The 56,362-nt window shown below is 67.3% G+C and carries 53 protein-coding genes and 8 pseudogenes (2 of these 61 only partly in view); 31 read left to right on the top strand and 30 right to left on the bottom strand.

Annotated features, from left to right (window positions below):
* From DKT68_RS13795 to DKT68_RS13765, 7 genes are all read left to right on the top strand, one after another.
* Positions 1–91, top strand: the end of a protein-coding gene (locus DKT68_RS13795) for a PstS family phosphate ABC transporter substrate-binding protein (protein WP_330848938.1). The gene continues 875 nt to the left of window position 1, outside the view; only the last 91 of its 966 coding nucleotides appear in the window; the start codon falls outside the window, past its left edge; it ends in the stop codon at positions 89–91.
* Between the two features lie 8 nt (positions 92–99).
* Positions 100–1,044 (top strand): phosphate ABC transporter permease subunit PstC, encoded by a 945-nt coding sequence (gene pstC / locus DKT68_RS13790; RefSeq protein ID WP_109817800.1) that lies wholly within the window; start codon positions 100–102, stop codon positions 1,042–1,044.
* Complete coding sequence (gene pstA / locus DKT68_RS13785; RefSeq protein WP_109817799.1) at positions 1,041–1,961, top strand: phosphate ABC transporter permease PstA; 921 nt, start codon at positions 1,041–1,043, stop codon at positions 1,959–1,961. The genes pstC and pstA overlap by 4 nt, the downstream gene beginning before the upstream one ends.
* A 45-nt stretch (positions 1,962–2,006) precedes the next feature.
* A complete protein-coding gene (gene pstB / locus DKT68_RS13780; RefSeq protein ID WP_407940735.1) occupies positions 2,007–2,879 on the top strand; it encodes a phosphate ABC transporter ATP-binding protein PstB in 873 nt (290 codons plus the stop codon).
* A 69-nt stretch (positions 2,880–2,948) separates the two neighbouring features.
* The gene (locus DKT68_RS31955) at positions 2,949–3,539 is read left to right on the top strand and encodes a response regulator transcription factor (protein WP_236646875.1); all 591 of its coding nucleotides are present in this window, start codon (positions 2,949–2,951) and stop codon (positions 3,537–3,539) included.
* Positions 3,455–3,643, top strand: a complete 189-nt coding sequence (locus DKT68_RS32680; protein ID WP_407940740.1) for a winged helix-turn-helix domain-containing protein — start codon at positions 3,455–3,457, stop codon at positions 3,641–3,643. Before DKT68_RS31955 ends, DKT68_RS32680 begins: the two co-directional genes overlap by 85 nt.
* A 77-nt stretch (positions 3,644–3,720) precedes the next feature.
* Positions 3,721–4,089: an ArsR/SmtB family transcription factor gene (locus DKT68_RS13765; protein ID WP_109817796.1), complete on the top strand. Its 369-nt coding sequence runs from the start codon at positions 3,721–3,723 to the stop codon at positions 4,087–4,089.
* Between the two features lie 39 nt (positions 4,090–4,128).
* Here the strand turns inward: DKT68_RS13765 and DKT68_RS13760 are convergent, their stop codons facing one another.
* From DKT68_RS13760 to DKT68_RS13740, 5 genes and pseudogenes are all read right to left on the bottom strand, one after another.
* Positions 4,129–5,499: an FAD-dependent oxidoreductase gene (locus tag DKT68_RS13760; RefSeq protein WP_109817795.1), complete on the bottom strand. Its 1,371-nt coding sequence runs from the start codon at positions 5,497–5,499 to the stop codon at positions 4,129–4,131.
* Positions 5,500–5,553: 54 nt separating this feature from the next.
* Positions 5,554–6,482 (bottom strand): annotated as a pseudogene (gene trxB / locus DKT68_RS13755) (thioredoxin-disulfide reductase).
* A gap of 71 nt (positions 6,483–6,553) precedes the next feature.
* Positions 6,554–6,961 (bottom strand): arsenate reductase ArsC, encoded by a 408-nt coding sequence (locus tag DKT68_RS13750; RefSeq protein ID WP_109817794.1) that lies wholly within the window; start codon positions 6,959–6,961, stop codon positions 6,554–6,556.
* A 228-nt stretch (positions 6,962–7,189) separates the two neighbouring features.
* Entirely contained in the window at positions 7,190–7,891 is a 702-nt protein-coding gene (locus tag DKT68_RS13745) for an arsenate reductase/protein-tyrosine-phosphatase family protein (protein ID WP_109817793.1), read from the bottom strand.
* Between the two features lie 186 nt (positions 7,892–8,077).
* Positions 8,078–8,407 carry an ArsR/SmtB family transcription factor gene (locus tag DKT68_RS13740; protein ID WP_109817830.1) on the bottom strand — a complete coding sequence of 110 codons (330 nt, stop codon included), beginning with the start codon at positions 8,405–8,407 and terminating at the stop codon, positions 8,078–8,080.
* Positions 8,408–8,469: 62 nt separating this feature from the next.
* On the opposite strand from DKT68_RS13740, the gene DKT68_RS13735 reads away from it, so the two are divergent.
* The gene (locus tag DKT68_RS13735) at positions 8,470–9,579 is read left to right on the top strand and encodes a flavin-containing monooxygenase (RefSeq protein ID WP_109817792.1); all 1,110 of its coding nucleotides are present in this window, start codon (positions 8,470–8,472) and stop codon (positions 9,577–9,579) included.
* Here the strand turns inward: DKT68_RS13735 and DKT68_RS13730 are convergent.
* The gene (locus DKT68_RS13730; RefSeq protein ID WP_109817791.1) at positions 9,551–9,928 is read right to left on the bottom strand and encodes an ArsR/SmtB family transcription factor; all 378 of its coding nucleotides are present in this window, start codon (positions 9,926–9,928) and stop codon (positions 9,551–9,553) included. The genes DKT68_RS13735 and DKT68_RS13730 overlap by 29 nt on opposite strands.
* Before the next feature lie 263 nt (positions 9,929–10,191).
* Between DKT68_RS13730 and DKT68_RS13725 the strand changes: the two genes are divergently transcribed.
* From DKT68_RS13725 to DKT68_RS13710, 4 genes are all read left to right on the top strand, one after another.
* The gene (locus DKT68_RS13725) at positions 10,192–10,542 is read left to right on the top strand and encodes an ArsR/SmtB family transcription factor (protein WP_109817790.1); all 351 of its coding nucleotides are present in this window, start codon (positions 10,192–10,194) and stop codon (positions 10,540–10,542) included.
* Positions 10,542–11,039, top strand: coding sequence for a GNAT family N-acetyltransferase (locus DKT68_RS13720; RefSeq protein WP_109817789.1), 498 nt, complete (start codon positions 10,542–10,544; stop codon positions 11,037–11,039). Before DKT68_RS13725 ends, DKT68_RS13720 begins: the two co-directional genes overlap by 1 nt.
* 77 nt (positions 11,040–11,116) lie before the next feature.
* Positions 11,117–12,532, top strand: a complete 1,416-nt coding sequence (locus DKT68_RS13715) for an FAD-dependent oxidoreductase (protein ID WP_109817788.1) — start codon at positions 11,117–11,119, stop codon at positions 12,530–12,532.
* Positions 12,532–13,779, top strand: coding sequence for an MFS transporter (locus tag DKT68_RS13710; RefSeq protein ID WP_109817787.1), 1,248 nt, complete (start codon positions 12,532–12,534; stop codon positions 13,777–13,779). The genes DKT68_RS13715 and DKT68_RS13710 overlap by 1 nt, the downstream gene beginning before the upstream one ends.
* Positions 13,780–13,818: 39 nt before the next feature.
* Here the strand turns inward: DKT68_RS13710 and DKT68_RS32395 are convergent.
* The 3 genes and pseudogenes from DKT68_RS32395 to pgi all read right to left on the bottom strand — a co-directional run.
* Positions 13,819–13,992 (bottom strand): annotated as a pseudogene (locus DKT68_RS32395) (MerR family DNA-binding transcriptional regulator); the annotation flags it as partial.
* Entirely contained in the window at positions 13,989–14,321 is a 333-nt protein-coding gene (locus tag DKT68_RS13700) for a hypothetical protein (RefSeq protein WP_236646874.1), read from the bottom strand. The gene DKT68_RS13700 and the pseudogene DKT68_RS32395, both read right to left, overlap by 4 nt.
* Positions 14,322–14,443: 122 nt before the next feature.
* Positions 14,444–16,038, bottom strand: a pseudogene (gene pgi / locus DKT68_RS13695) (glucose-6-phosphate isomerase).
* Positions 16,039–16,293: 255 nt separating this feature from the next.
* Here pgi and DKT68_RS13690 point away from each other — a divergent pair.
* A complete protein-coding gene (locus DKT68_RS13690) occupies positions 16,294–17,742 on the top strand; it encodes a glucose-6-phosphate dehydrogenase (protein WP_109817785.1) in 1,449 nt (482 codons plus the stop codon).
* Positions 17,743–17,889: 147 nt separating this feature from the next.
* Here DKT68_RS13690 and DKT68_RS13685 read toward each other — a convergent pair whose 3' ends face one another.
* From DKT68_RS13685 to DKT68_RS13675, 3 genes are all read right to left on the bottom strand, one after another.
* Positions 17,890–18,336, bottom strand: coding sequence for a MerR family transcriptional regulator (locus DKT68_RS13685; RefSeq protein ID WP_109817784.1), 447 nt, complete (start codon positions 18,334–18,336; stop codon positions 17,890–17,892).
* A complete protein-coding gene (locus DKT68_RS13680; RefSeq protein WP_109817783.1) occupies positions 18,336–19,835 on the bottom strand; it encodes a SulP family inorganic anion transporter in 1,500 nt (499 codons plus the stop codon). Before DKT68_RS13680 ends, DKT68_RS13685 begins: the two co-directional genes overlap by 1 nt.
* Before the next feature lie 346 nt (positions 19,836–20,181).
* Positions 20,182–20,679 (bottom strand): phosphatase PAP2 family protein, encoded by a 498-nt coding sequence (locus tag DKT68_RS13675; protein ID WP_161556660.1) that lies wholly within the window; start codon positions 20,677–20,679, stop codon positions 20,182–20,184.
* A gap of 465 nt (positions 20,680–21,144) precedes the next feature.
* On the opposite strand from DKT68_RS13675, the gene DKT68_RS13665 reads away from it, so the two are divergent.
* Together DKT68_RS13665 and DKT68_RS13660 are read left to right on the top strand one after the other, a co-directional pair.
* Positions 21,145–22,083, top strand: a complete 939-nt coding sequence (locus DKT68_RS13665) for a sigma-70 family RNA polymerase sigma factor (RefSeq protein ID WP_109817781.1) — start codon at positions 21,145–21,147, stop codon at positions 22,081–22,083.
* 3 nt (positions 22,084–22,086) lie between these two features.
* Positions 22,087–22,866, top strand: coding sequence for an alpha/beta fold hydrolase (locus DKT68_RS13660; RefSeq protein ID WP_109817780.1), 780 nt, complete (start codon positions 22,087–22,089; stop codon positions 22,864–22,866).
* Positions 22,867–22,885: 19 nt separating this feature from the next.
* Here the strand turns inward: DKT68_RS13660 and DKT68_RS31455 are convergent.
* From DKT68_RS31455 to DKT68_RS32390, 5 genes and pseudogenes are all read right to left on the bottom strand, one after another.
* Positions 22,886–23,071: pseudogene (locus DKT68_RS31455) on the bottom strand (hypothetical protein); the annotation flags it as partial.
* Positions 23,072–23,580: 509 nt separating this feature from the next.
* Positions 23,581–24,498: a 3'-5' exonuclease gene (locus DKT68_RS31450; protein WP_201749020.1), complete on the bottom strand. Its 918-nt coding sequence runs from the start codon at positions 24,496–24,498 to the stop codon at positions 23,581–23,583.
* A gap of 195 nt (positions 24,499–24,693) precedes the next feature.
* Positions 24,694–25,599 carry a helicase domain-containing protein gene (locus tag DKT68_RS31445; RefSeq protein WP_201749019.1) on the bottom strand — a complete coding sequence of 302 codons (906 nt, stop codon included), beginning with the start codon at positions 25,597–25,599 and terminating at the stop codon, positions 24,694–24,696.
* 653 nt (positions 25,600–26,252) lie between these two features.
* Positions 26,253–26,462 (bottom strand): hypothetical protein, encoded by a 210-nt coding sequence (locus tag DKT68_RS13645; protein WP_236646873.1) that lies wholly within the window; start codon positions 26,460–26,462, stop codon positions 26,253–26,255.
* A 326-nt stretch (positions 26,463–26,788) separates the two neighbouring features.
* A complete protein-coding gene (locus tag DKT68_RS32390) occupies positions 26,789–26,923 on the bottom strand; it encodes a hypothetical protein (RefSeq protein WP_269089852.1) in 135 nt (44 codons plus the stop codon).
* A 172-nt stretch (positions 26,924–27,095) separates the two neighbouring features.
* Between DKT68_RS32390 and DKT68_RS32675 the strand changes: the two genes are divergently transcribed.
* The 3 genes from DKT68_RS32675 to DKT68_RS13630 all read left to right on the top strand — a co-directional run bounded on the left by DKT68_RS32675 (position 27,096) and on the right by DKT68_RS13630 (position 30,180).
* On the top strand, positions 27,096–27,230 hold the full coding sequence (locus DKT68_RS32675) for a DUF4383 domain-containing protein (protein WP_407940739.1): 135 nt from the start codon (positions 27,096–27,098) through the stop codon (positions 27,228–27,230).
* A gap of 241 nt (positions 27,231–27,471) precedes the next feature.
* On the top strand, positions 27,472–28,695 hold the full coding sequence (locus DKT68_RS13635; RefSeq protein ID WP_161556659.1) for a low temperature requirement protein A: 1,224 nt from the start codon (positions 27,472–27,474) through the stop codon (positions 28,693–28,695).
* A 291-nt stretch (positions 28,696–28,986) separates the two neighbouring features.
* Positions 28,987–30,180: a PP2C family protein-serine/threonine phosphatase gene (locus DKT68_RS13630; RefSeq protein WP_109817828.1), complete on the top strand. Its 1,194-nt coding sequence runs from the start codon at positions 28,987–28,989 to the stop codon at positions 30,178–30,180.
* Between the two features lie 68 nt (positions 30,181–30,248).
* On the opposite strand, the gene DKT68_RS13625 is transcribed toward DKT68_RS13630, so the two are convergent.
* From DKT68_RS13625 to DKT68_RS13595, 7 genes and pseudogenes are all read right to left on the bottom strand, one after another.
* On the bottom strand, positions 30,249–30,590 hold the full coding sequence (locus DKT68_RS13625) for an STAS domain-containing protein (RefSeq protein WP_109817778.1): 342 nt from the start codon (positions 30,588–30,590) through the stop codon (positions 30,249–30,251).
* A gap of 2 nt (positions 30,591–30,592) precedes the next feature.
* Positions 30,593–31,057 carry an ATP-binding protein gene (locus DKT68_RS13620; protein ID WP_109817777.1) on the bottom strand — a complete coding sequence of 155 codons (465 nt, stop codon included), beginning with the start codon at positions 31,055–31,057 and terminating at the stop codon, positions 30,593–30,595.
* Positions 31,058–31,840: 783 nt separating this feature from the next.
* Positions 31,841–32,056, bottom strand: a pseudogene (locus tag DKT68_RS13615) (transposase); the annotation flags it as partial.
* Positions 32,057–32,062: 6 nt separating this feature from the next.
* Positions 32,063–32,644 (bottom strand): transposase, encoded by a 582-nt coding sequence (locus DKT68_RS13610; protein WP_109817776.1) that lies wholly within the window; start codon positions 32,642–32,644, stop codon positions 32,063–32,065.
* On the bottom strand, positions 32,616–33,053 hold the full coding sequence (locus DKT68_RS32670) for an IS110 family transposase (protein ID WP_407940737.1): 438 nt from the start codon (positions 33,051–33,053) through the stop codon (positions 32,616–32,618). The genes DKT68_RS13610 and DKT68_RS32670 overlap by 29 nt, the downstream gene beginning before the upstream one ends.
* A gap of 362 nt (positions 33,054–33,415) precedes the next feature.
* Positions 33,416–33,939: pseudogene (locus DKT68_RS13600) on the bottom strand (IS256 family transposase); the annotation flags it as partial.
* A gap of 231 nt (positions 33,940–34,170) precedes the next feature.
* Positions 34,171–34,548: an ArsR/SmtB family transcription factor gene (locus DKT68_RS13595; protein WP_109817774.1), complete on the bottom strand. Its 378-nt coding sequence runs from the start codon at positions 34,546–34,548 to the stop codon at positions 34,171–34,173.
* Positions 34,549–34,618: 70 nt separating this feature from the next.
* Between DKT68_RS13595 and DKT68_RS13590 the strand changes: the two genes are divergently transcribed.
* Together DKT68_RS13590 and DKT68_RS31935 are read left to right on the top strand one after the other, a co-directional pair.
* On the top strand, positions 34,619–35,362 hold the full coding sequence (locus DKT68_RS13590) for an SDR family NAD(P)-dependent oxidoreductase (RefSeq protein ID WP_201749025.1): 744 nt from the start codon (positions 34,619–34,621) through the stop codon (positions 35,360–35,362).
* A gap of 829 nt (positions 35,363–36,191) precedes the next feature.
* A complete protein-coding gene (locus tag DKT68_RS31935; protein ID WP_236646884.1) occupies positions 36,192–36,596 on the top strand; it encodes a transposase family protein in 405 nt (134 codons plus the stop codon).
* On the opposite strand, the pseudogene DKT68_RS32385 reads toward DKT68_RS31935, so the two are convergent.
* Together DKT68_RS32385 and DKT68_RS13575 are read right to left on the bottom strand one after the other, a co-directional pair.
* Positions 36,582–37,532, bottom strand: a pseudogene (locus tag DKT68_RS32385) (transposase); the annotation flags it as partial. The gene DKT68_RS31935 and the pseudogene DKT68_RS32385 sit on opposite strands and share 15 nt — an antisense overlap.
* Positions 37,533–38,608: 1,076 nt before the next feature.
* Positions 38,609–38,851, bottom strand: a complete 243-nt coding sequence (locus DKT68_RS13575) for a hypothetical protein (RefSeq protein ID WP_146218360.1) — start codon at positions 38,849–38,851, stop codon at positions 38,609–38,611.
* A gap of 164 nt (positions 38,852–39,015) precedes the next feature.
* Here DKT68_RS13575 and DKT68_RS13570 point away from each other — a divergent pair, with 164 nt between their 5' ends.
* Both DKT68_RS13570 and DKT68_RS13565 read left to right on the top strand, forming a co-directional pair.
* Positions 39,016–39,402: a hypothetical protein gene (locus tag DKT68_RS13570; RefSeq protein WP_109817771.1), complete on the top strand. Its 387-nt coding sequence runs from the start codon at positions 39,016–39,018 to the stop codon at positions 39,400–39,402.
* Positions 39,399–39,926, top strand: coding sequence for a DUF6036 family nucleotidyltransferase (locus DKT68_RS13565; RefSeq protein ID WP_109817770.1), 528 nt, complete (start codon positions 39,399–39,401; stop codon positions 39,924–39,926). Before DKT68_RS13570 ends, DKT68_RS13565 begins: the two co-directional genes overlap by 4 nt.
* A 473-nt stretch (positions 39,927–40,399) precedes the next feature.
* On the opposite strand, the gene DKT68_RS13555 is transcribed toward DKT68_RS13565, so the two are convergent.
* Positions 40,400–41,311 (bottom strand): LysR family transcriptional regulator, encoded by a 912-nt coding sequence (locus DKT68_RS13555; protein ID WP_109817769.1) that lies wholly within the window; start codon positions 41,309–41,311, stop codon positions 40,400–40,402.
* Between the two features lie 160 nt (positions 41,312–41,471).
* Here DKT68_RS13555 and DKT68_RS13550 point away from each other — a divergent pair, with 160 nt between their 5' ends.
* The 4 genes from DKT68_RS13550 to DKT68_RS13535 all read left to right on the top strand — a co-directional run bounded on the left by DKT68_RS13550 (position 41,472) and on the right by DKT68_RS13535 (position 44,609).
* The gene (locus tag DKT68_RS13550; protein ID WP_109817827.1) at positions 41,472–42,206 is read left to right on the top strand and encodes an SDR family NAD(P)-dependent oxidoreductase; all 735 of its coding nucleotides are present in this window, start codon (positions 41,472–41,474) and stop codon (positions 42,204–42,206) included.
* A gap of 86 nt (positions 42,207–42,292) precedes the next feature.
* Positions 42,293–42,910 (top strand): NADPH-dependent F420 reductase, encoded by a 618-nt coding sequence (locus DKT68_RS13545; RefSeq protein WP_109817768.1) that lies wholly within the window; start codon positions 42,293–42,295, stop codon positions 42,908–42,910.
* An 81-nt stretch (positions 42,911–42,991) separates the two neighbouring features.
* On the top strand, positions 42,992–43,615 hold the full coding sequence (locus DKT68_RS13540; protein ID WP_109817767.1) for an NADPH-dependent F420 reductase: 624 nt from the start codon (positions 42,992–42,994) through the stop codon (positions 43,613–43,615).
* A 52-nt stretch (positions 43,616–43,667) separates the two neighbouring features.
* Positions 43,668–44,609, top strand: coding sequence for an SDR family oxidoreductase (locus DKT68_RS13535; RefSeq protein ID WP_109817766.1), 942 nt, complete (start codon positions 43,668–43,670; stop codon positions 44,607–44,609).
* A gap of 387 nt (positions 44,610–44,996) precedes the next feature.
* Here the strand turns inward: DKT68_RS13535 and DKT68_RS13530 are convergent, their stop codons facing one another.
* Positions 44,997–46,397 carry a recombinase family protein gene (locus DKT68_RS13530; protein ID WP_109817765.1) on the bottom strand — a complete coding sequence of 467 codons (1,401 nt, stop codon included), beginning with the start codon at positions 46,395–46,397 and terminating at the stop codon, positions 44,997–44,999.
* A gap of 465 nt (positions 46,398–46,862) precedes the next feature.
* Between DKT68_RS13530 and DKT68_RS13525 the strand changes: the two genes are divergently transcribed.
* The 3 genes from DKT68_RS13525 (at position 46,863) to DKT68_RS31180 (ending at position 50,289) form a co-directional block, all read left to right on the top strand.
* On the top strand, positions 46,863–47,045 hold the full coding sequence (locus DKT68_RS13525; protein WP_109817764.1) for a hypothetical protein: 183 nt from the start codon (positions 46,863–46,865) through the stop codon (positions 47,043–47,045).
* A 32-nt stretch (positions 47,046–47,077) separates the two neighbouring features.
* On the top strand, positions 47,078–49,699 hold the full coding sequence (locus DKT68_RS13520) for a TrlF family AAA-like ATPase (protein WP_109817763.1): 2,622 nt from the start codon (positions 47,078–47,080) through the stop codon (positions 49,697–49,699).
* Between the two features lie 149 nt (positions 49,700–49,848).
* A complete protein-coding gene (locus tag DKT68_RS31180; protein ID WP_161556658.1) occupies positions 49,849–50,289 on the top strand; it encodes a hypothetical protein in 441 nt (146 codons plus the stop codon).
* On the opposite strand, the gene DKT68_RS13510 is transcribed toward DKT68_RS31180, so the two are convergent.
* Complete coding sequence (locus DKT68_RS13510; RefSeq protein WP_109817762.1) at positions 50,275–52,314, bottom strand: tetratricopeptide repeat protein; 2,040 nt, start codon at positions 52,312–52,314, stop codon at positions 50,275–50,277. The two genes, DKT68_RS31180 and DKT68_RS13510, sit on opposite strands and share 15 nt — an antisense overlap.
* 1,292 nt (positions 52,315–53,606) lie before the next feature.
* Positions 53,607–53,792: pseudogene (locus tag DKT68_RS32665) on the bottom strand (Imm1 family immunity protein); the annotation flags it as partial.
* Between the two features lie 596 nt (positions 53,793–54,388).
* On the opposite strand from DKT68_RS32665, the gene DKT68_RS13490 reads away from it, so the two are divergent.
* Both DKT68_RS13490 and DKT68_RS13485 read left to right on the top strand, forming a co-directional pair.
* Positions 54,389–55,249 (top strand): nucleotidyltransferase domain-containing protein, encoded by an 861-nt coding sequence (locus tag DKT68_RS13490; protein ID WP_109817758.1) that lies wholly within the window; start codon positions 54,389–54,391, stop codon positions 55,247–55,249.
* Positions 55,250–56,291: 1,042 nt separating this feature from the next.
* Positions 56,292–56,362, top strand: the beginning of a protein-coding gene (locus tag DKT68_RS13485) for a DUF2397 domain-containing protein (protein ID WP_201749017.1). It continues 1,501 nt past the right edge of the window; only the first 71 of its 1,572 coding nucleotides appear in the window; it begins with the start codon at positions 56,292–56,294; the stop codon falls past the right edge of the window.

Genomic DNA, 56,362 nt, shown 5'->3' with positions numbered 1-56,362 from the left:
CGAGGTCGTCAAGGAAGCCAAGTACGTGCCGCTGACCGCTTCCCAGAAGGAGACCCTGAAGTCCGAGTTCGCGACCCTGACGAAGGCCTGAGCGGACTCGTGGCGGTCATCACCCCCGGAGCCCCCGTCCCCGCCGCCTCTGTGCGGCGGGGACGCCGCCGGCCCGGCGAACGCGTCATCGAAGGGTTCCTCGTCCTCGCCGCGGTGGTCTCCATCGCGACGACCATCGGTATCGTCGTCTCGCTGCTGTTCCCCACGGTGGAGTTCTTCGGCGAGGTCAGCATCATCGAGTTCGTCACCGGTACGCAGTGGACCCCGCTGTTCTCGATCAAGCAGTACGGGGTGCTGCCCCTGCTGGTCGGCACGCTGTGGGTGACGCTGATCGCGACGGTCATCGCGGTACCGCTGGGCATCGGGGCGGCGATCTACCTGTCCGAGTACGCCCGACCCGGCACCCGCAAGCTCCTCAAGCCGATCCTCGAGGTTCTCGCCGGCATCCCGACCGTGGTGTACGGGTTCTTCGCCCTGACCTTCCTCAACCCCCTCCTGATCGACCTGTGGCCCAGCGACGACAAGCCGGAGTTCCAGAACCTCCTGGTCGCCGGCATCGCCATGGGCATCATGATCGTGCCCACCGTGGCCAGCCTGGCCGAGGACGCGATGAGCGCCGTGCCGCAGAGCCTGCGCGAGGGTGCCTACGCCCTGGCGTCGACGAAGATGCAGGTCGCCACCCGCGTCGTGGTGCCCGGGGCGTTGTCGGGGATCGTCGCCGCGATCGTACTCGGGGTCTCCAGGGCGCTCGGGGAGACGATGATCGTCACGATCGCCGCCGGATTGAAGACCGATGGCATCCCGTGGTCGCCCATCGACGGCGCCGCGACCATGACCAGCTTCATCGCCGGCGCCGCCCAGGGTGACCTGCCGGTGGACTCCCTCGACTATCTGACCATCTTCGCGGTGGGCACCACCTTGTTCCTGTTCACCTTCGCCCTCAACGCCCTGTCTATCCGGCTGGTCCGCAAGTTCCGGGAGGTGTACGAGTGAGTACGACGTCCACACCGCCGGCCTCCCACGCGGCGAACCCGCGCCACCGGCCGTCGCTGAGCCAGCGGCGATCGCGCCCCGGCGAGGTGCTGTTCAAGCTCGCGCTGCAATTCTGCCTGCTGGTCGCCTTCGCGTTCCTGGTTGCGTTGATCGCCTTCGCGGTCATCAAGGGCTGGAACCGGCTCGACCCACGCCTGTGGCAGGAGATGCCCACCGGGGCCGCCTCCCGGGTCGCCCGCGCCGGCGTCCAATCGGCGATCACCGGCACGCTGTGGGTCATCGGCCTGACCGCCGCGATCTGTCTGCCGATCGGCATCGCCTCGGCGATCTACCTGGAGGAGTACGCCGACAACACCCGCTGGTACAACCGGCTGCTGGAACTCAACATCCAGAACCTCGCCGGTGTCCCGTCCATCGTGTTCGGCATCCTCGGCCTCGGGCTGATCGCCCGGGTGATCGGTCTCGGGTTCACCGTCATCACCGCCGCGATCGTGCTGTCCCTACTCGTCCTGCCCGTCGTCATCATCGCCAGCCGAGAAGCGCTACGCGCGGTGCCGCGCTCGATCCGGCAAGCCTCCTACGCGCTCGGCGCGACCAGATGGCAGACCACCTGGCGGCAGGTCCTGCCCGCCGCCGTCCCCGGCATGTCCACCGGCGCGATCCTCGCCCTGTCACGAGCCCTGGGGGAGGCGGCCCCGCTGATCCTGCTCGGCGCGGTCACCTTCATCCGGTTCAACCCCGACAGCCTGCTGTCGTCGTACACCACCCTGCCGATCCAGATCTACAACCTGATCAAGGAGCCGCAGGCCGAGTTCCAGGAGCTCGCCGCCGCGGCGATCGTGCTGCTGCTGGTCATCCTCCTCGCGCTGAACTCCGCCGCGATCCTCATCCGCAACAGGTTCCAAAAGCGCTGGTAGCAGGCCACCCCCACTGTGAGCGATCCGAACCGAAAGGCCCCCGACGTGACCGACACCGTGAGCAGCACCCGCCCGGCACCACCTCCGGTGGCGCTGGTCAACCCCGCCAACCGGAACGAAGGAGCACCCCGCGGCGACGACGAGCAGGTCCTTCGTCTGGAGGATGTCAACATCTTCTACGGTGACTACCAGGCCGTCCGAGGCGTCGACATGACCATCGGCCGGCACCAGATCACCGCCCTGATCGGCCCCTCCGGGTGCGGCAAGTCCACCGTGTTGCGCTCGCTCAACCGGATGAACGACCTCATCCCCGGCGCCCGCGTCGCCGGCCGGGTCACCTACCACGGCGAGGACCTCTACGCCCGTGAGGTCGACCCCATCGAGGTCCGCCGCCGTATCGGCATGGTGTTCCAGAAACCCAACCCGTTCCCCAAGTCGATCTACGACAACATCGCCTACGGCCCCCGCGTCACGGGCATGCGAGTGTCCAACATGGACGAGCTGGTGGAGAAGGCCCTGCGCCGCGCCGCCCTGTGGGACGAGGTCAAAGACAAGCGGAAGCAGTCAGCTCTCGCCCTGTCCGGTGGGCAGCAGCAACGGCTGTGCATCGCCCGCACCATCGCCGTAAGCCCCGAGGTCATCCTCATGGACGAGCCGTGCTCGGCGCTCGACCCGATCGCCACCAGCAAGATCGAAGACCTGATGTTCGAGCTGAGCCGCGACTACACCATCGTCATCGTCACCCACAACATGCAGCAGGCCGCCCGGGTCTCGCACCGCACCGCGTTCTTCACCGCCGAGGTCGACGAGCAGGGCGAGCGACACGGCCGGCTCATCGAGTACGACACCACCAACAAGATCTTCACCAACCCGGCCCAGAAGCGCACCGAGGAATACATCACCGGCCGATTCGGCTGACCCGCCCAATCTCGTCAGCGAAGGCCAACAATGCAGCCCGATTCCATCGAGACGCCGCGGTGCCAACCCATGACACCGCAGACCACCAGGACCCGATTCCTGCTCCTGGTCCTCGACCCCGACACCAGCACGGCCAACGCCCTCGCCGAGCAGCTGCAGGAGCGGCAGATCGACGTCGTCGTCACCGGCGACCCGGCCGACGCCCTGCTGCAGGCCGGCGCGCTGCTACCCGACGCCGTCCTCACGGCCACCGACGTCCCGCCCATGCGCGGCTCGACCATCGCGCGCGCCCTGCACACCCGCGCCTGCATTCCCACCCTCGTCGGGGTGGGAGAGCACGACGGAATGGAAGGCAGCCTCGCCCTCGCCGCAGGTGCCACCGCCTGCGTCGCCCGACCGTACCGCGTCACGGAAATCCTGCCGATGCTGCGCGCGATCTCCCCGGACACCGCGGCGGACTTTCAGGTCGCCGTGGAGGTGGGGACGCTGCGGCTGGACCCGGCGCGCACGAGGTGCGGCTGGCCGGCAGGCGCATCGAACTGCCGATGCGGGAGTTCGAGCTGTTGCACCTGCTCATGCTGCACGCCCGCCGGGTCGTCACCCGACACCAGATCAACCGGCTGCTCTGGAGCGGCGAAGGGGACGCGTCCAACAGCCTGAACGTGCACATTCGGCGCCTGCGGCGCCGGCTCGGCGATAACCTGCGGAAACCCTCGATCATCGTTTCCGTACGCGGGATGGGATACCGTCTCGACCCACCGTAGTCACCTCGTGATCGGCGTCACTTGCTGTTCACCTTCCGGTCATTCGACCCCTGAGCAGGGCTTCCTAGACTCGGATCATGTCTTCCGCCGCCACCGCCCCGGCCGTCGCGCCAGCGTGCGCGCCCGCTCCGGTGGGGCCGCCGTTACCGCGCGTCGACGCCGAACAGTTCGCCCGGCTGTTCAAGGCCCTCTCCGACCCCACCCGGCTGCAGATCCTGTCGATCATCGAGGTCGCGCCGAGCGGTGAGGCGTGCGTCTGTGACCTGACCGAGGCGTTCGACATGACCCAGCCGGCGATCAGCCACCACCTGAAGATCCTGGTCGAGGCGGGCGTGCTGAATCGCAACAAGCGCGGCAGCTGGGTCTGGTACTCCCTCAACCCTGGGCAGCTGGAACCCGTCAAGCACCTCCTGCCGAAGCGGCGTCTCCTGCCGATCGTGTCCTGACCGGCTCGGCCGCTGGGCTCAGACGCGAAGCCGTTCGCCTCAGCGCTTCTCCGTCACCTCTCGCTGCCAGTTCGTGGCGGCGATCTGCACGGCGTCCCACGGGCTGCCCAACGGTGGGGTGTACGACAGGTCGAGCTCGGCGATGTCGGCGATGCTGGCGCCGTAGGAGATAGCGGTGGCGTACGTGTCGATGCGCTTGGCGATTTCAGCACCGCGGGTGCCGAGCAGTTGCGCGCCGAGGAGTCTGCCGGTGCGGCGGTCCCCGGTGACTCGGACTCGGACGGGTGTCGCGCCTGGGTAGTACGCCTTGTGATCGTCGGCGGTGGAGGCCACGGTGACCGGGTCGTAGCCGGCCTTGCGGGCGTGGTCGTCGCGCAGCCCGGTGCCGGCGGCGACGAGGTCGAAGACCTTGACGGCCTGGGTGCCCAGCGATCCGGCGAACAAGGCTTCCCCGCCGAGCGCGTTCGTGCCCGCGACCCGGCCCTGCTTGTGGGCGGTGCTGCCCAGCGGCAGGTACACGTGCCGGTCGAGGAGCCGGTGGTAGGTGTGCACACAGTCACCGGCGGCGAAGACGTCGGGCAGGTTGGTGCGCATCTGTCGGTCGACCGCGATCGCACCGTGCACGCCGAGGGTGACGCCCGCGGTTGCGGCGAGGTCGGTGTCTGGGCGGACTCCGGTGACGACAAGGACGACGTCCGCCTCGTAGGTGGTGGCATCGGTGTCGACACGCAGCCGGTCGCCGTCGGAGGTGACGGCGTGAACCGTGGTGGCGCACCGCACCGTGACGTCCTGACCTTGCAGGTGCTCGGCGAGGGGTTGGGCCAGCTCCGGGTCAATGGTGGGCATGACCTGGTTGACCTGCTCGATGAGGGTGACCTGCAGGCCGCGGGTGGTGAGCGCTTCGGCCATTTCCAGGCCGATGTAGCCGGCGCCGACGATGACCGCCGAGCGCGCCCGGCGCTGCTGCACCGATTGCAGGAGGGCGAAGGTGTCACCCATGGTGTGCAGCGTGTGGAGGCCGTCGGCCGGCCCGAGCTGGTTGAGGCCGGCGATCGGTGGGCGTACCGCGACGGCCCCGGTGCCGATGACGAGCCGGTCGTAGTCCAGGGTCGTGGTGGTGCCGTCCGGCGTGGTCGCGGTGACCGTGTGCGTGCCCGCGTCGATGGCGGTGGCACGGTGATTGAGCCTCACCCGCAGGCCGGCCTTGTCCAGGTCGTCGCTGCTGCGGTGGGCGAGGCTGCGCCAGTCGGGGACATCACCGGACACGTGGTACGGGATGCCGCAGATGCTGAAGTTCGGGTAGGCATCGGCGACGAGGAGCGTCACCTCGGCGCCGGGGTCGAGTTCACGGGCGCGCAGGCCGGCGCTGATACCGGCGTCGCTGCCACCGATGACGAGCAGACGCGTCACGTTTCTCCCTGCGAGGGTTGGGTGGCCGCCGGCACCGGCGAACCCGGGGACGGCTCAGGACTGGGCGGCGAGGTACCGCTCGGCGTCGAGGGCGGCGGCGCAGCCGGTTCCGGCGGCGGTGATGGCCTGGCGGTAGGTGTGGTCGACGAGGTCGCCGGCGGCGAAGATGCCGGGCAGGTTGGTGCGGGTGCCGGGGGAGTCGACGGTGACGTAGCCGTCGTCGTCGAGCCTCACCTGGCCGCGGAAGAGTTCGCTGCGCGGGTCGTGGCCGATGGCGACGAACACGCCGGTGACGTCCAGGACGCGGGTCTCGCTGGTGTGGACGTCGCGCAGGCGGGCGCCGACGACGGCGCCGTCCTGGCCGAGGATCTCCTCGACGACGCTGTTCCACACCACCCGGATCTTGGTGTTGCTCAACGCGCGCTCGGCCATGATCTGGCTGGCGCGGAACGTGTCGCGGCGGTGGACGATGGTGACAGTGCGGGCGAAGCGGGTGAGGAAGGTGGCTTCTTCCATCGCGGTGTCGCCGCCGCCGATGACGGCGATGTCCTGGTCGCGGAAGAAGAACCCGTCGCAGGTGGCGCAGGCGGACACGCCGTGGCCGAGGAGTTCCTGCTCGCCGGCAACGCCGAGGGGGCGCCAGGCGGAACCGGTGGCCAGGATGACCGCGTCCGCCTGGTAGGCCTTTTCGCCGACCCACACGGTCTTGGTAGGGCCGGTGAGGTCGACGCGGGTGACGTCGTCGGTGATGAACTGGGCGCCGAAGCGGTCGGCCTGCTTGCGCATGGTGTCCATCAGGTCGGGGCCGGTGATCCCGTCGGGGAAGCCGGGAAAGTTCTCCACCTCGGTGGTGGCATCAGCGCACCGCCGGACTGGCTGCCCTCGATGACGAGAGGCGCGAGGTTGGCGCGGGCGGCGTAGAGGGCGGCGGCGTATCCGGCGGGTCCGGAGCCGATGATGATCAGGCGGTGCGAGTCGGACACGGGAGGTCTCCTGCTCAGGGGAGAGCCGCCCGCCGACGACGGGGTCGGCGAGCGGGGGGTGGTTGACAGGGTCAGGCGGCGGTGCGCAGCTCGCCGAGGAGCTTTTCCACCCGGGTACGGATCTCGTCGCGGATCGGGCGCACGGATTCGACGCCCTTGCCGGCGGGGTCTTCGAGCTTCCAGTCCTCGTAGCGCTTGCCCGGGAAGACGGGGCAGGCGTCACCACAACCCATGGTGACGATGACGTCCGATGACTCGGCCGTGGCGTACTCGAGGAGTTTCGGCGTCTGGCCGGTGATGTCGATGCCGACCTCGCGCATCGCCTCGACGGCGGCGGGGTTGACGGTGTCGGCGGGGGCGGAGCCGGCGGAGCGGACTTCGACGGTGTCGCCGGCGAGGTGGCGCAGCCAGCCGGCGGCCATTTGGGAGCGGCCGGCGTTGTGGACGCAGACGAACAGGACGCTGGGCTTGTCGGACATCAGGAGCCTTTCTTGCAGGGTAGGTTGCGGAGCCGGTTGACCGGCGCCCGGTCAGGTATCGCGGGCAGGGTGCGGGCGGGGTCGCTGTTGCGGTCGAGCAGGTCGTAGCGGCCGACGGGACGCGATGGATTCATCAGTTCCCGATGCCCCACTGTGCTGCGGCTCGGTGCTCATGCGGTGCGGTCGGTCGCTGGATCGCGCTCGGTCACCGCGTGGGTAGGGCTGGTGTCAGTCGTAGCGCTCGCCAGAGTTCATGGCGGCGGTGACGATGGGGGCGACGCGGTCGATGCGGGCGGCGAGGTCGGTGAACGCGGCCTCGAAGGCGTCGTCGGTGTCGACGCGGACCGGGTCGGGGACCGACCAGTGCAGCCGGGGCCGGGCCGGGTCGGTGAGTTCCTCGTGGGCGTTGTCGCAGACGGCGATCAGCAGGTCGTCGTCACGCACGATGTCCGCGACGTGCGCGGTGCCGGTCGCGTCCAGCAGCAGCCCGTGGCGCTGAGCCACGGCGACGGCGCGCGGATGAACCCGCTCTGCCGGCTGCGTTCCGGCCGATGCCGCCGAGGTGTGCGTGCGGTCCGACCAGAGGGCGGCGGCGAGCTGCGAGCGGGCCGAGTTGCGGGTGCAGACGAACACCACCCGACCCACGCCGGCCATCGGCGCTGGCGTCAACGCGGTCAATGCCTCGGGCCGCAGCCGCAGGTAGGTGCGACGGCGGTCTCCCTCGGATCGGCCGCGAACGACGAGGCCGGCCTCGCTGAGGACCTTGACGTGGTGGGCGACCAGATTCGTCGGCATCTGAAGGTCGTGGGCGATCTCGCCAGGAGAGGCGTCGCCCAAGGTGAGCGCGTCGACGACCGCCAGGCGCGACGGATCGCCGAGCGCGGCGTGAATCCGGGCGCGCCCCGACAGCGATGCAAGCTCAGTAGTCATTGACTCAACTATTGCTGACCTACCGGAATGTTGTCAAGTGGCGGCGAGTCGGCGGCCCGACTGGTCGGAGGCTCGGCCGAGGCTGACGCTCGGGCCTGAGGTGCGCCGAGCGGGCAGGCGGCTCGCGCCGAGGGCGATTGGCCGGGAAGCAGGGGTTCACGTCGCGGCTGGGCCGTGCGGCTGCTGTCAGCAGCAGGTCATCAGATACGACTGCAGCTCGGCCAGCGCCGCGACGGCGCCGTCGCGGTCGGCGCGGTAGTACACGGTCTTGCCCTCGCGCCGCGAGGTCACGATCCGCCCCCGGCGTAGCAGGGTCAGCTGCTGCGACGCTGTCGCTTGACTGATGCCCGCGCGCTCGGCGACTTCCCCGACGGACAGCTCGGCGCCTTGGGAGAACAGCATCATGATCCGCTGTCGCGTGGGGCTGCCCAACGCCTTGAGGAACTCCTGCGTGTCCGGCCCGAGCCCGGTTGGTGCGGCGCCGGGCGCGACCGCTGCGGGCTCTGGCTCATCCATGGCCCCACCTTCTCGCATCACGATCATATTGTCATTCAACGAAACGACGATATGATGGTCCAGTGACCACCTCTTCAGAACCAGTCGTCATCGTCGGAGGCGGCCAGTCCGGTCTTTCCGCCGCTCGCGCCGCTCTCTCCGCTGGCCTGCGCCCCGTCGTCCTGGAGGCAGGCGTCGAGCCGGTGGGGTCCTGGCCCGGCTACTACGAGAGTCTCACCCTGTTCTCCCCGGCCCGATACAGCTCGCTGCCGGGCATGACGTTCGACGGGGGAGACCCCGACCGCTACCCGATTCGCGACGAGGTCGTCGCCTATCTCCGCCGCTATTCCGCAAGCATCGACGCCGAGATCCGCACCGGCGCCCGCGTCACCGCTGTGCATCCGCGTCCAGGCGGTGGCTACCTCGTCCATACCGACAGCGGCGATGACATCGCCGCTGCGGGCGTCGTCGCTGCCAGTGGCTCCTTCAGCAATCCGTACCTGCCGGCGCTGCCCGGCCGGGACACCTATGAGGGCGAGGTACGGCACGTCGCGCACTACCGGCGGCCCGAGCCGTATACCGGCAAGCGGGTCCTCGTCGTGGGCGCCGGAAACTCCGCCGTCCAGGTCGCCTACGAGCTCGCGCCACACGCGAGGGTCACCCTGGCCACCCGGGCGCCGATCCAGTTCATGCCCCAGCGCATCCGAGGCCGGGACCTGCACCATTGGCTCCGCGTCACCGGTGCGGACCTTCTGCCCCGGGCGGTGCTCACCCGACTCGTCCGCCACGCGGCCGTGCTCGACACCGGCGTCTACCGCGACGCGATCACCTCCGGCCGGCTCGCCCGCCGGGAAATGTTAACCGCCTTCACCGCCGACGGCGTCATCTGGGCGGACGGTACGCACGAGGCGGTCGACGCGGTGATCTTTGCTACCGGCTACCGCCCGAACCTCGACTACCTCGCCCCGCTCGGAGCCCTGGATGCCGGCATGCCCCGCCACGTCGCAGGTGTCTCCACGACCCATCGAGGACTGGTCTACCTCGGGTTGGAGTTCCAGCGGTCGTTCTCGTCGAACACCCTGCGCGGCGTCGGGCGCGACGCGGCGCATGTCGTTGCCGCCTTGGCGGGCGGCGTGTCCGGCCGGTCGCGGCGCCGACCGCAGCCTATAAAGCGGTTACTGGTTCGACGGTGAGCAGCGCGGCGAGTTGGCGCAGGACGGCCGGTCGGGCCCGGTAGTACACCCAGGTGCCGCGCCGCTCGGCGTCGACGAGACCGGCCTCGCGCAGGGTCTTGAGGTGATGCGAGATGGTCGGGCCGGTGAGGTTGAAGGCGGGGGTGAGGTCGCAAACGCATGCCTCGCCGTTGTCGGCGGAGGCGATCATCGACATCAGCTGTAGGCGGACCGGGTCGCCGAGGGCCTTGAACGCTGGCGCGAGCACCGCGGCGGTCTCGGCCGGCACGCGGTGCTGCGCCAGGGGTTGGCAGCAGAACGCCTCGGCGGTCACGTCGGCGAGGGTGAGGGGCGCAGCTTGCTTCGACATTTCTCTAGGTTGACATCCCTCTAATCAATGTGCAACTGTCTGTTTCGACAGACGTCAAGACAGCGCAGAAGGGGGAAATCATGCTGAGGCTGACGCGCCGACAGGGGGCACTCACGAAGGGTGTCCGATTTTGCGATTCGTGTGCCGAGGTCAGCACCGCCGAGCAGCGCGCCCAGCGCCGCTTCGACGCGGCACGGGCCGCCCACGCGGCCTTCGTTCGATGATCGCCGCTGGCGGTTGGTAGGCTTAATCGCCTATCGGCGATGAACGATGAAGGGGTGGTGGGGGTGGCTGGGCTACTCGATCGGGCGACGGCGCAGACATACGCGTCGTGGTTCCGGGCACTGGCTGACCCGACTCGGGTGCAGATCGTCGAGTACCTTGCCCGGCAGGCTCAGGCGATGAGCGTGGGGGAGATCGTCGCCGCGATCGGCTTGGCGCAGTCCACCGTCTCGCAGCACCTGAAGATCCTCACCGAAGTGCGATTCGTCCTCGTCGAGCCGGTCGGCACCGCCCGGCACTACCGGATCAACGACGCCTGCGTCGACTGCTTCCCCTCCGCCGCGGACGTGGTCATGGGTCGACCCGCTCCTAGTCCGAACGGAACCTGCTGATGGCCGACATCACCGTGCGCCCCCTGCGGAATGACGACGCCGAGCGGGTCCTGACCATCTACCAGGCCGGACTCGACGCTGGCAACGCCAGCTTCGAGACGACCGCACCGACCTGGCCGGTGTTCGTCGCGGCGAGGCTACCCGCGCACCGCTTCGTTGCCGTCGACGCGGATGACACGGTGCTCGGTTGGATCGCGGTCGCACCCACCTCGGCCCGCGCCGTCTACGCCGGCGTGGTCGAGCACTCCGTCTACGTTGACCCCGCCGCGCAGGGCCGCGGCGTCGCCCGGCTGCTGCTGGACACGCTGATCGCCTCCACCGAAGCCGCTGGCATCTGGACCATCCAGTCCGGAGTCTTCCCCGACAACGCCGCGAGCCTCACCCTGCACCAGCGGGCCGGCTTCCGGGTCATCGGCGTGCGCGAGCGGGTCGCTCGCCATCACGGCCGCTGGCGCGACGTCGTCCTGCTCGAGCGGCGCAGTCCCGTCGTCACCTGACCAGACCCGGCCCCGCATTAGCTGGGTCCCGTCTACCCACTTGATTCGACAGTCATCAACACAGAGGAGTTTGATCGATGAGCACCCTGAACCAGCTGCCCGTCGTGGTCATCGGCGCCGGCCCGGTCGGCTTGGCCGCCGCTGCGCACCTGCACGAGCGGGGCATCGCCTTCACCGTCCTGGAAGCAGGAGACACCCCGGGCGCCGCCGTGCGGCAGTGGGGCCACGTGCGGGTCTTCTCCCCGTGGCGCTACAACGTCGACCCGGCCGCCCGCCGCCTTCTCGACGAGGCGGGCTGGGTCGCCCCCGACCTGGAGGCCCTGCCCACCGGGGCAGAGCTGGTCGGCGACTACCTCCAGCCCCTCGCGCAGCTGCCGCAGCTCAAGCCGCACCTGCGCTACGGCGCTCGGGTCGAGGCGATCAGCCGCCTGGGCCTGGACCGGCTGCGTACCGCCGGTCGTGAGTCCACTCCGTTCCTGATTCGCCTCGCCGACGGCGAGGAACTGCTCGCCCGTGCGGTGATCGACGCGTCCGGCACCTGGGGCACCCCGAACGTCCTGGGCGCGTCCGGTTTGCCCGCTCGCGGTGAGAGCACTGTCGCTGCGTTCCTGGAGCACGGGTTGCCCGATGTTCTCGGCGCGGTCCGGGATCGCTTCGCGGGCCGGCACACCCTCGTCGTCGGGGCCGGCCACTCGGCCGCGAACACGCTGCTGTCCCTGGCCGAGCTGGCCGAGGCCGCACCGGGCACCGAGGTGACCTGGGCGATCCGGACTGCCTCACCTTCGCGCACGTACGGCGGCGGAGACGCCGACGCGCTGCCCGCCCGCGGTGCCCTGGGCTCACGGCTGCGCGCGCACGTCGACGCCGGCCGGATCCGGCTGCTCACCGGCTTCTCCGTGCACGCCCTCACCCCGACAGACGGCCGGGTCAGTGTGGTGGTGCGCCACGCCGACGGCAGCGAGGAATCGGTCACCGTGGACCGGATCGTCGCCGCCACCGGCTTCCGCCCGGACCACTCGATCGCCGCCGAGCTGCGCCTGAACCTCGACCCGGTCATGGGCGCCACCCGCGCCCTCGCGCCGCTGATCGACCCGAACGAGCACTCCTGCGGCACCGTGCCCCCGCACGGCGTGAACGAACTCTCCCACCCGGAAACCGGCTACTACGCCGTCGGCATGAAGGCCTACGGCCGGGCGCCGACGTTCCTCATGGCCACCGGCTACGAGCAGGTCCGCTCCGTCGTCGCCGCCCTCGCCGGGGACTGGGCCGCCGCCCGCGACGTCCAACTCGACCTGCCCGAGACCGGCGTCTGCAACAGCAACCCTGCCGACACCGTCACCGGCGAGGGCTGCTGCGGGCCGGCGCCCACCGCCGAGCCAGCGGCGCGCGGACTCGCCACCGGCATCTCCGGCGGGCTGTTGTCCACACCGTTGAACCTGGTCACCCTCGACGTCGCCCCCGCCGGCGCTCAGGCCGGCGGCTGCTGCAGCTGATGCCCATCACCGCGACGGTGCCCGCCGATCCCACGGTCGGCGGGCACCACGCCCAAGGCTGGCGAATCGTCGCCGCCCTGGCCGTCACCTCCACCGTCGGTTACGGCACCCTCTACTACGCCTACCCGGTGCTGCTGCGCCCCATGGCCGCCACCCTCGGCGCCTCCACCACCGCCGTCACCGGCGCGCTCACCGTTTCCGTCCTCGCGGGCGCCCTCATGGCCATCCCGGTCGGCAGGTGGCTCGACCACCACGGCGGGCGCGCGCTGATGACTATCGGGTCGATCGCCGCCACCGCCCTGCTCGTGGCCTGGTCCCAGGTGCAGACCATCGGCCAGCTCTACGCCGTCATGATCGGCATCGGCGTCACCGGCGCGATGGTGCTCTACGAGCCAGCCTTCGCCGTCATCATCGCCTGGTTCACCCCAGACCGACGCGCCACGGCCCTGCTCGCCGTCACCATCGTGGCCGGCTTCGCCAGCACCATCTTCATGCCCCTGACCGGCCTCCTGGCCGCGCACCTCGGCTGGCGCGACGCGCTCCTCGTCCTCGCCGGCATCCACGGCCTGGTCACCGTGCCCCTGCACGCACTCACCATCCGCCGACCCCGCACATCAGCGGCGCCGACACCTGCCGATCCCACACCGCCGGCCCACGCCCAACGGCGTGCGATCGTCAAGGCCGCGATGTGCGACGCGCGATTCTGGGTCCTGACCGCAACGTTCATCGCGCAGGGCGCGGCCACCAGCACCATGACCGTCCACCTCGTCGGCTACCTGATCAGCCGCGGCCATCCCGCCACCTTCGCCGCCACCGCCACCGGCCTGCTCGGCATCCTGTCGGTCACCGGCCGACTCGTCCTCACCGCCGCCCGCCGACACCTACGCGTCACCACGATCGTGGCCGCCGTCTTCGCCACCCAGGCCGCCGCCGTCCTCACCATGCCCCTGCTCGCCGACACCCGCATCGGCGCTGTCATCACCGTCGTCGGCTTCGGGCTCGGCTTCGGCATCACCAGCCTCGCCACCCCCGCCCTGCTCGCCGACCGTTACGGCACCACCGCCTACGCCAGCATCGCCGGACGCCTCGCCGCCCCCGTCACCATCGCCAAAGCCACCGCACCCCTGGCAGCCGCCGTTCTCCTGCATACCGCTGACGGATACACGCCGCTGCTCGCCGCCGTGGCGACCTGCTGCGCGCTCGCCGCCATCGGCATGACCCTCCGAGCGAGAACCCCTGCGCCATGACCCTTCAGCCCCAGACCTGAGGCGATCAGTGAACCCGAGTCGCTGCGCCGCCTTGATCACCTTCAACACGACGACCGCCTCCTGCGGGTACAGACGGTGCCCGCCCAGACTGCGCTCCGGCTCCGCCAGCAAGCCCCTGCGCTCGTAGTAGCGCAGCGTCTGCGGATTCACCCCGGCCGCCCCGGCGGCCTGACTGCTGCGCAACCCGCTCACGCCGCCATCCCGGCGGCGGCCCGCTGCGCGAGCGCGTCAAGGACCTCGACGTGCGCGGCCGGAACCTGCACGTCGAGGCGAAGCCCGTCGCCGTCTTCGGTGAACGCGAACGAGAGGAACGAACAGCACGAGCTCTCCCTGCCGGTCAGCTCCCGCGCCGTTGTCTCGGCTGTCTTATCCAGGCGCCACCGCAGCGCGGTCGGCGACAGCCGCTGCTGATCGCGCAGGGCGGTCGCAAACAGGTCATCGAACTCGGCCAGCCGCAGCGGCCGTTCCACGGTCGGCAAGGTGCACGCCTCGGGCACCCACGCCTGGTCATCGCTGGTCATGCCCATGACGGTAAGCCTGTACCCAGGTACAGGATGCAAGCCCTTGACCGTCGTCTCCGCTGACGGACCGCCCGCAGGACCAGAGGCTATTCGTCGTTCAGCACGTCCCCGACGGTCCGGCGTCAGGCACGTCCGCGCTGGCCCCGATACCGGCGGATCAGCTCAGCGGTGGACGAGTCGGTGCGGCCGAGGTCTGGTTGCTCTCCGGTGAGTAGCGGCGCGAGCTGGCTGGCCATCACCTTTCCCAGTTCGACGCCCCACTGGTCGAAGGGGTTGATGCCCCAGATCGCGCCCTCGGTCAAGACGATGTGCTCGTAGAGGGCCACCAGTTGCCCGAACGTGCCGGGGGTCAGCTTGGGGGCGACGATCGACGTGGTGGGGTGGTTGCCGGCCATAACCCGGTGCGGCACCAGGTGCGCGGGAGTGCCCTCTGCCGTCACCTCCTCGGCGGTGCGGCCGAAGGCCAGCGCTGCGGTCTGGGCGAAGAAGTTGGACATGAACAGGTCATGCATGTCGCCGAGGTCGTGGCTGGGTTCGCTGAAGGCGATGAAGTCGGCGGGCACCAGCCGGGTGCCCTGGTGGATCAGCTGGTAGAAGGCGTGCTGCCCGTTGGTGCCCGGCTCACCCCAGAAGATCTCACCGGTGTCGTACGACACCGGCACGCCGTCCACCGTGACCGACTTGCCGTTGCTCTCCATGGTGAGTTGTTGCAGGTACGCCGGCAGTCGGTGCAGGTACTGGGAGTACGGCAGCACGGCGTGGGTCTGCGCGCCGAGGAAGTCGGTGTACCAGACGTTGAGCAGCCCCAGCAGCACCGGCACGTTGCGCTTCAGCGGCGTGGTGCGGAAGTGCTCGTCGACGGCGTGGTAGCCGGCCAGCATCTCGCTAAAGCGGTCCGGCCCGATGGACAGCATCACCGACAGGCCCACCGCTGAGGGCAGGGAGTACCGGCCACCCACCCAGTCCCAGAAGCCGAACATGTTCTCCGGGTCGATGCCGAAGTCGCGGAGCCGCTGCTCGCTGGTGCTGACCGCGACGAAGTGCCGGGCGACCGCCGTCTCGTCGTCGCCGAGCGCGGACAGCAGCCACCGTCGCGCCTGGTGGGCGTTGCGAGGGTCTCCTGGGTGGAGAAGGTCTTGGAGACGATCACGAACAGGGTGGTCGCCGGGTCAAGATCGGCAATAGTGTCGTGGATGTCGGTGGGGTCGATGTTCGACACGAACCGGCAGGTCACACCACCGTCGCGGTAGGCCTTCAGCGCCTCGTACGCCATCACCGGACCGAGGTCTGATCCGCCGATGCCGATGTTGACCACGGTACGGATGCGCTCACCGGTGTGCCCGCGCCACCGCCCCGAACGGACCTTCTCCGCGAACGTCGACATCCGGTCCAGCACCTCGTGCACGTCGGCTGCCACGTCCTGGCCGTCCACTGTCAGCGAGGCGTCTCGGGGCAGCCGCAGCGCGGTGTGCAGCACTGCCCGGTCCTCGGTGGCGTTGAGATGGGCCCCGGCGAACATCGCGGCGATCCGGTCGGCGAGCCCGACCCGGTCGGCCAGCGCGGTGAGCAGTTCCAGCGTGGTGTCGGTGATCAGGTTCTTGCTGTAGTCCACGTAGTAGTCGGCCATTTCGATGGCCAATCGCTGGCCCCGGTCCGGGGCGGCGGTGAACAGGTCGCGCAGATGGATACGGCGGATCTCCTCGGCGTGCCTGTGCAGGGCCTGCTACTCGGCAGTGCTGGTGACATCCGCAGCCATCGGGTCGATCGTCTCCCTCGTCAGCGTCGGTGATCCGTCGGCATCTGGCCGATGGGGGCAGGTGGGTTCAGCCTGCCATCGGGAAGATCGACGCGCGAGCCGGACGCGGTAACTCCGGATATTGATCCCGCCGTGACTGCACCCTGCCTCGCCCGCGCGAGGGTGCGCCCGGGTAATGGGCGCGTAGCGGCCCGGCCGGCAGGGCATGGTGAAGGCATGACGACATCCACCCCGAGTACCGCTGGTTCTCCGGCCGACCGTCCCGCCGGTGGTAGCGCCGTACCCCGCACGTTGCTGTTGCTCGGCGCCAGCGGTGACCTGGCGGCGCGCCTGCTGCTGCCCGGGCTGGGTCGGCTGGTGGCCAGCGGTGCGCTGCCCAACCTGCGGCTGATCGGCAGCGGCACGCACGCCTGGGACGACGGGCAGTGGCGTCGCCGGGTGGCCGACTCCTTCGCAACGGCGGGCGCGGACGGGCCTCGGGAGACCGAGGTGGTGCGCTCTGCCCGGTACCTGCCCGCCGACGTCACCGCGGAGGAGGACCTGCGGCGGTTGCTGGCCGCCTGTCACGGGCAGACGGTGATCTTCTTCGCGCTTCCGCCGGCGATCACGGCCCGGGCCGCCGACGCGCTGGCCCGCATCGGCCTGCCGCCCGGCACCCGGCTGATGCTGGAGAAGCCATTCGGTACGGATCTCGCCTCGGCGCGGTCGCTCAACGACATCCTGACCCGGCTGGTGCCGGAGGAGCAGGTGCACCGCATCGACCACTTCCTGGGCAAGTCCACCGTGGTGAACATCATCGGGCTGCGCTTTGCCAACCGGATCTTCGAACCGGTGCTCAATTCCGAACACGTGGCTTGCGTGGACATCGTCTTCGACGAGTCACTGGGTCTGGAGGGGCGCGCCGGCTACTACGACAGCGCCGGCGCGTTGGTGGACATGGTGCAGAGCCACCTGTTGCAGGTCCTGGCGCTGATGGCGATGGACGCGCCACCCACCCTCGACGCCCGGGATCTGCGCGGGCGCAAGGCGCAGGTGCTGCGGGCCACGAGGCTGTGGGACGGCGATCCGGTGCGGTGGAGCCGGCGGGCCCGGTACACGGCCGGGGAGGTAGACGGGCGGCGGCTCCTCGGCTACGCCGACGAGGCCGGCATCGACGCGACCCGGGGGACCGAGACCCTGGCGGAGTTGGTGCTGGCCGTGGACACCTGGCGGTGGGCGGGCGTGCCGTTCCGGCTGCGCTCGGGGAAGGCGCTCGCCGGTCGGCGCAAGGAGGCTGTCATCACCTTCCGGCAACCGCCCCGGGTGCCCACCGGGCTCACCGGGTACGAGCAGCCCGACCGGCTGCGGATCGGCTTCGGCCCGGACCGGCTCGGCCTCGACGTCAACATCAACGGCCCGGGCAACCCCCTCGAACTGGACCAGGTGCACCTGGTGGCCGACTTCGGGCCCGGTGAGTTGCCGCCGTACGGGGAGGTGCTGCGCGGCGCCTTCGACGGCGACCCGACGCTCTCGGTGCGGGGCGACACCGCTGAGGACTGCTGGCGCATCGTGGAGCCGGTGCTCGACGCGTGGCGAGCGGGGAAGGTGCCCCTACAGGAGTACCCGGCCGGTAGCCAGGGCCTGAACGAGTCACTGCTGGCCCCGGCTCCCGGCGGGGTGATTTGAGTCTGAGGTGTTGCTGCTCCCGGTGGTTCTCGGTTAGCGAGGCGGGCATTGACGGGAGGAACGAGGCCCGTGGCCTGGAAGCAGCGTCTCCCCGCCGCCGTCCGGACCTCGATTGCACAGACCGCTGGTGGCGCGGACCTGGTGGAGTCAGTGGTCGGGGGTGTGCTGGTCGAGCCGGTCACGCAGGGTGTCGGCGAAGCCCTCGGCGGTGGCCAGTTGCTCGCGCAGCGCGGTCACGCGGGCGGTGGCGACGGTGTGGAACATGCCGAGGCGGTCGAGCAGCGCCGGCCGGTGCTCATCGCCGGCGGTGGGCAGGGCGTCCAGGACGCCGAGCAGATCCCGCATCTCGTCGAGGGTGAACCCGAGCGGCTTCATCCGCTTGACCACGGCGAGGCGGTCGAGGTCGGGTTCGGTGTAGAGGCGGAAGCCGCCCTCGCTGCGGGCCGAGGGGACGATCAGCCCGGCATCTTCGTAGTGGCGGATGGTGCGGATGCTCAGTCCGACCCGGTCGGCAGCTTCGCCGATCTGCATCAGTCGGCCGGCGGCCGGGCCGCAGCTGTGCTCCGGCCCGGCGCCTCGCACCGTCTCCGGCATCAGTGGCCACCGCTGAGGTTGCCGGCGAGGGTCCCGTGGATGGCTGCACTGCGCTTGTTCAGCTCGACGATCTCGACGGTCTTGCCGCGCGCGGCGTACTTGGTGGTGATCGCGTCCAGCGCCGCGACCGACGAGGCGTCCCACACGTGGGCGTGGGTCATGTCGATGACCACGTTCTGCGGGTCGTTGGCGTAGTCGAACTGGAAGACCAGGTCGTTGCTGGAGGCGAAGAACAGCTCACCGTGCACGGAGTAGATGCGGGTTCCGCCGTCGGGGTCCAGCACGCTGGTGACCTCCACCAGGTGGGCGACCCGCCGGGCGAAGATGACCATCGCGGTGAGGACGCCGGCGATCACGCCGATGGCCAGGTTGTGAGTCGCGAGCACCACACCGACGGTGGTGACCATGACCAGGGTCTCGCCGAGCGGCATCCGCTTGAGCGTGGCCGGGGCAACGGAGTGCCAGTCGAACGTGCCGACGGCGACGATGATCATCACGGCGACCAGGGCGCCCATCGGGATCACCGCGACGACGTCGCCGAGCGCGACGACGAGGATGAGCAGGAACACGCCGGACAGGAACGTCGACAGGCGGGTCCGAGCCCCGGACGCCTTGACGTTGATCATCGTCTGGCCGATCATCGCGCAGCCGCCCATGCCCCCGAAGAACCCGGTGACGATGTTGGCCACGCCCTGCCCCCAGGACTCGCGGGTCTTGTTGGAGCGGGTGTCGGTGATGTCGTCGACCAGCTTGGCGGTCATCAGCGACTCCATCAGCCCGACCAGCGCCACGCCGAGGGCGTAGGGGGCGATCAGGGTCAGGGTGTCGAGGGTGTACGGCACGTCGGGCAGACCGAACACAGGCAGGCTGTCGGGGAGGGCGCCCTGGTCACCGACGGTCGGCACCAGCACGTGGGCGGCGACGGTGATCACGGTCAGCACGACGATGGCGACCAGCGGCGCGGGTACGGCCTTGGTGAGCCGGGGCAGCCCGACCATGATCGCCAACGCGAGCGCGACCAGGGGGTAGACCAGCCATGGCACGCCGAGCAGGTAGGGGACCTGGGCGGCGAAGATCAGGATGGCCAGGGCGTTGACGAAGCCGACCATGACGCTGCGCGGGATGAACCGCATCAGCCTCGCCACCCCGAGCACGGCGAGCAGGACCTGGATCGCGCCGCCGAGGATCACCGCCGCGATCAGGTAGCCGAGGCCGTGTTCCTTCGCCAGCGGTGCGACGATCAGCGCGATCGCGCCGGTCGCGGCACTGATCATCGCCGGCCGGCCGCCGCAGATCGAGATGACCACGGCCATGGTGAAGGAGGCGAACAGACCGACACGGGGGTCGACCCCCGCGAGGATCGAGAAGCTGATCGCCTCGGGGATCAGCGCCAGGGCGACCACCAGGCCGGCGAGCACCTCGGTGCGGAACACCTTCGGCGACAGCCAGGACGGGCGGGACAGACGCGGCCGGGTGACCGCGGACAGCACAGAAGACATGTAGCCGTTTCCGTTCGGGGTGTACGCGCCGAGCGCACACGCGCTGCCGTGCCCGCCAAGGGGTACGGCGCTTGACCTTCACATCAGTACCGGTCGGACGTTTCTGGACCGTTCCGGGCATCGTCGCCCGGGAGAAGACCTCGAGGGGCCAGTAGCCGCAGCTCGACGACCTGCGTAGAACCTACCTTCCGGTGAGGGTAGAGTTCGGCTCTTCGTGATGATCATCACCGAGGTGTCACCGGGAATGCCGGGCGTGAGCGCCTGTTGGGTGTGTCGCAGGCGTGGTGCCCGGATCGCGCCGGGGTCCCGAGTCCGATTTGCGACACGACAGCCGTTCAGGCGGCTATCAGGGAGGATCGGACGATAACTGGGTCAGCGCAGCCGTTGGCGTACATGTACCGCCAGGCGGGACATGGGTGAGGCCGCTCCTGCCGCTACGGCTGCAGTGATCGCGACGCCGAGCGCCGTCCCGCCCAGGACGTCGTTGTGGGTAGTGCACCCCCACGACGACCCTGGACAGGGCCGCAAGCGCTGCCAGCGGTACCGCCACGACAGTCATCCTCGGGACGAGCAGGACGATCGCCGTCGCCAGGGCGGCGGCCATCGTGGCGTGATTGCTGGGAAAAGACCAGTCACCCGGCTCCGGGCATCGCTCGGCGAGGATGATCACGTCGGTGACGACCCGGCAGGGGCGCTCGGCGGCCACCAGTGCTTTCATCATCTCACTGACGGCGTAGGCGAGACACACCGCGACCGGCGTCGTGACGAGCAGGGCGCGTTGCGGCCAGGGGCGGGTGCGGTGGCGCCACATGCACGCGAGGAACAGTAGCCCGAGCAGCACCACGATCGACTTAGAGCGCGTTTGGTTTGTGGGTTGGCCGGGTGTGTCGCACAGTGGGTTTGGTCGGTGAGGGTGACTGGGTCGGTAGACAGGCGTGGATCGAGTGCGGCGGTATCCGTCTGACCTGACCGACGCCGGGTGGGAGATCATCGAGCCAATGCTGTCGTTAACGCACTGGATGGGCAGGCCAGAGAAGCACGCCTGCGGGGCCGTCATCGACGCCATCTTGTACGTGGTGCATACCGGTGGCACAGCATGTGGGGTGCGCATCCTCTGCATTGAGATCCGCGCCGAGTGGACGAGGTGCTTGAGCCGGCGGTGGCGGCGTACAGGACACTCGGGCGACCGCAGTTCGCAGCGGAACGAGGACGACCTTGCCGTCCTTGCCGCGCACGCGCCGTAACCAGTGGCAATGCCGTTGGCGGCCCCGCGTCAAGGGGTTCCGGAAGCGGTAATTAGCGTGGACCTGTGGTGTTCGAGGATCGTTCGGAAGCGTACCGGGTCGAATTGACCGGCTTCTGCTACCGCATGCTCGGCTGCGCCGCCGAGGCCGAGGACGCCGTCCAGGAGACCCTGTACCGCGCTTGGAAAAACGCCGACCGATTCGACGAGCGTAAAGCTGGTCTGCGCACCTGGTTGCACCGGATCGCTACCAACGTCTGCCTCGACATGACCCGTAGCGTCCAGCGGCGCGCGCTCGCGATGGACCTCGGCCCGGCCTCGCCCGCCGGGGGGAACCTCGGTGCGCCGTTGGGCGCCGCCACCTTCGTACAACCAATTCCTGACCGGCTTGTGCTGTCCATCGACAGCGACCCGGCCGAGCTGGCCGTGCAGCGCGAGACGATCCGGCTGGCGTTCGTCGCTGCCCTGCAGTACCTGCCGCCACGCCAGCGGGCGGTGCTCATTCTGCGTGAGGTGCTCTGCTGGTCGGCAGAAGAGGTAGCCGGACTGCTCGACAGCAGCCCGTCTGCGATTAACAGCGCTCTGCAACGCGCGCGGGCCACCATATCCACGCGGCGCCCACCCGGCGGGAGCGGCGAGATCGACGAGAATCTACTCAAGCGGTACGTCCAGGCGTTCACCACTTCCGACGTCGACGGCCTGGTGGCGCTGCTCCGCGAGGACGCGACGATGTCGATGCCGCCGTTCGCGTGGTGGCTCGAGGGACGCGCCGCGATCCGTGCTGCCCTGCTGGGCGCGGCCGGTGTGTGTGGCGATGACCGGCTGGTCCGTTCTGCGGCCAACGGGTCACCAACGGTTGCTCAGTATCGCGACGGGGAGGCGTTGGGCCTGGTCATCCTGGATTGTCGCGACGGACTGATCGCGGGCGTGACGACGTACCTCGAACCGTCCCTGTTCCCGGTGTTCGGCCTGCCGATGAGTTTGGAGCCGTCGTCGCGTATGTAGTGCATGAACGACATCGTTGACATGTGGCATGACGAGCGCGGCGCGGGTGACCCAGTAGTGCTGCTACACGGCGGGATGACCGACAGCCGCTGCTTCACCGGCAACCTCGACGGGCTTGCCGACACGTTCAAGACTTACCTGCCCGACCGGCGCGGCCATGGCCGCACACCGGATGCGCCCGGCCCGCTCACCATCGAGCTGATGGCACAGGACACAATCGCGTTCCTGGAAAGAACGGTCGGCGGTCCAGCCCGGTTGGTGGGATACAGCGCTGGCGGCACAGTAGCGCTGCGGGTAGCGATGCGCCGCACTGACCTGGTCGAGCGCCTCGTCCTAATCAGCACCGCCTACGACCTTGACGGACTGATCTTCAAGCCACAGGCGGGTGGTGCGATGCCCACCGAAATCGTTGACGCCTACGCCGAGGTGTCGCCAGACGGCCGTGACCACTTTCCGGTTGTCATCGACAAAATCGTCCATGCCGTCGCGACCGAGCCGAGCCCAGACCCGGACGACCTGCACGCCGTTACGGCCCGGACCCTCGTCCTAGCCGGCGACGACGACCTGGTCACGCTCGATCACACGGTGGCGCTCTACCGGACGCTACCGACTGCCGAGCTGGCCGTGCTGCCGAACGCCAGCCATCTGCTGCTGCTGGAACACGCCGAGACGGTGCGCACCATGGTCCTGACGTTCCTGACCACGGACGCCGTCCCTACGTACATGCCGATTGCACGTGCCCACCACACCACTTCGAAAGCGTCCGGCAGTTTGCAGATCTAAGAAGGCGTTTACATCTGCGTTAGCCGGGTGTGTTGAAGGTGCGGCGTTGTTGACGGGTCGCGGGCCCACCTCGGGTGAGGCGGTGCAGCATGCCGCCGATGGCGGCCCAGCGGACCATGGCTTCTGACGTGGCGGCATGGGTTTCGTAGTCGCGGGCGAGGCGGCGGTGGGCGGTGAGCCAGGCCAGGGTGCGTTCCACGACCCAACAGCCGTGGAAGCCGCCAGTAGGCGTCGGTGCGCTGGTCGAGGGCAGGGTGGTAGTCATGGGCCTCAGAGCTGTTGACGCGGGGCCTCGCCGGGTGGTGGGCCGGTGTAGGCCACCCGCGGTGCGGGTCGGAATCGGAGTGTCTGCCGCCGTGGGCGGCAGGATGGACATGCCGGAGCCGGGAGCTGGTTCGCCCGGTTCCCGGCGGCGGGCCCCGGTCCTCTCCGCACGTCCACGCGGTCCCGCGGCGCTCACCGGTGACGATGATCCCCCCGGTCCGGGGGTGCTCCTTAACCGGGTCAAGTGCTGCCGGCGTGCCCCCGGTGGCCCCGCGTCGCTCGGGCGGGCGGCTTCGCCCCGGGGAGGCGGGAGGGTAGGACGAAAACCCGTCGCCCCGAGGCGTCGCGGCGCCGGCCTGAACCCTACCCTAACGTACGAGTATCCATATCAGGTGGTGGTGCTTGCAGGGGGCAGTGTCGACGCCGCCTGCTGCTGACGTCGCCGTCGGGTCAGCCGACCCGCGCGACCGTCGCGTGATCGCGGATCTCCCCGGCTTCGCCGTGGCCAACTCCGAGATCGCCCCGGGGTTGGCCGGCGAACGTCAGGAAGCGTGAGACGGGCCCGTCGTGGGTCAGGTGGAGTTCGTGCATGGCCCTGGTGCAGGCGATGTAAAGCATGCACCTGTCCATTTCGTTGGCGTAGTTCGTGTCGTCGACCTGCGGGACGATCACCGTGTCGAATTCCAGTCCCTTGGAGAGGTGCGCCGAGGTGATGACGATGCCGCCGGCGAACTCTGCGCTGTCGTAGTCGAGGAGCGTCAGCTCGACGCCGGCCTCCGCCAGGGCCTGGTAGAGCGTCGTCGCCTGGGCGATGGTCTTGCAGATGATGCCGAGAGACTGGTGTTCGCTGTTTCTGTGCTGCTCGATGAGGGCCAGGATCTGGGCCTGTTGACCCTTCTGGTCTGCGCACGCGATGACCTGCGGTGGACGTCCGTGGCGCTCGACCGGGACGATCTTGTCGTTGCGGGAGATGTGCTGGGCGAAATCCGTGATTTCGGTCGTGGAACGGTAGCTCTTGCGCAACTCCAGGCAGTCGGCCTCGGGGAAGATGCTGCGGATCGTCGACGGTGACGAGGAGCTGAACGGGTTGACCGACTGGTTGGCATCTCCCAGGATCGTCATCCTGCAGGAGAACAGCTCGCGCACCACGGCGTACTGGATGGGCGTGTAGTCCTGCATCTCGTCGATCAGCAGATGGCGGATGCGTCCGTAGCTCTCCTGGCGAGATGTCCTGATCATGGTGTAGATCAGCGGGAAGACGTCGGCGTACTCGACCTTCTTCCGACCCAGCGGCTTGAACAAGCCGCGGCGGGCCGGGTGCGAGTAGAAGGCCTTGTACACGGCGAGCGCGTCCTTGTGGGGGAACATGGCGCGGACCTGCCGGCGCACAGCGGTGGTGTCGGCGGCCGTCCACGTGCGGCCTCTGTCCGAAGCCTGCTGCTTGAGCAGGTGGACGGCGGTGTCGGCCAGCAGGTCCAGCCGGGTGAAGATCGGAAGTGTCGGTGACTGCCCGAAGGTCGCCGCGACCCACCCGGCGGAGAGCTGATTGTTCTTCTGGATAATCTAGGCGGGCGTGAATTCCTCGTCCGCCCGCGCGCTGATCCATGCGTCGAGCAGGGTGACGAACTCCGGCGTCGCCTTGTAGCGCATGCGCTCGGCTGCCGCGTCGTCGACCCGGTCGAGCAGGTTGACCACCTGTTCGCTGAACGTCTCGTAGTCGGTGATCTTGGCGAGGAACCTGCCGGCGATGGTGGTGAAGTCGATCTCGGCGATCTGCTCTTCACCTAACTCGGGCAGCACGTTGGCGATGTAGTCGCCGAAGACCTTGTTCGGGGAGAGGATCATGATGTTGTCGGAGGAGAGGGTGTCCTTGAAGCGGTAGAGCAGGAAGGCCACCCGGTGCAGGGCGATCGACGTTTTCCCCGAGCCCGCCACACCTTGCAGGATCAGCACCTGCGCTGTCTCGTTGCGAATCACCGCGTTCTGTTCCCGCTGGATCGTCGCCACGATGTTCTTCATCTTGTCGTCGGCGGACTGGCTCAGCTCCCGCTGCAGGACGTCGTCACCGATGTTCAGCGCGCTCTCGAACATGTATTCCAGGCGCCCGTCCTGGATCTTGTACTGGCGCTTGCCGGTGATCTCGCCGTGGGCGATCCCCTGGGGGGCCTGGAAGAACGCCTCGCCCGACTCGAAGTCGTAGTAGAGGCTGGAGACGGGGGCACGCCAGTCGTGCACCACGATCTCCTGGGTCTGCGGGTCGGAGAAATTGTGCACACCGATGTAGTGGGCCCTGGCCTCCGTGTCGCCGCTCGCGTGAAAGTCAACGCGCCCGAAGTAGGGGAACGTCAACAGCCGCTGGATGCGTTTCCGCACCGTGACCGCGTGCTCGGCCAAGGTGACCGACGTGTTCACCTCGACGCGGACGTTCGCCTTCTCGACGCCGTCCATGTCGCGCCAGTGCGTCCACATGTGCTCCTGTGCGCCTGGATGGCGCTGGCGGAGCTGTCGATGGTGGTGGTCAGACGCTCCAGCGCCGCTGTCAGCAGACGCACCGTCTCGGCCAGATGCTGACGCTCCAGCTGTTCGTCTCGAGTCTGCACATCTGTCACGCTGTCTCCGGTTCGATTCCTGCACGTGGACCGACGGTCGGACGCCATCTCCACCTCTACCCTAACGTGCGAGTACAGATGCCGGCCGGCCCCGAGTCCCGCAGGGGCGCCCACCTCGGATCCGGCTTGTGGGCGGATCGCCAGGGGTCGGACTCGTCGAAGGCGAACACCCGCTGCGGGAGGTGGCTGTTGACGTGCTCGCTCCGGCGGCGTCCTCCGTGACCGCTGGAACCACCACCCCGCGCAAACTCTTCCGTGCGGGTAGGGTTGTGGTTCAGTTTGGCGACCGGCCGGTGCCCGGCGCGTCGCAGTCGTGCCGGCGGTGACAGTGGTGCCGGCTAGCCTGGACGGCAGTCGACCGGTGGGCGCTCACCGGGTTGCGAGCACGATCGGGAGGCGGGACGGAAGCGTCGTCCTGAACAGGTGGTGCAGATGCGTCGTGAGGTCGTGGACGCGGGTGAGTAGCGCCAGGCAGCCGTGTACGGACAGGGCGGCTTCGGGTTCGTCGAGTAGCTACAGGCCTTGGGACTTGAAGCGGTGGGTGGCCAGGTCGAGGAACGATTCGCCGTGGGATCGTTCGTGCAGGCTGGTGCCGCCGTAGCCGTCGCCGAGGCGGTCGATTTCGGTGGCCACGTTGTAGAACGACTCGGCCCGTAGGAAGAAGCCGCGCCCACCGCCGCCTGGCCCGCGACTACGAGACCACCCCAGCACCTCAGCATCCATGATCCGATGGGCCGCCCTCGGCGGCATGCTCCGCCGTCTTACCCGAGGCAGACCCGCCACCCGCCAACAACGCCGCACCTTCAACACACTGACAGCGATGTGATACGCATTCTAAGACGGTGCTCTATCTGTTTCGCAAGCAAATGGCCTGCGGGTTCCTATTCTGTTCTCCGTGTTGGCGGTCGCACACGCGCGTTGCTGTGCTCGCTTGCTGAAGATCAGCAGAGCGGACGTAAGTCCTGTTCAGGCTGTGCTTCGGTCGGTCCGGCGTGTCCTTGTTTGGATCTAGCGAAACTCGCCGCACAGTCAGGTCAGCGGGATCTGCCTCATGTGGTTCGGGTAGCTGCATAGATGAAGGGCGACGGCTCGGTGAGGCGGCGCTCGATATCGCGCCAGCGACTCATCACGACCTCCAGTTGGCCGAAGACGCTGCCCGCGTCGGCGCCTGTCAAGGCGACCATCCTGGCTCCGTTTTCTCGCACGGCGGCAATCTCCAGGCGGTGCTCCGCCTGACGGCCACCGAGAAGCGCCGCGTCCGCATGGTCGCCCAGGTGGTCGCCGCGATCTTCGTTCTGGTCGGCGGGCTCGGATTCATCCCGGCGTCACCAGCAACTACGACGCCATGCAGTTCGCCTGCCACGAGTCCAGGCGAAGCTGCTCAATCTCTTCCAGGTCTCGATTCTCCACAACCTCGTCCACCTCGCCGTCGGCGTCGCCGGACTCGAACGCTTTCCGTCAAGCTCGGTCACATCGTGCGAGTTGGAATAGCTCGACCTCGCCGCTGGCCGGCGTGCGCGGCCTGCGGCCTCCTGTTTGATCAGGACTGGCAAGCCCTGAGGCAGTCACCCCGACCAGGCGAACGCCCAGGAGGAATCCGGCCAACGCTCCGGGCTATCGCCACGCCCGAACCCCGGTCGCCAACAAGATCGACACGCCGTCAACACGCCTTGATCAACAATTAACAAAGGGGCTGAGGCTCGGCGGAACGGCGACGGGGGGATGTGGTCGGGTGGAGCATGGGCGGGTGGACAACGCTCGGGGACGCGAGGTGCCGGGTGGCAGGGAGAGTGCCGGTCAGGCCAACTATCTCGAGTTGTTCTTCGATCTGGTGCTGGTGTTCGCGCTCAACGGGGTGGTCACCCGGATCGTGCCGTCGTTGACCAGCGAAGACGTGGCAACCCGCTGGCCGTCGCTGTTCGCGACCGTGGTGTTGGCGCTGCCGTTGCTCTGGCTCTGGACGACGACCGGCCATATCACCAGTCGCTTCGACCCTCGGCAACGGAAGATCCAGCTGATGGTGCTCGCCAGCGCTTTCGGCATGATGATCATGTCGACGTCGCTGCCGTACGCGTTCTTCGGGCGCGGTATGGCCTTCGTGTTGCCGTACGTGCTTCTCCAGGTCGGCCGACCCTTGCTGCTCATCCGCGCGCTGCCAGCCGGTGGACCCGTCCGGGCCATATACACCCGGTCGGCGATTTGGTTCGCCGGTTCGGCGGTCCTGTGGATCGGCGGTGCGCTGGTGAAGGATGAGCGGCGGCTGGCGTTGTGGGCGGCAGCGATCACTGTCGATCTTATCGGTGCCCGGCTCGGCTGGCCCGTGCGCGGGATGCCGCGGCTCCTCGTGAGCGCGTGGGCGGTCGAGCGCGGCCGGCACCTTCCGGAGCGGTATCAGCAGCTACTCCTGATCGCCCTCGGTGAGACCGTCTTGGCGGTCGGCATCGCCTACACCAACGCGCCGGTCACGACTGAGACGACCGTCGGGCTGGTCACCGCGTATGTCACGACGGTACTGCTCTGGCGGGTCTACTTTCATCGCTCGGGGGAGATGCTCGGTGCGGCGGTGGACGCCGTGGCCAACCGGAGCATGTTCGGTCGGGTCGCTGGCGCGGCGCACATCGTGATGGTGCTCGGCATCGTCGCCACGGCGATCGGCTACGAGATCGTGCAGCAACATGCCCTCGACCGGCCCTACCCGGTGTGGATTGTGTTGATCCTGGGCGGCCCGGCGCTGTTCCTCTACGGTCGGATTCGCCTGGAGCGGGTCGTGTTCGACCGGCTGTCGCGCCGCCGCGTCGTCGCGATCGTCACCCTGGCCCTGGCCATGTTCCCGCTCGCGTTCACCAACACGCTGGTCGCCTCCATCGCCGCCGCTGCGGTTCTGATCGGTGTCGCCGTGGCTGACTCCCGCCACTCCGCCGTGCGCCCACCGGAGACACCGTCACCTCCTGCCTGAGCGGGAACGCCCTCCGCGCCGATCCACCGAAACGGCGGTGCCGATACTTCCGGCCGACGTAGCGTCGGGCATGGCGCAGCCGGGTGACAGTTCAGCCACGGGAGGGAGAACCTCCTCGGGCCGCAGCTACGTACCTCGGCGGTACCCGAGCAGATCGCGCTGATCGACCCCCACCACCGTGGGCTTCGGCCTGCCCTCGGCACCATTGCCATTGGCACTGGTGCCGGATGGGTGGAGCACCCGCGTACTCTGACCGGTCGGGCGGAGGGCTGGGCTGCGGAGGTGGTGGGCATGGGCGGGGGAACCGTATTGAAGGGTCTGCTGCGGCAGTCACACCACGCCCTGCCGGAGGACCTGCCGGGGATGGCACGGTGGGCCGCCCGGCAGCTCGGCGCCGACGACATGGTCCTCTACCTGGTCGACCACGAGCAGCGTCAGTTGCTTCCCCTGCCCGGTCCGGACGCAGCGCGCCGGGAATCGCTGGCCATCGAGGGAACCCTGGCCGGCCGGGCGTTCAGCATGCTGCGTCCCTTCGGCGGGCCCGTGGACGACGGTGCGCGGCTGTGGTTGCCGCTGCTCAACGGTCTGGAGCGCATGGGCGTCGCGGAGGTGGTCGCCGCGGCTGCCGTGCCCGACTCCGCGGTGGCGGCGTTCGAGGCGGTCGCTTCCCTGCTCGCTGAGTTGGTAATCACGCGGTCGCACTACAGCGACACGATTGAGCAGGTCCGCCGTCGGGCCCCGATGCGCCTGCCCGCCGAGATGCTGCGCGCCCAGCTCCCACCGCTCACCTTCTCTACGGGCAACTTGATCATCAGTGGGATTCTGGAGCCCTGCTACGACGTGGGTGGCGACGCCTTCGACTTCGCAGTCAACGGTGACACCGCCCACCTCGCCCTGTTCGACGCCGTCGGGCACGGCTCCGGTGGCGGGATGCGCGCCGTGATGCTCGCCAGCCTGGCCCTGGCCGCGTACCGCAACGCCCGCCGGGGCGGGTTCGACCTGATCGAGACGTACCACCACATCGACAACGCGGTGCGTGACCACGACCGGCGCGGACTGATCACCGGGGTGTTGGCCGAACTCGACCAACGCACCGGCCGGCTGCGGGTCATCTCTGCCGGACACCCGGGCGGGTTGGTGCTCCGCCACGGCAGGGTTGTCACCGTCCTGCCCACTCCCACCGCCCTGCCGGTGGCCCTGGGTGACCGGCGTCCTCCGTTGGTGGTCGAGGAGGCCCTCGAACCCGGCGACGACGTGCTCTTCTACACCGACGGCATCGTCGAGGCCCGGTCGGCCGACGGGGAACAGTTCGGCACCGAGCGGCTGGTCGACTTCACCGTCCGGGCCCTCGCCGACGGACTTCCGCTACCAGAGACCACCCGGCGTCTCGTCCACGCGATCCTCGCCTACCAGGACGACCGGCTCCAGGACGACGCCACCGTACTCATGGTCCGCTTCCTTGAGCCCAGGACTGGCCGATGCTGACCGCCCATGGTCGCAGCGTCGCGACGGTTGCCCGCCAGCCCTCGCGACGAAACCAAAGCCTCGCGCGCTCAGATCGCGGCGGGTGGCGGATCTACCACCCGGCCGAACATCTGCATGATGCCGGTCATGTCGAGGACCCGGCGAACCTGCCCAGCGGCGTTGACCAGGGTGAGATCCACTCCCCGGTCAGCCGCATGATGGTACGCGCCAACGAGGGTGCTGAGCACCGTGGAGTCGATGAAGGTCAACCCCAGTAGGTCCACCTCCACTGTCCCGGCCTGGGCGATCATCTCGTGCAGCAGATCGTCGAGCCGGTCGGCGCCCGACATGTCGATCTCACCGGAAAGCACCACCACACGGCCATCGGCACCGGCGCTGACATGCCATTGCCAAGTCTTCTCCGTGGACACTGTCACCGTCCCTCGTTCACGGTCGATCGGGCGGGCAGCCGCGCCGTCACCGAGGCGGTCGTTCCCTGACCAGAATTGTCGATCATCAGTCTTTCGGTGAGCTGCTGCGCCAGCCACAGTCCCCGGTGGCCGACCTCCCCCGGCGACGGCAGGGCGACGTCAACCTCACCCAACCCGGGCCCATTGTCGCTGACCTGGCAGGTCAGCAGGTCGTGGTGCTGCCACAGACGCACCTCGCCGCTGCCCCCGCCGTGGCGCACCACATTGGTGACCAACTCGTGCACCGCCAACACGAAGTCCTCCAGCCCGTGGCCCACCAGACCCGCCGAACGGGCCGCGTCGGCTACCGCGTGACGCAGCTCGGTCACCCCCGCAGCGGTGATCTCTTCCGACAACAACGCCACTTCGTCAGCGCCACGATAGGTGGCCCACCCGGCACCCACGTCTTCCCTCCCGCCGCCGCTCATGATCGGACGCTACACGCCCCCCGACTCTCCGCGCCCGGGCACGACCGCCGGCGTCCGATGGTGGTGCCTCGGACCGTCGGTCCCGCACAGCATCCGGGCCGCCGGCCGGGATGCCAAGAGGTGCAAAGAGCAGGAGTAGCGGGCTGCCAGAGCCGAGGGGTCCGCATTGGGGCCAGTCGGCTCACCGCGCTGCCGCCAACATGGTTCCGGTCAGTCGCGTCGCCGCGTCCCATGCTGCTGGCTCTGGTTCTGTCGCGTTGGCGAACCTCGACGATGAAGACCATGCCGTACCCGCTACCTGCAACGCGGCTGCCAGGGGCGACACCGACATTGCCGTCCCGCTACTGCGGTATGCGTGGTCACCCGCTGCGGCGGAGGTGTTGATTGAACTCCGTCGTGACGGGGGCCCGCTACGACGAAGCAGTGGCCGCATGCGACGAGATCTGGGCGACTACGAGGCCTGGGAGGCGCTCCAGGAGAAGGTCAACAGCCTGGCTGCTCTCCGTCACCTCGATGCCGCCGAGGAGTGCGCCAAGCAGCTAGTCCCCCCACCGGTGAACTCGCCGCAGAAAAACGAAGCGCCTAGACCGCCGGCTCAGGGCGGTCATCCACCGACCAGCCCTACCCCCTTCCGAGCCTGGTGACCCGACTTCGGCATCCCATGCTTCCGGAGACGAGGCCTTCACCGATCACGAACCCGGCACGCCCTGGACTAGGCAGCCGTTTCCCAGGTCAGCGCGGGTCGTGGGGCTGTCTCGCTAATGGTGTTTCCGGTGATCTTGGTTAGTAGGTTTCAGCGGCGGGGAAGCGGTCGCTGAAGGTGATGGCGAAGGCGTTCAAGGCGGGTTTCCAGCGCATCGTCCATCGGGTTCTGCCTGCTCCGGTGGGGTCCAGGGGCCGGGTCACCAGGTACAGACACTTCAACGCGGCCAGCTCGTTGGGGAAGTGGCCGCGGGCCTTGACCGCCCGCCGGTAGCGGGCGTTCAACGACTCGAAGCTCTCTTGTCAAGCGGCCGTTGTCAAGGCTGGCGTTGCTGGTCTGGAGAGGCGGGCGTCGGCCCACATGTGGCGGATGATGATGTTCGCCAGTTGCCGCTTGTGGCATCGGCGGGCTTCGCGTTTGCTCTTGTTCTCGGACGTCTTCCTCAGGAGATACTGCTTGGCGGGCGCATAGCAGCGGGCTTGTGTGACATGAATTGTGTGCAGGACTGAGTTGACTGATCGGTTTCCGCCGAGGTCGAGGCGATGGCGTCTGGCTGGGCCATGGCCTTCGCCGGAGGACAGTGCAACTGGCGCGATGCCGCACCAGCGGGCGAATTGCGCTTCGGTAGCGAATCGGTGAGGGTCACCGACTTCGACGAGGAGTTCCATCGCGGTAACGACGCCCACGCCGTGTAGGCCGGTGAGTGTGCAGCCGAGTTCGGCGAGAAGGGCGGGGATCTGCTTGTCGATTTCTTTGATCCGCTTCGTCAGCACCGTGACGTCATACAGGGTCGCGGCGAGGCGATCGAGTTTCAGTCGGTCGCAGGCAGCCAGCGCATCGGGAACGGCGAGACCTTCAGCGAGTGCGACCAGTTGGGGCAGCACCCGGCTGGTCGAGGGCAGCGCGTCGCGGATGGTGACGGGGAGGTTGACGAGTACGGCCTCCGCTTCGGTGAGGAGTCGAACCCGTTGCAGGACAAGGGGATGCGCGCCAGTCGCGCAGCACGGTGAGTGTCTGCCAGGCGCTGCTGGGCTCGCTGTGTTTTCCGGCTGGGGGCAGGTTCGGGTCGGCGAGAGTCTCGCGAGCGATGGCTTCGGCGTCCTCGACGTCGGTCTTGGCTCGCCGACGTCGCTTGCGTCGTTCGGCGGTGCGATTGGCTTGAACTTCGCGCACGTCGTAACCGGCGGCCACGAGCGCCAGGACCACCGGGCGTCCGAGGAATCCGGAGCCTTCAACGCCGACGCGGTCAACTATTAGATCGACCCCGAGGAGGAAGGTGAGGAGCTGATCGATACCCTCTTCGGTGATGGAGAAAGATGCATTGTCGACACGCCGCCGCGATGGTCGAGGACCGTAATCGTGGCCGAGTTCTTGTGTGGGTCAATTCCAGCGACACCATGATTGTGAGTCAACGCTAATCCTGTCCGCGAGGCCTACCATGACAAGCACAGACCCCGCGGTGCCGGCAGATCTGGGTTGAGTCAGGCAGGCTCTCTTCAAGCCAGGCGCCGCGGGGACTGCGCTCACGCGGCCAGCCCGACACTTCGAATCGAAGACAGCCTCACGGCGTCAATAGCGTTCAGAGTCGGAGCTGGCCGCTTGGAGCGCCGGCCGGGGAAGCAACGCCCCGACCAGCCCCATGATCCCAACACCCAGATCGCGTTGGTCGAGCAGATGACGGTGCGGATCTCCACGTCGTAGTCGAGGAACGGGATGAACTCCGCCTACGCGTTGTCCCACAAGCGGATTACCGCCGGATACCGCCCGCCCACTTCTCGGCCAGGTCGTCGAACGCCGCCCTGGCAGCCTGCGCGTTGACGGCGGTGTAGATCGGCTTGATGTCGTGTTTCAGCTCGTCCCAGTACCGCCGTGAGGTGAGCCGGAACGTGTTGCGGATCAGATGGATGATGCACGTCTGCACCACCGTCTGAGGCCACACATTCGTGACGACCTCGGGCAGGCTTTTGAGGCCGTCGCAGACGAGGAAGAACACGTCCTTCACACCCCGGTTACGCAGGTCGGTCAACACACTCATCCAGAACTTCGCGCCCTCACCACCGGTGCCGGCCCACAACCCAAGGATGTCCTTCTCCCCGTCGAGGGTGACGCCGATCGCGGCGTAGAACGGCCGGTTCGCGACCTGCCCATCCCTCACCTTGACCACGATCGCGTCAGTGAAGTGATCTCAGTAAGATTGGGCAGCCATGTTCTGTATCGACGAGGGCTGCGAATGTCAGACTTACGTAGCGAGTGATCTTGCGAAGGTCAGAATTAGTATGCGAGGCGAGGCCACGCTGGAGTCCTTCGACCTCGCCGCGCCCCGCCGTTCATCGCCAACTCGGTGACGCAGGCTTCACTGAACTTATTCAGGGCGATGTCTCACTGATCCGTATGAGCGGCATGTCGAGTCTCAGTTCGGCGGGCCCGGCGTGGCGGCATCGTCAAGCGCCAGACCGACCTGACTGCCGACGTCTTCGCTGTCGGCTGCGGCCAGGACCGCTTCCAGCAGGCCGGAGAAACGAGCCTGCAGGTCCTCGCGGCGAAGTACGACATAACACCGAGTGCCTTCCTGACGGGTACGGGTAAGCCCCGCATCCCGCAGCACCCGAAGATGATGGCTCAGCGTCGACTTGGACACCGGGGCCCGCAGTACTCCCCAGCCGCGTTCCTGCCCGTCGGACAGCAGTCGGACCAGACCGACCCGGATCGGATCGCTGAGTGCCGCCATCACCTCGGTAAGGGTCATCTCGTCGGGGTCCGGATGCCGCGCGTCTCTCACGACGACCATGATAGCTTATTCGATGTTTCACGAACATCGAACAAAGGAGGCTTGGGTGCCGACGCTCCCACCAACCGGCATGTTCGCCGATCGAGTAGTCATCGTCACCGGGGCGGGATCGGGCATTGGCCGCGCGACCGCGATGGCGTTCGCGCGGGCCGGGGCCCACGTCCTCGGTGTCGGACGCCGCCGCGACGCGCTGGACAAGACCGCGCAAGAGCACGCCGGCATCGCCGTGCTCGCCACCGACATCCGCGCCGAACACGCCCCCCAAGCGATCATCGACAACGCCGTCCAACGATGGAAGCGGGTTGATGTGCTGGTCAACAACGCCGGCGCCACGACGGTCATGCCACTGGCCGACACGACCGCCGACCGCGTTACCGATCTGTTCGACCTCAACGTCACCGCGCCAAGCCTGCTCGCCCGCGCGGCCCTGCCCTACCTACGGCGGACCCGCGGCTCGATCGTCAACATCTCCAGCACCTACGGCCATCGCCCGCTCCCCGGGGCAGCCCACTACGCGGCGTCCAAGGCCGCGCTGGAACAGCTCACCCGCTGCTGGGCCCTGGAGCTGGCGGGCGACGGTGTCCGCGTCAACGCTCTCGCCCCCGGCCCCACCGAAAGCGAAGCCCTGACTGCCGCCGGCCTGCCCGAACCGATGGTCAACCAAATCAAGCAGGACGAAGCCCATCGCATCCCATTGGGCCGCCGCGGCGAACCCGACGAGGTGGCTGAATGGGTCCTCCGCCTTGCCGAACCGGCCGCCACCTGGCTCACCGGACAGATCCTCACCATCGACGGTGGCCTCGAACTGACCTGACCCACAGCGCACCGCCGTCGACTTACGGCCGGGTCCGGCGGTCACGATCCGACGGGCCTGCGTTTGCAGTCCCCGCCTGACCACACCCCACAACGATGCTCGCTCCGGACCAAAATCAACGAGACGACAAGGTACAGACTCCCGTCGACGACTCGGGCCATCAAGATCCACCGAATCCGCAGGGTAGGTCTGACCAACTTTCAGCCGGGTTGGTCAGACCTACTCCGCGAGGCGCTGCTTAGACCGCCGACCGTTCGCAGCCTTGAAGAGGACCGGACAAACCGATTGAGGATGACACGGGCGTATCGCCCATAGCGGACTGCGCTGGATGTGGGCGTGGAGCTATCGGTAGACAGGTCTTTGCGAAAGATCCGGTCTTCGAAGGGCTCCACGTGATCGCCTACTCTGCCAGGCTCGACGTGCCCAGGGAACTCGTGCAGCACGTGGCGCGACTGCTACGCGCTCAGCGTCGCGCGGTCGGCACCCGACCGGGTACCCGCGCTCTGACCTGCTTCTACCAGGCGCTTCTGGTGTTGGCGTGGTTCCGCAAGGGTGAGGACAAGACCATCCTCGGGGCCGGGTTCGGGGTGTCGAGGGCAACCGCCTACCGGTCATCGCCGAGGCCGTCCGCGTCCTGGCGGCGCAGACACCCACCCTGCACGACGCCCTGCGACGGGTAGCCGCCGACGGCTGGTCGCACGTGATCCTCGACGGGAGACTGTTCGACACCGACCGGCTGGCCGAGACGACCACCAGCGTGAAAGGCGAAACGATCGACGCCTGGTACTCCGGGAAACACCGCGACTTCGGCGCGAACATCCAGGCCGTGATGCGCCCGGACGGGCTACCGATCTGGACCTCCGACGCGATGCCCGGACACCTGCACGACCTGACCTGCGCCCACCACCTCAACGTCACCGACGCCCTGTACTGGGCGGCATCGCAAATCCACCTACCGACCCTCGCCGACTCCGGCTACGCAGGCGCTGGCCAGGGCATCCACACCCCGTACAAGCAACCCGCAGCCGGCCGCCGCCTCGCCCCGGACAACCGGACCTACAACACCATGCTTCGATCCATGCGCTGCCTCGGAGAACGCGGCTTCGCGATCCTCACCGGCCGATGGCGAACGCTACGACACAGCACCGCCAGCCCTCGTAGCATCGGCGACATCGTCCGCGCCGCCCTCCACCTCACCCACTTCGAATACCGATACCTACCGGATTCTTGTTGAGATCACGTCAATGAACACCGCCGCGTAAATCTCATCCAACGGGCGGTGCGACCAGTCGGTCATCTCCTCGATCACCTTGTCCGTGATCCGCGAAATCGTCTCCTTGCTGACCGACGCGCCATAGATCTCGGCGAAGTGAGCCGAGATCTCCCCGGTCGTCAAACCCTTGGCATACAACGACAACACGACCTCGTCGACCCCCGACAACCGGCGCTGCCGCTTGCGGACGATCTGCGGCTCGACCGTGCCAGCCCGGTCCCGCGGCACGTCAATCTGCACCGGCCCCGACGCGTCGGTCAGCACCGTCTTCGACCGGCTGCCGTTGCGGACGTTGCCCGAACCGGCGCCGTCGGGTTCGTGTTTGGCATAACCGAGGTGCTCGGTCATCTCCTCGTTCAACGCGGTCTTCAGGACCGTCTTGGTCAACTGCCTGAGCAGCCCGTCCGGGCCGGTCAAGGACAGCCCTTGTTCCTTGGCCACCCGGACCAGTTCGACGGCGGCTTTCGCCTCCGCCGACAGCAGGGGTGCGCCCTCGCCGTGGCTTCCGGTCAGCGGCTCGGCCAGCACGATCACGTGATCGCCGGCGAGGACCCGCTGGGTAACCCGGCACAGCAGCCAGGCGACCGGCTCGTGCAGCAGCGGCACGCCATACGGGCCGTACTGCCATCCGGAGTGCGCGGCGAACCGGTCGATGCCGCTGGTCGCGAAGGTCCGTGCGACGTCCTGCTGGTCCTCACCGAGCAGGTGCACCGCGACGTGTTCCGCGCCCTCGATGGTCGGCCAGCTCGACGATGACCGAGCCAGGCAGAACGACACCAACGGCGGTCGTAGCGACACCGACGTGAACGAGGTTGCGGTGAACCCCACCGGAGGCTCGCCAGCGGTGGTGATCACCGCAACCGATGCGGCCTGGCGGCGCAGCAGGGCTCGGAACATGGTCGGTTGGACCGGTGCGGGCGATTTGTCGATGACAGTCATGACGGTCCTCCTGATCGAGAACGACGTGCAGCGGCACCCGGGCAGGGGTCGGCGCAGCGCGCGTCGAGCGGCCAAGGATCGGGACGCGGAGAAGGCTGCCGATCGTCGTCGAGTCGGCGAAGCCGCAGTGGGGGAGGAGTCAGAAATGCGCGCTCAGCGGCAGCAGCCGCTTGAGGCGGTCCAGCCACGACAACATCCCCGTGACACCGCGACCGCGGTGCCGTCGAGCGGGGCTTGGTGGTTGGCCATGCATCGACAGTATCCCAGTAATCCTACCTGTCAAGTAGGAGTTCTATTCGCTGGGAAAACTCAAATACTTCAATGCGCCTCCTGTCCTGCGCTCACGAGCGGCTCGTCCACACCGAGGCCGCAGTCATCCACCATGACGAGGTCTGACCGTCGCCCCGCGGTCAGGTAGCCAGCCAAGCTGTCGGCTACGACGCGGCCCGTCGCCCCTCGGACACCACTTCTCGTGGATACCCACACGAAATCAACTCCTCTCGCGTGGGTTTGATCGTGGCGCCTGTGTGCACACATCTCCGGAGTCGCTGCCGCTTGCGCTGACGCCAGTGCATCCGCGCTGGCGGGGCATAGGTGAGTCGCGGCAGTCCGCGTCCCGCCTTGCCGCCTCGACGAGCAGCTCGTCGAGGCGCTCGCTCCTACCCCACTGCCGGTCGCATCGCCGAAGCCGGCGCCACCGCCGACATTGCCCGCGCCCCCGCCAGTAGTGACGATGGCGTGCTGTTCGACGTGGGCCGCCCCGACGCCGCTGGCCGCGTCACCGTCCTTGTGCTGCTGCGGGCCTTGGGCTGGACACCGGGCCTCAGTCTGCACGTCGACGTCGTGACCGGCGCGATTCTGATCACCTCGGCCGCCGATGGCGCGCATGTCGTGGGCACTGGTGAGGAACTGCCCCTACCGGCACCTGTGCGGCATCGCCACCGGCGAACCCGTGCTCCTGGCCGCCCTGCGACGCCGGAACCGCATTCTCGCGCACCCCTCAAACACCATCACCGCAGTTCTTCGGCAGCACGTCAGGCAGGGCTAGCCATCCAACGAACGCCCCGCGGCAGGGCATCGAGCCAGATGACGGGATCAGGCGCGTCCGGGTCTTCCAGAATGTCGCACACTGGGTCCCGCTCGACTGCGGCCGTCACCTCAGCGAGAAACTCGACCAACTTCGTCGCCTTCTCGATCGCATCCTGACTGAGAGTCACGCTCGCATGCACCCCCTGTAAGTCGACAGGCAACGTCACAGACTGCGCTGCGTCACCCAAGATCACAAGGGTGATGCCGTGCGCGCAGCATGAGTGAACGGTCCGAGCAGGGGCGCGGCCCAAAATCGGGCACCCGTCGCCACCTCACCTCTGCGGTGCTCGCGGGCGGCGCCGCGATAGTCTGCAACGGATGAAGCCGTCGGCTCGAAGGTGAGGCTTGCCCGATGGGTACCAGCTACGAACCGATGAGTCTGGCCAGGTTGGCCACCCATCTGGCATCCGCGGACACCGACCAGACTCGCTGGAAGCTCGTATGGGAGTTTCTAGAGGAGTACCGCTGGGAACCCGCCGCAACCAGGGTCGACCTGTTAAGAGATGAGCCCGGGCTAACCGGAGACCCACGGTGGGACGCGCTGCTTGCCGCGCTCGCGGAGCACCTGCTAGCTCAGGCAGATCTTGCTCCGCCCGCATGGGTCGACGCACGTGTGCTGCGCCGGGCATGGTTCCCGGCCGAACTGGCCATCCACCGGGCCGACGCTTTGGCATGGGCCCCGGCTGCATTCCGCAAGCACGGCGTGTACCTGTCCGTTCACGACCTGGCCGCGGCGTGAGCGGATCAGACGGCGTCCTCATGGGGCGCGCGGAACTCGAACGCGCGTTCGCTCACCTGGGCGACCGGCTTGTCCGCCGCGGAGTCGTCGCTGACATCTTCATTGTGGGTGGTGCCGCGATGGCGCTCGCCTACGACGCGAAACGGGTTACCAGGGACGTCGACGCGATGTTCGTCCCGCACGGAGTCGTCCTCGATGAGGCGCGTGCAGTAGCCGACGAACTGGGCCTACCGCCGTGGTGGCTCAACGAGCAGGCCAGCGTGTATGTATCCGGCAAGGACGACCCGGGCAAGCGGCGAGTCTTCGACCACCCTGGCCTGCGCGTGATGGCCGCCTCTCCGGAGCACATCTTCGCGATGAAAGCGCTCGCGGCGCGAACCCGCGACGTGGACGACCTTCGCGCCCTGGCGGCGCTGGCCAAGGTAACGACGGTGGACGACGCTATACGTCTGTGCAGCGACTTTTACCCCGACGAAGCGATCTCGCCACGAGCAATGGGAGTTATCCGCGAACTTTTCGGATGATTCGGATACACATTGCAGCACGGCGGTCAACCTGATCACTTCCGATGGCTCAGGCCTCTGAGCGAGGATTCTCACCTGACCGCCGAAAGCACGTAAAACTTGACCGTCATGCGGGGCGCTTGCTCAGAATCCTATCTGCGGTTGTTCGCCTCGGACATGGAACAGCTGGTGCCGTCGGGGGAGAGATGTTTCGGGAATCTGCCGTTCCTGTTCAGCATCAGAGACGTGCGACGGCAGGATGGACAGATCTGACCACTGCGTGGACGCCTGCATTGTCTTGAGACGTGACGATCCGCAGTGTGAGGAGTCGTTCCCGAGCCATTGCACTCCTTCTGGGCGCCGTAGCTGAACACGCCGTACGTCTCTTCACCGTAATGCTTCGGCAAAGTCTTGATCTTCGTGAGCTTCCCAACTCCTTCGCCATTGCTTGGCCGCGTGCCCTTTGTTGGCGCTGCTGTTGTCGGTCGAACTGCTCAACCGTGCTTCGAAGCGGCATCGCCTCCCAGTTGCCACATTTCATAATTTCCACATTCTGCCGTGATCTCGGACGTCACCTGAGCCGCGGAGAGGAAGTCGTCGATCAGCGGCGAGGTGCGCGATTCCGCCACAGCGAGGCACACCTGGTCGGGTGCCAGATCCGGGATGGGCACATAGCTGACCTCCGGATGCGAATAGAATACGGTTGCCGAACGGGCCAGGAACGAGATGCCCCGGCCGGCCGCGACATGCTCGAGCGTCTCGTCCACCCCGCGCACCCGGTATCCGGCGTCAGGGTGCGGGCGCTTGGTGGGCTGCGTGCTCGTGTCGGCATGCCAGAGCAGCGGCTCGCCGACCAGGTCGGCCTCGGTAATCTGTTCCTTGCCGGCGAATCGGTGGCCGGCGGGAAGCACTGCTACCCGCGGCTCGGTGTACAGCGGGGTGACGCGCAGGCCGGCCTCGTCGATGGGCAGCCGCACATAGCCGACGTCGATGCGGCCGTCGAGCAGCATCGCGGCCTGGTCGTCTCCTTCGATCCGCCGCAGATCCACCGGTACGTCCGGGTGCTGGATGGCGAACTGCCGTACCGCTGGGGTGACCGCGATGCCCGCCCGGAAGCCGACCATCAGCCGCCGGCTGCCCTGCGCGGCCACGGTCACCCGGCGGCGGAGCGCGTGCGCGGAGGCCAGCAGCGGGCCGGCGTCGGTCAGCAACTGCCGGCCGGCGTCCGTCAGCGCCACGCCGTGGCTGTCCCGGGTCAGTAGCGGAGTGCCGAGTTCCTTCTCCAGCGCGCGGATCTGCCGGCTGAGCACCGGCTGCGCGATGTGCAGCTCATCGGCGGCCCGGCCGAAGTGCAGCTTGTCGGCGACAGCGGCGAAGTAACGCAACTTGCGCAGGTCCAGATCCATGGAGCCTCCCCCCGGCGATGCCTCCAGGGTATCGCAACGGCCGAAAGAGGTCTTGGACAACCGACTCGGGCCAATGGCACGCTCGATAAGTACTGATGGGCAGGAATTGAATTCCGTACGAGAAGCATGACTCGGTACGGTTATGTGAATGGAGTCAGTCGTGGGAAAGCTCGATGGCAAGGTTGCGGTGATCACCGGTGCGACAAGTGGAATGGCGCTGGCCGGTGCGAAATTGTTTGTTGACCAAGGAGCTCACGTCTTCATTTCCGGCCGGCGGAAGGACGCGCTGGACGAAGCTGTCAAGCTGATCGGCCGGAATGTGACCGGCGTGCAGGCCGATTCGGCTGACCTCGATGGTCTGGACCGTTTGTTCGAGACGGTCAAGCAGGAAAAAGGCACGGTCGACGTGTTGTGGGCGAGTGCCGGGACGGGTGAGCAGGGCAGGCTCGGCGAGATCACCGAGGAGCAGTTCGATGCCGCGTTCTCGCTGAACGCACGCGGCACGCTGTTCACGGTCCAGAAGGCGCTGCCGCTGTTCAACGATGGCGGCTCGATCCTCATGACCGGGTCGAACGCGTCGTTGCGGGGCTACCCCGATTGGAGCGTCTACGCAGCGAGCAAGGCCGTGCTGCCCGCCTACGCCCGGGTGTGGGTGTCAGAGCTGAGGGGCCGGCGGATTCGGGTGAACGTGCTGACGCCCGGCCAGGTCGCCTCGCCGATGATGGAGCAGGTCATGGACGCGGAAATGAAGGCGCAGTTCGAGTCCGTGATCCCGCGGCGAGAGATGGGCCGCCCTGAGGAGATCGCGTCGGTCGCGTTGTTCCTCGCCTCGGAGGACTCGAGCTACGTCAACGGCATGGAACTGGTCGTCGACGGCGGCACCACAGTGATCTGAGCCCGTTCGGCGAACCCTTCGACACCCGGCCCAGCATGCCGGACCCCCGACCAACTGATTCATACACAACAAGGGGAACACACGTCATGACCACGATCAGCATCATCGGCTCGGGCAACATGGCCACCGCCATCGGCACCCGGGCGGCGAAGCACGGCCACACCATCGAGCTCATGAGCCGCAACACCGCCAAGGCTCAGGCGCTCGCCGACCAGATCGGCAACGGAGCCACCGTCGGCACGTTCGGCGCCAGGCCGGTGGGTGACATCGTCATCGTGGCCGTCCTGTACGCCGGCGCGGTCGACGTGGTCGAGCACTACGGCGATGCGCTGGCCGGCAAGGTCCTCGTCGACATCACCAACCCGTTCAACGCCGACGCAAGTGGCGTCGTGACGACCGCGGGCAACTCGGTGTCCCAGCAGATCGCCGCCGTCGCCCCCGAGGGCGCACATGTCGTGAAAGCCTTCAACACGATCTTCGGCGGCGTCATCGCCGAGGACAAGCCCCTGGACGCGTTCTACGCCGGCGACAGCGCCGAGGTGAAGGCACGTGTCGCTGCCTTCCTGGAGAGCTTGGGCATGCGGGCCCTCGACGCAGGAGGGCTCGAGATGACCCACGTCCTCGAATGGGCCGGCATCCTCCTGGTGGGCCTGGCCCGCAGCGGCGCCGGCTTCGACCTCGCCCTGGGCGCCGAGGTCCGCTGAAGCACGGCTACCGGATTACGCCAAACATCTCGCGACCAGCGGGCATGGCGTGCCCATCCATCTTCGGAAAGCAGGCACTTCATGAGCAGCATCAGCATCATCGGCGTGGGGACCATGGCCCGCGCCCTGGCCGCCCGGGCGCTCGCTGGCGGCCACGCCGTCGAGGTCGTCGGTCGCGACGCGGCCAAGGCCAAAGACCTGGCTGCCGCGCTCGGCGGCGGCGCCACGGCCGGGACATTCGGCAGCGCCCCGGCCGGCGACATCGTCATCCTCGCCGTGCCGAACGCCAGCGCCGTGCCGGTCGTCGCCCAGTACGGGGACGCGCTGGCCGGCAAGATCATCATCGACATTACCAACCCCATGAAAGCCGACGCGAGCGGGCTGACCACCCCTGACGGCACTTCCGCCGCGCAGGAGATCACCAAGGCCGCCCCAGCCAGCGCGCACGTCGTGAAGGCGTTCAACACCGTCTTCGGCCACGTCCTGGCCCCGGGACGCCCATTGGACGTGCTCTTCGCCTGCGACGACGCGCGGGCCAAGGCGAGCGTATCGACGTTCATCGAGAGCCTCGGTTTGCGCCCCCTGGATGCCGGAGGCCTGGAGATGGCGCACTGGCTGGAAGGGACGGGCCTGCTAATGGTGAGCCTGGCCCGCCACGGCGTCGGGGACTTCAACTTCTCCCTCGGCGTCAACGTTCTGGTCTAAGCACACACCCACCACCACCTCTCGCGCCACATCACTCACTCGGAGCAGCAGAATGCGTGTTTTCGTCACTGGCGGGACCGGCCATTCCGGTTCGTACATCGTCCCCGAGCTCATCGCCGCTGGGCACGAGGTCATCGGCCTGGCCCGGTCGGACACGGCCGCGGCGGCGCTGTCCGCGCTCGGCGCGAAGGTGCGCCGCGGCGACCTCCAGGACCTCGACGGGCTCAAGGAGGCGGCTGCGGACTCCGACGGCGTCATCCACGTCGCGCACCGGCAGGACCTGCTTTTCTCCGGCGGGATCCACGCCGTGGCCGCCGCGCAGGTCCCGATCATGCTCGCGTACGGCGAGGCACTGGCGGGAACCGGAAAGCCGCTGGTCGCGGCGGTGAGCATCGGCTCGCCTGGGCAGGGATTCCTGGGCCGGATGGCCACCGAGGAGGACCCGGCCCTTCCCAGCGGCGATGAGCACAAGGGCAGCCTGCGGGCTCGTAACGTCGTGGAGACCACCGTGATCGGCCTCGCCGAGCGGGGCGTGCGGTCTTCGGTCGTGCGGATCGCCAATATCGCCCACGACACGACCGATCGCGCCGGCTTCCTCCCGACACTGATCGCGCTAGCGAAGACGAAGGGCTTCGTCGGCTACCCCGGGAACGGCACGAACCTGTGGAACGCCGTGCATGCCCGCGATGTCGCCTCCTTGTTCCGCCTGGCGCTGGAGAAGGGCCCGGCCGGCAGTTACTGGCACGCGGTCGACGATGGGGACATCCCGTTCCGCGAGATTGCTGAGGCCATCGGCAGCCGTCTGGGCCTGCCCGCCGTGAGCGTTCCCGTGGACGAACTGGTGCTGCCGGGATACTTCGGGTTCCTCGCCAATATCGTCACGCAGAGTTACCCGGCGTCCAACCTCATCACCCGCCGGACCCTCGGCTGGGAACCCGCTCAGCCCCGCCTGCTCGCCGATCTGGACAACGGCCACTACTTCCCCGCCAGCTGAGGACAAGGACCCCAATCGCAACGCCGAGGCGGCTGCTTCGCCGTTCGCAGGTGGCACAGGTTCCGTCATCGGTGGGACGGCGACAGTGGCTGAAGGAGCCATCCAGCCAGAGGCGATTGGCCTGCTGATCACTCATGGCAATCACTTCGATGCCACGGCTTGAGTCGAGCAACGAGTGACGGAATAGTCAGCGGCTCATTGGAGCAGCTGCGCTCTCGACCCCTGGTAAAGCATTCACAGCATTTCAAAGTAACCGCATCAGCGCGATGGGTACGGTGCTTTATCTCAGGACCGGGATCTGGTAGGTTAACTGCATGAACACCCACGCTAAGCGTGGATGCTCTAAATATGTGTTCAGCTCTCGGACACATATTTACCACATATCGATCATGGTCCGCGCAGGGTGCCCTGCGCGGATTTTTCTGTGGTTGGTGTGCAGTGTTCCTGGTCGCAGACGATGGTGATCTTGCTGCTGCGCAGGAGCGTGACCAGGTCGTGTGGGCTCTGGATGGCGCTGGCGAGGCGGGGATGGTCGGCGAGTCGGGCGATGATGTGGTCTTCTCTGAGGTAGAGGATCTTGCGTCGGGGGTTGGTGGGCTGTTGGGTGCTGGTGTGGCCGTGGCGGCATCGGTAGCCGGGGCGTTGATTGATCCAATGGGATTCCAATCGTCGTCCGCAGGGTCCGCAGCGCAGTAGGCCGGTGAACAGGTAGCGGCGGGTGGTGCCGTCGTGGGCGCCCCGGTGGGAGCGGATGGCCTGGACGGCGACGAAGTCCTGCTCACTGACCAGCGCGGTGTGGGCCTGTTGCGTGGAGACCACCCAGTCCACGCTCGGGTTCCGCCGGATGGGTTCTCGCTCCGAGCGGTTGGCATCGGTGTGGTTGTGCGCGGGTTGCCGGTTCCAGACCTGTCGGCCCGTGTAGCGCGGATTGGCGAGGATCGCCGCGACTGTTCGTAGGGTCCACCGGTCGCCACTGCGGTGTGGATTACGGGCGGGATCGATGCCCGACGGGCACGGGATGCCGGCGTCGTTGAGGGCGCGCGCCATGCTGGCGAGACTCTGGCCATCGAGGCGTTGGGTGAACATCCACCGCACGTGTGCGGCCGTGGCCGGATCCGGTTCGAGGCGTTGAAGCCGGCGACCCCAGCGCGCCTGGGCGGTGTTCGGATGAGGGCCGGCGTCGGTGAGTCGGTATCCGTAGGGCGGTCGGCCTCCGAGATACCGTCCCTGCTCTCGCGCTTGAGCGCGCATCGCCGTGACGAACCGGAATCGGGCGCGCTGCACCTCGCGTTTCGACTGGGCGCCCAGCACCATGATCAGTGCCTGGTGGGTCGGATCATGGTAATCGACAGGCCCGTCCGTCTCGGGCAGCCACAGCTGCACGCCGTGCTGTTCGAGCACCGGCGCCAGGTGCTGCAGCTGATTGGCGGAGAACGCCCGCTCGTACTCGCCGACCACAATTGCGTCGAACCCGCGATCCGGATCGTCGAGGGCGGCCAGCAGCGCAGCGGCCTGCGGACGCTGCCGCCAACCGCGGCGGCGAGAGCAACCGACATCGAAGTATTCGGCAACCATCGCCCCGTGATCGGCGACGAGTTCTGTGGCGCAGTCCCGTTGCCAGTGCCGGGAGGTCACCCGGTCCTGGTGCTCGACGGTCGACATCCGACCGTAGAACGCAAACCGCATACCACGTCGCCGTTCGGTAGGCAGTTGCGGGTTGGCCTGCGACTGCCCGTTGAGCCATCGAGTCAGGGGATCCTCGAGATCGTCACGCTGGTTGTTCGACACGCCGGTATTTCTACGAAGGATCTTCGCGGTCGAGTCGGACAAGCAGTCCGCTGACGCTGGTCGAAGGACTGTCGGGCCGCTTGGTGGCAGTCGGTCTGTGCACTGTGTTGGCATACGGAGCATCCGCTCGACCGACGGGGACAATGCGTGACGCGCGGTTGGCGGCCTATCCGCGCACGTCAGCGGCGGTGCGCGAGCTCTCCAGACATCTCGGCGAGGTGGTACCTGGCTTGGTTGAGATTCTGCGTCTCACCACCGCGCGGGTGTAAAGCACTTCGCAACTACATGCTGCGATGGTCTAACATCTACGGCCGGCTGGCGGATCACGTCAGCCCCTGACGTCGCGACGGCGCCCGACACTCGGGATACCCCTCCGTTCCGCCACGGCATGTGGCCGACAGGCAGGCTTCAGCCTGCGCGGAGTAAGGAAGACCGATGACCAACGGAGGCTCTCGGTGGCGCAGAGTGGACTTTCATCTGCACACCCCGGGTGTGGACAGCTTCGCCGGGCTCGACGGCATGAGCTACGACAACCCTGACGATCAGCGCAAGCTGGCGACGACATACGTCAACCGGCTTCGCGAAGTCGGCATCGAGATCGCTGCCATCACGGACTACAACGGGATCAGACTCCCTGGTATGACCTGATCAAGGAGGAGGCCGCCAAGCAGGGCATTATCGTGCTGCCCGGTGCTGAACTGAGCCTTGCGGAGGGAAAGCAGGGCGTGCACATCCTTGTCGTATTCCCGCAAGGCACGCCACCCGCCGCCATCAACGACTACCTGAAGTCGCTCGACCGGGATCCATCGAAGCCGTTGTGGACGGGCCGCAAGCACCGCGAGATCGAACTCCAGAAGCCGCCGGCCGAGGCCCTGTCTCAGCTGCGGGAGCGGTTCGGCTGCCTGATCATCCCCGCGCACGGCGATGCCAAGAAGGGCATCGTTGCCGCGATGGGCGCCAACCTAGCCGCGCGCCTCATCGCGGAGGCCGACGTCGATGGTCTCGACCACCCCGGTGGCGCGTTGCCCAAGTTGCGCAGCACCGGGATCAGCCACCGCTGGGATCACCTGGCCCAGGTCGAATTCAGCGATCCTCGCTTGATCGGGGACATCGGCGGCAAGCCGCTGGCCGATGGCACGATGCGGGGAACATGGCTAAAACTCAGCTCCACAAGCCTCGACGCGATGCGCCTAGCGCTACACGACCCCGAGACCCGGGTACGCACGGTCGCCCCAGTCCTGCCTCGCAACGCTCGCATTATCTCCATCAAGATCGAGGGGAGCGGCTTCCTGGCCGGCACCCAGTTTATGTTCGATGCTCACCTCAACACGCTCATCGGTGGTCGCGGAACCGGTAAGTCTGCCGTGCTGGAGACCATCCGTTACGGCCTGGCACTTGATCCGTTTTGCGAGCGAAAACGGCGCGACGATCTTGTCAAGCATGCGCTGGGCAGCGGCGGATGCGTGACCTTGGAGATCGAACGCCACAGTGACTCTGGCCCGGCCCGTCGCTACATCGTCAAACGTGTGCTGGGCGAGACTCCGTGCGTGTTCGACCCTGACAGCGGCCGAATCGACATCACACCGCGCGACGCCTTCGGCCCAGACCGGGAACCAATCATCTTGTTGCAGCGGGAAATTGACCAGGTCAGCGGCGAGGTCGAATACCGCCGGCAGCTTCTCGATCGGCTCATTGGCGATGAGGTCAACGCCGCCGAACGCGAAGTCGACGAGGTGCGCCGCCGGCTGCGTACCAACGGCGCTGAGTTGCGTAAGCATGTGTTGGAACAGGCCAAGCGCCCCGATTTGCAGAGCCAAATCGCGAAGCTCACCCATGAGTTGGATCTCTTTCAGCAGACCGGCGCGCTGAACAAGCTGGCCACGCACGACCGGTTGCAGACCGTTGAACGATCCTTGTCGTCCGCCCGTGACGTCACTTCACAGGCATCTGGCACTGACAGCCCTTGGCGGCAGGCACTGCATGACCTGCAGGAGACCATCGATACCAAGCGGGGCGACCTGACTGCGCGCGGCGACGACCTCACCGGCGCGGCCGAGAAGGCCCTGAGCCTCGCCACAGTCGCCATCACCACGGCGGAGCAGAAGATCATCATGGCCCTCGCCGAGGCGCGCGAGGCGATCGAAAGCCTGCGCGCCGAACACGCTGCCCGGGTCCTGCCGCTGGCGGACGAACTTAACCGCATCAAGCAGGAACTGCACGCCGAGAGGCTTGACCCGGAACGGCCCCTCAAGCTGTCGTCCGATCGCACCTCACTGCAGGACCAGCTTGACGCCCTCGACCGCAAAGAACATGCGGGCATCGCTCTTCGTAGTGCACGCCTCGGCTTGCTCGACGAGTTGACCAAGGCCCGCGCACGCGAGAGCCAGGTCCGCGCAGACACTGCGGCCAGAATCAACTCCCACCTGAGCGGTCGAGTCGAGGTGGCTATCGTCGCACTTGGTGACCGCCACCGGTTCACCGAAGACCTACGCCAGCTGTTGCAGGGCAGCGGCGCCAGCGGAGCGGCGATCGAGACGATCGCTATGTCAGACGGAGTCGACGGCAGCACCATCGCCTCGATAGTCACCGAGGGCCCAGTCGAGCTGACTCAGCAGTTCGATGTGACCGTCGCGCAGGCAAACAAGATTTGCGCCTGGCTGACCGACGAGGACGTTGACCGCATCAGCGAGCTGGAGATCCTCGCGCCTCACGATCGAGTGGACATCCGGCTGCATGTCGACGGCGAGGCTAGGACCCTCGACCGACTGTCAGCTGGTCAGCGCGCTACCGCGATCCTGCTGCTCATATTCGCGATCGACGGCCGATGCATGATCCTCGACCAGCCCGAAGATGACCTTGACAACCGGTTCATCTTCGATGATGTCGTCCAGTTGATTCGTAGTCAAAAGTCCACCTCCTCCACCGGAGGCAATCGGCAGATCATCGCCGCCACGCACAACCCGAACATCCCCGTCCTGGGCGACGCCGAACTCGTCGTCGTCCTCGACGCCGGCAACGATCAGGTACGAGTACTCGCCCAAGGTTCGATCGACGCAGAGGACATCCGCACGCACATCCGGCAGGTCCTCGAAGGCGGTGAAGAGGCCTTCCTCCGCCGGTACACCAAGTACGGCGGCATTCGTCTCAGTCTGGCGCCCTCACGTGCAGCCCCGGTAGCCATTGCGGAGCAGCCGGGTGGCGTTGGTGTCGTAGGCAACTCATGGCCGGCAGATATGCCAGCCGAAGGGGCTCCAGCACGACACGGGCCTCGGGCCAGCCCGGGGCCCGTCTCGCCCAGCTAGTGCCCTGACCACAAACGCTGGCCGGGCTGGTTACGCCGCTTTCGTTGTGGGATGGCCCCAGCGGGCATCACTACATGAGCTGGCATCATGCACATAGACGACCAGGCCGGGCTCGAGCGGTTCGGCCTTCACTGGATGAGTTCGACCAGATGGCGACCGTCACGGCACACCGACCGCTTCTGCATGATCCGATGCCGCAGAAGCTCAGCGACGTGACCCTGTACGTGATGCAGCACCGTCACCTCTTGCAGCAGGGCGAGGACCTCCGCGAGCAGGGCTGTGCGCTGCGGGCAAGCAGGCTCAGAGCGCCGACCAGCCGGATCATCATCAGGTACAGCAATCGAACCAGCACGCCGATGATCGTCAGCGCGAAGCAGGAAATTCCCGCTCGCCGCATGCGCGACAAGTACTGGCACTTAACGCGCGCATTGAACCTGTTGACGTCCTCGGCGGACTCGCATCGAGCAGAGCCGGGTATTTGCCGTCCCGGTCGCGGATCAGGTATTTCACCTGGAATCTTGAGTTCTTCAGGTCCATTAATGGGTTACGGGCGGCGCCGCTGGCTGGTGGTGGTCTCAGCGCTCCGGTGACGAACCCTTGGTGCGGCAAGCTGCGTCGACGTGGGCGTGCCAGTACGACAGCGCCAAGCGCATGACCACGACTTCGAAGTGGTCGGCGCCGAAGACCCGGGCATAGTCATCGAGCAGCGTTTGGCACGCGTCGGCAGCACCTTCCACGTCACCTGCCTCGCCGATGGCGAAGGCGAGATTGGCCCGGGTGGCGAGGGTTCGTGGGTGGTCCGGGCCGAATACTCGCGTGTACTCCTCGACAAGCTCACGGAAGCTGACGGATCCGTCGAGGGGCATTCCGGAGTCCTGCTGAATGCACAGAAGGTTGTTGCGGGTGCGCAGCGTGGTGGGGTGGTCGGGGCCGAATAGGCGAGTTTCCGCTGCGAGGACCTCGCGGTACACCTCGTTCGCCATGTCGAAGTGACCGGCGTCTCCGTGCCAGTTGGCCAAGGCTGCGTGCACGCCGAGCGTGACTGGGTCGTCTGGTCCGAGGATGCGACGGCAATCGCCGAGCAGTTCCTCGAAGCGGGCCAGGGCGTGCTGGGGATAGTCGTGGTCGGCGTTCCGTTTCACGACCTCACAGCGCGTGACCAGGGTATAAGGGTGTCCCGGGCCCATGATGCGCACGCAGTCGTCGAGCAGCCTCCCGTAGGCCGCCGCAGCTTCGCGTGGATCGTTCTCTTCCAGGGCGTCGGCAAGGTGTCGGCGGGTGGTAAGCGAATCGGCATGATCGGCGCCGACTATGCGGGTCTGTTCGGCGAGAAGCTGTCGCAGTATGGCGGTCGCAGCATCGTGGTTCCCAGCTTCGACAAGACTGTCGGTGGTGCGGAAGTGCAGGGGGTGAGTGCGGGGTTCGATCAGGGAGGTGCGCGCCGTCTCGAAGAGGACGAGCGCGTTGGCGCGCAGCATCTGTTCGCGTAGCCGATCAGGCTCGACCTCCGGCCAGATCTCCAGCAGCGCGTCTGCGGCGGTCCGGGCCAGCACGTCGAGGCTGTCCACATCCAGGTCATCGCGAATGGCGCGCTGGATCAGCACATGCGTCTGTACCAGGGCAGTGCGCTGATTGCAAGTGACTAGGTTCAGCCGATCGAGCGTGTGCAGGACGTCGAGGATGTCGCTTTCCTGCCTGAGTTCGCTGTGCAAGGTTATGTAGTCGATGGCGGGCGTACTCGTGAAGAAGGCCAACGGGATCGCCTCGGGTTGCAGGAGGCAGGCAAGGTCGAGGATGGAATGTGCCAGGCCTGGCGGACCGGCCTTGTCTGCCGCTTCGATCGACAGTACCCAGGTCGCGGCGAGCGTCGTCCGGTGGTTGTCCGGAAGCCCGTCCTCAGGCGGGACCACGTCGGCGAGGCGGAGCCTCACGTCACCGAGCCTGCGTCGATAGGCGACGCAGTCCAGCTCGCGGTCTCGGATGAAGGCGGCAGCCTGTGCTAGAGCGAGCGGAAGATGATCCAGGTCCTTGGCCAGGGCTACAGCATGCTGGCGTTGAACGGGCTTGCCGACAGCGCGCCTGAGATACGCCACTGACTCGTCAGCGGTGAACAGGTCGACGGTGATCAGGGTACGGCGTCCTGCATCGAGCACGGCATCGCGACGTCGGGTGGTGACGACGGTCCGGCCATGCTTACTCGCAGGTGGCCACCAATCGGCAGCATCGGCAGGGCTGTCGAGTTTGTCCCAGACGATGAGCCAGTTCTGATCAGTGTGCTCCAGCCACACCATCAGTTGGTCCGCCGCCTGTTGCGGATGGACCTGGTCGTCAGCGAGCGCCAGGGCCCTCGCAGCCTCTGCGTACGCGGTGATGATCGAGTCTTGGCCACACACGGGTATCCAGATCAGCAGTTTCAGGTCACCGCGGCCGGCGGCCTGACGGGCGAAAGCTGCGGCAATCTGGGTCTTGCCGACCCCGCCCAGCCCTGAAAGTACCTGCGTAGGCACGGGGTCCCGGCTGCGCCACCGGGCGCCGGGTTGACCGAGCAGATCGGGCCGATGTTGAAACCAGGTTGGCTCCGGGGAATGCGACCGATCCGGACTGACGTCTGCCATCGCGTTCTTCGTCTCAGCAGTGCGGTATGGCCTGCGACCGCGGCAGGAACGGCGACTGCCACCACCGCAGCGATCCATGAGGCGCGCTCAAGCACGTTCCAGCTCGGCGCGACCAGGGCGTTCGTCAGTAGATGCCGCCCCCACACCACCGTCACCGTCCCCAGGCCTGTGGCAACAGTCGCTGCAGCGGCCGCACGAGCTGCGCGGCGCAGTCGAGCGCCGGAGTACCGAACCATGCAGCCATGATCGCAGTGACTCACAAATCCTGTCCGCGACTGTCCACTTACCCACCTCAGCTGTTATCTCCTACCCCTCTCGGGGCTGGGTTGAGCATGGATCGTCGATTCGGTATTCGGTAGGTGGGACGTGTCGGATGGTTGAGTGCCTGCATTGAGCACCGTCCGACCTAACCAGATATGCCCGCGTTGATCATCTCCAGCCCACGGTTCTCGCCGAGATCGCCTCGCCACTCCCGCACAGGGGGTCAGAAGAGAGAGCCTTCTGGCTCTTCCTCGAAAATTTCTAAGTCGCCGCGCTCAAATCCACCATGGCGGTCGACCTGCGTCAGCACATTAACCCGTCGCCGGGTTATTTGCTCAAGTCTTAACGCCTGCGTCGCAAGCGTCTATCGCGCCACGATCGACTTGCAGGAACGGTTGCGTTACGAGGGCGCACCACAGCCATGCGTCGACCAGGCCCTGCGCCAAAGCCGTGATGTCGGCTGGTCCAGTCCTCGTCAGTGAGGGGTTGCTGCTCAACCTCGTTGACCAGGCGCTTCCGTCGGCTAGGAAACTATGGCTTCGCTGCGGCGTCGCCCGTCTGCGGTCTGGCAGTCGGTGCGCGCTTTGGTCACGCCGGGCTGCTTCTACGCCCAGCGCAGGATGGTTCGCTTGGCGTTGGCATGCCACAGCGTCTCAGGGCTCTGGCCTCCGGGCGGGGCCTGCCCGCCCGGATGTGCGAGGCGCGTTCGGGTCTTGCCGTACTTCTTACCGCCTCGGCACAGCAGCGGCACGGGTGTACCCGGCTGGGGCGTCGATTGCCGTGGCAGCAGCACCAGCAGGCCTACATCTCATTGCCTCCGTATCCCGTGGCATTCCACGTGTACTTGGGCTCCTCGTCGTTGGATGCGTCTGCGCGCAGGTCCAGGTCGACGACCGACAAGTCGTTCGCGGGATCTCTCCTCATGCGGCTGCCGCTTTAGCGGCTCCGGGGTCGCCGGACACGGCGAGGCCCCGCGAGTCAAGCCCTACCTTGGCTGCGGCTCTGGCCTCGTGAGCCGTCCACGCTCGGAGCTATTCGGCGGTTTCCCAGGCCAGGGCGTGGTGTCTTTGCCCGCCGCTGGTCAGGAACTGTCGTGCCGCTTGCCGGGCGGTCGCGTTGGTGACACGGGTGCGTTCGGGCCATGCGTCGGTGGGGGTACCGGCGTAGTCGAACGTGAACATGGGTCCGGGTTCGAGGTCTGGCTGGTATGCCCAAGCGCTGCTGTCACCTGCCCGGCCGCTGTGTTGAGGTCGGCGACGCCTCGGCCAGCACCGCGACCTCCGCCGGGGACTTGCGGATCATCGACGGCGACGTGATAGACGAACGACCGTTCGGGGTGCCCGTTGCAGATGTCGAGCATGGCGGGGAGTGTCAGCTCCGCTGGCAGCGATGAGGGTGACGCAGTAGGGCAGTTGCTCAGTCTGGGCGTGGCTGACCGCGTCCGACTGTAGCGTCGAGTTCGGTGACGGTGCTGACCAACGCGGCGCCGTCGCCGCGTCCCCAAGTGATGTCGATGCTCATCGCCGGATCCCTTCGCCTGCGCCCACGTACAGCTTGTGGAGCCATGTGCGGTCGCCGTCGGTGAGGAGCACCGTCAGGCGTGATCCTGCGGCAGGATGGTGGCGAGAACCCGGCGGGGCGGCGACAGTGGCTGAAGTAGGAGCCACCTGGCACATAGGGGATCGGGCAGCTGATCATTTTGGCGATCACTTTGATGCTGCGGTCTGCGGTGCGCAGCGGGTGAGTAGGGCTCGTTGATCTGCGTTCCTGGAGCGGCTCGACGAGCGGGATCAGCGATGTGACTATCAGATGCATGAAGAGACAACGGGCGGCGCTGCTTGTCGAGCAATTCCTCGAGCGTCTTGACCAGCTGCAGGAGGAATGGCCGCTTCGGTTGGTGACCGAGGTGTACGTGTTTGGTTCGTTCGCACGGGGGGCTCCGGAGCCTGCTGACGTTGATCTGGATATCGAGTTCGATGGGACTGATTGGCAGTTTGCGAGTGAGAGGGCTCAGGCGCTCAGTGCTGGCCGGGATCCACACGGAGACTTGCGCCGGCCGCTGGTCGGCCGGACACGAGGGTGTCAGTTGGTCTACAACATGCGGGCGCGGGCGGATTTCGACCTGACGCTGTTGTGGCGCCGAGGTGACGACCTGAGCGTCGCTCTGGAGAGGCTGCGTGGCATCGCGGTAGTTCCGACGGCGGTCCGTGCCCCACGGGATGCGATGAGCCCCGAGTTTGAGGGGCTTGACCGGTGGTTGCCGCGACCGGTGCGTGAGCAGCTTCTCGAAGCAGTAGCCATGCGTGTGATCGAACTGGAACGTGTGGCTCTTGAGGACCACGTCGTGGATAGCCCTGAGAGTGCGTCGTACCTGCGGGAGAGATGGCAGCCCGGCGGTGTGTCGTTCAGAGCAGGGCAAGCCGTGCTCGCCCATTACGAGCAGCAGGGGGTGGACTCAAGATCTATTCACCTGCATGGGCAGGACGTCCGAGGCGAGGTGACACCGTACTTCGCTGGCTTCGGGCTGCGGTACCTGTCGTCGGCGCCGCGATGCCTAGCCGACTACGACGGTGTGGAGTGGCTTGAAGTAGTCCGTCCGACACTACGTGGCGAACTGACGGCACTTCGGATCCGCCCGCTTGACCGAACGCGCCTGCGCAAGCTGCGCTGGTAGGGCTGAGCTGCGATGACGAGGCCAGGTGCAGCGACCCTCTGACAATCGTCGTGGCGTTGAAGTGCAGCAGGGAGCAGGTATGCCGGGCTCGACCCGGCTTCGGTGAGTCCGACTGCGCGAAGATCCGTCGCCCAGTCGCAGGTGGTGGATGCCGGATGACGGGCGGTGCTAGAGAAGTGGGACTTTGCGCATGCCGGTGCGGGTGACGCCGTAGATGAGGGTGTAGGCCGCGACGCACAGCGCTCGATATTGCGCCAACGACTCATGGCCATTTCGAGCTGCGCGAACACGCTTGACGCGTCCTCGCCGGTGAGCGCGATCACCTTCGCCGCATGGTCACACACTGCGGCGATCTTCAGCCGGTGTTCTTGTATGTGGTGGTCGCGCGTGATGATCACCAGCCTTGACGGCCTACTTCCGGGATCCGCACGGTGTCCTTCACCGAAGGGCTAGCGATGGGGCATGGCGGCCGGTGCCGTTTGTGGATCACTGCTCCTGGGTCGCCGCGGGACGCGATCTCGGGGCGTAGTCCTGCGATAACCCGTGCGAGACCCAGTAGGTCAGCGTCGAGGTAGTAGCGAACCCTGGCGGGTTGACCCGGCTCACGCCGCTCGCTGGGAGTTCTCGTATGCCAGCATCCATCGAACGTCGGCGATGCCGAACTGGTAGGTCCCGGCACCTCATCGACATTGAGCCCGACTTCGTCCTGCTTCCAGTGAAGTGTGGGCGACGGCGATCCACCAGACCCAGTCCACGGGGTTGTTCCAGCGCCCGGTGCGGGTATTCCCGCCAGCACGTCAGCCGGGTGCTTGCCCGGAAAGGCAGACAGTGCCCTGGGGTCGATCAGGCCGGTCAGCTCGGCGACCTGCGAGTCTTGCCACAGGCTGCCGCCGGTGTTTAGCGGAGGAATCCACGCCTGGGCGGCGGAGATCGCCACCCGCGCCAGGGGGCGACAGGCCAAGGCCAGCTCTACCAAAGCGCCGCCGACGAGCCGGCACGCAGCGACAGACGGGAGTCGAAGCGCTCGGCTACTGTACGTGGCGTGGCCGACGCAAACAGGGATCACGCGGAGGCGGGACGTCGCCTTCGCCTGTATACCTACCTTTCTGTCCC

Source organism: Micromonospora acroterricola, from assembly GCF_003172955.1.
Classification (GTDB): domain Bacteria; phylum Actinomycetota; class Actinomycetes; order Mycobacteriales; family Micromonosporaceae; genus Micromonospora; species Micromonospora acroterricola.
The sequence above is the reverse complement of the archived record's forward strand: the minus strand, read 5'-3'. Positions and strand labels throughout refer to the sequence as shown.

Bases quoted from the DNA above. Each gene is read 5' to 3' on its own strand.
- DKT68_RS13750 (WP_109817794.1), bottom strand. From the start codon at position 6,961: ATGTCCGACAAGCCCAGCGTCCTGTTCGTCTGCGTCCACAACGCCGGC.
- DKT68_RS13690 (WP_109817785.1), top strand. From the start codon at position 16,294: ATGACGACATCCACCCCGAGTACCGCTGGTTCTCCGGCCGACCGTCCC.
- DKT68_RS13630 (WP_109817828.1), top strand. From the start codon at position 28,987: ATGGGCGGGGGAACCGTATTGAAGGGTCTGCTGCGGCAGTCACACCAC.
- DKT68_RS13680 (WP_109817783.1), bottom strand. From the start codon at position 19,835: ATGTCTTCTGTGCTGTCCGCGGTCACCCGGCCGCGTCTGTCCCGCCCG.
- DKT68_RS13570 (WP_109817771.1), top strand. From the start codon at position 39,016: ATGGGTACCAGCTACGAACCGATGAGTCTGGCCAGGTTGGCCACCCAT.
- DKT68_RS31180 (WP_161556658.1), top strand. From the start codon at position 49,849: ATGGCGACCGTCACGGCACACCGACCGCTTCTGCATGATCCGATGCCG.
- DKT68_RS13555 (WP_109817769.1), bottom strand. From the start codon at position 41,311: ATGGATCTGGACCTGCGCAAGTTGCGTTACTTCGCCGCTGTCGCCGAC.
- DKT68_RS13540 (WP_109817767.1), top strand. From the start codon at position 42,992: ATGAGCAGCATCAGCATCATCGGCGTGGGGACCATGGCCCGCGCCCTG.
- DKT68_RS13660 (WP_109817780.1), top strand. From the start codon at position 22,087: ATGAACGACATCGTTGACATGTGGCATGACGAGCGCGGCGCGGGTGAC.
- DKT68_RS31445 (WP_201749019.1), bottom strand. From the start codon at position 25,599: ATGTGGACGCACTGGCGCGACATGGACGGCGTCGAGAAGGCGAACGTC.
- DKT68_RS13545 (WP_109817768.1), top strand. From the start codon at position 42,293: ATGACCACGATCAGCATCATCGGCTCGGGCAACATGGCCACCGCCATC.
- DKT68_RS32680 (WP_407940740.1), top strand. From the start codon at position 3,455: ATGCTGCACGCCCGCCGGGTCGTCACCCGACACCAGATCAACCGGCTG.
- DKT68_RS31450 (WP_201749020.1), bottom strand. From the start codon at position 24,498: ATGTTCCCCCACAAGGACGCGCTCGCCGTGTACAAGGCCTTCTACTCG.
- DKT68_RS13535 (WP_109817766.1), top strand. From the start codon at position 43,668: ATGCGTGTTTTCGTCACTGGCGGGACCGGCCATTCCGGTTCGTACATC.
- DKT68_RS13715 (WP_109817788.1), top strand. From the start codon at position 11,117: ATGAGCACCCTGAACCAGCTGCCCGTCGTGGTCATCGGCGCCGGCCCG.
- DKT68_RS13765 (WP_109817796.1), top strand. From the start codon at position 3,721: ATGTCTTCCGCCGCCACCGCCCCGGCCGTCGCGCCAGCGTGCGCGCCC.
- DKT68_RS13730 (WP_109817791.1), bottom strand. From the start codon at position 9,928: ATGTCGAAGCAAGCTGCGCCCCTCACCCTCGCCGACGTGACCGCCGAG.
- DKT68_RS32390 (WP_269089852.1), bottom strand. From the start codon at position 26,923: ATGGTCGCCTTGACAGGCGCCGACGCGGGCAGCGTCTTCGGCCAACTG.
- DKT68_RS13620 (WP_109817777.1), bottom strand. From the start codon at position 31,057: ATGAGCGGCGGCGGGAGGGAAGACGTGGGTGCCGGGTGGGCCACCTAT.
- DKT68_RS13710 (WP_109817787.1), top strand. From the start codon at position 12,532: ATGCCCATCACCGCGACGGTGCCCGCCGATCCCACGGTCGGCGGGCAC.
- DKT68_RS13645 (WP_236646873.1), bottom strand. From the start codon at position 26,462: ATGGATGCTGAGGTGCTGGGGTGGTCTCGTAGTCGCGGGCCAGGCGGC.
- DKT68_RS13740 (WP_109817830.1), bottom strand. From the start codon at position 8,407: ATGGATGAGCCAGAGCCCGCAGCGGTCGCGCCCGGCGCCGCACCAACC.
- DKT68_RS13595 (WP_109817774.1), bottom strand. From the start codon at position 34,548: ATGGTCGTCGTGAGAGACGCGCGGCATCCGGACCCCGACGAGATGACC.
- DKT68_RS13685 (WP_109817784.1), bottom strand. From the start codon at position 18,336: ATGCCGGAGACGGTGCGAGGCGCCGGGCCGGAGCACAGCTGCGGCCCG.
- DKT68_RS13700 (WP_236646874.1), bottom strand. From the start codon at position 14,321: ATGACCAGCGATGACCAGGCGTGGGTGCCCGAGGCGTGCACCTTGCCG.
- DKT68_RS13745 (WP_109817793.1), bottom strand. From the start codon at position 7,891: ATGACTACTGAGCTTGCATCGCTGTCGGGGCGCGCCCGGATTCACGCC.
- DKT68_RS31955 (WP_236646875.1), top strand. From the start codon at position 2,949: ATGACACCGCAGACCACCAGGACCCGATTCCTGCTCCTGGTCCTCGAC.
- DKT68_RS13510 (WP_109817762.1), bottom strand. From the start codon at position 52,314: ATGGCAGACGTCAGTCCGGATCGGTCGCATTCCCCGGAGCCAACCTGG.
- DKT68_RS13490 (WP_109817758.1), top strand. From the start codon at position 54,389: ATGAAGAGACAACGGGCGGCGCTGCTTGTCGAGCAATTCCTCGAGCGT.
- DKT68_RS13720 (WP_109817789.1), top strand. From the start codon at position 10,542: ATGGCCGACATCACCGTGCGCCCCCTGCGGAATGACGACGCCGAGCGG.
- DKT68_RS13590 (WP_201749025.1), top strand. From the start codon at position 34,619: ATGTTCGCCGATCGAGTAGTCATCGTCACCGGGGCGGGATCGGGCATT.
- DKT68_RS13725 (WP_109817790.1), top strand. From the start codon at position 10,192: ATGAACGATGAAGGGGTGGTGGGGGTGGCTGGGCTACTCGATCGGGCG.
- DKT68_RS31935 (WP_236646884.1), top strand. From the start codon at position 36,192: ATGCGCCCGGACGGGCTACCGATCTGGACCTCCGACGCGATGCCCGGA.